The 55,294-nt window shown below is 63.6% G+C and carries 62 protein-coding genes (2 of these 62 only partly in view); 18 read left to right on the top strand and 44 right to left on the bottom strand.

All coding sequences use genetic code 11. The features are described 5' to 3' along the window. From AC1DEM_RS00860 to AC1DEM_RS00795, 14 genes are all read left to right on the top strand, one after another. Positions 1–860, top strand: partial view of a type II secretion system F family protein gene (locus AC1DEM_RS00860; RefSeq protein WP_476882666.1) — the 3' portion only. Its footprint begins 34 nt before the window's first position; the window shows 860 of its 894 coding nt (coding positions 35–894); its start codon lies off the left edge, out of view; its stop codon occupies positions 858–860. A gap of 12 nt (positions 861–872) precedes the next feature. Beyond that, the gene (locus tag AC1DEM_RS00855; protein WP_476882665.1) at positions 873–1,754 is read left to right on the top strand and encodes a type II secretion system F family protein; all 882 of its coding nucleotides are present in this window, start codon (positions 873–875) and stop codon (positions 1,752–1,754) included. Between the two features lie 59 nt (positions 1,755–1,813). Next, positions 1,814–2,269, top strand: a complete 456-nt coding sequence (locus AC1DEM_RS00850) for a TadE/TadG family type IV pilus assembly protein (protein ID WP_476882664.1) — start codon at positions 1,814–1,816, stop codon at positions 2,267–2,269. Beyond that, complete coding sequence (locus tag AC1DEM_RS00845) at positions 2,257–3,720, top strand: pilus assembly protein TadG-related protein (protein ID WP_476882663.1); 1,464 nt, start codon at positions 2,257–2,259, stop codon at positions 3,718–3,720. Before AC1DEM_RS00850 ends, AC1DEM_RS00845 begins: the two co-directional genes overlap by 13 nt. A 275-nt stretch (positions 3,721–3,995) precedes the next feature. Next, positions 3,996–4,208: a Flp family type IVb pilin gene (locus AC1DEM_RS00840; protein ID WP_476882662.1), complete on the top strand. Its 213-nt coding sequence runs from the start codon at positions 3,996–3,998 to the stop codon at positions 4,206–4,208. 49 nt (positions 4,209–4,257) lie between these two features. Then, a complete protein-coding gene (locus tag AC1DEM_RS00835) occupies positions 4,258–4,485 on the top strand; it encodes a Flp family type IVb pilin (RefSeq protein WP_476882661.1) in 228 nt (75 codons plus the stop codon). A 91-nt stretch (positions 4,486–4,576) separates the two neighbouring features. Then, positions 4,577–4,951, top strand: coding sequence for a TadE family protein (locus AC1DEM_RS00830; RefSeq protein WP_476882660.1), 375 nt, complete (start codon positions 4,577–4,579; stop codon positions 4,949–4,951). Positions 4,952–4,956: 5 nt separating this feature from the next. Further along, on the top strand, positions 4,957–5,919 hold the full coding sequence (locus AC1DEM_RS00825) for a pilus assembly protein TadG-related protein (protein ID WP_476882659.1): 963 nt from the start codon (positions 4,957–4,959) through the stop codon (positions 5,917–5,919). Positions 5,920–5,921: 2 nt separating this feature from the next. Continuing rightward, entirely contained in the window at positions 5,922–6,698 is a 777-nt protein-coding gene (gene cpaB / locus AC1DEM_RS00820) for a Flp pilus assembly protein CpaB (protein ID WP_476882658.1), read from the top strand. Then, on the top strand, positions 6,695–7,885 hold the full coding sequence (locus AC1DEM_RS00815; RefSeq protein WP_476882657.1) for a CpaE/TadZ family protein: 1,191 nt from the start codon (positions 6,695–6,697) through the stop codon (positions 7,883–7,885). Before cpaB ends, AC1DEM_RS00815 begins: the two co-directional genes overlap by 4 nt. Then, positions 7,886–9,391: a CpaF family protein gene (locus AC1DEM_RS00810; protein WP_476882656.1), complete on the top strand. Its 1,506-nt coding sequence runs from the start codon at positions 7,886–7,888 to the stop codon at positions 9,389–9,391. A gap of 7 nt (positions 9,392–9,398) precedes the next feature. Further along, positions 9,399–10,334, top strand: coding sequence for a type II secretion system F family protein (locus tag AC1DEM_RS00805; protein WP_476882655.1), 936 nt, complete (start codon positions 9,399–9,401; stop codon positions 10,332–10,334). A 7-nt stretch (positions 10,335–10,341) separates the two neighbouring features. Next, on the top strand, positions 10,342–11,226 hold the full coding sequence (locus AC1DEM_RS00800) for a type II secretion system F family protein (protein ID WP_476882654.1): 885 nt from the start codon (positions 10,342–10,344) through the stop codon (positions 11,224–11,226). Between the two features lie 132 nt (positions 11,227–11,358). Beyond that, positions 11,359–11,838, top strand: coding sequence for an Hpt domain-containing protein (locus tag AC1DEM_RS00795; protein WP_476882653.1), 480 nt, complete (start codon positions 11,359–11,361; stop codon positions 11,836–11,838). 77 nt (positions 11,839–11,915) lie between these two features. Here the strand turns inward: AC1DEM_RS00795 and AC1DEM_RS00790 are convergent, their stop codons facing one another. Beyond that, a complete protein-coding gene (locus tag AC1DEM_RS00790; protein ID WP_476882652.1) occupies positions 11,916–12,677 on the bottom strand; it encodes a response regulator transcription factor in 762 nt (253 codons plus the stop codon). 208 nt (positions 12,678–12,885) lie between these two features. Here AC1DEM_RS00790 and AC1DEM_RS00785 point away from each other — a divergent pair, with 208 nt between their 5' ends. Beyond that, complete coding sequence (locus AC1DEM_RS00785; protein WP_476882651.1) at positions 12,886–14,592, top strand: sensor histidine kinase; 1,707 nt, start codon at positions 12,886–12,888, stop codon at positions 14,590–14,592. An 86-nt stretch (positions 14,593–14,678) separates the two neighbouring features. Here AC1DEM_RS00785 and AC1DEM_RS00780 read toward each other — a convergent pair whose 3' ends face one another. The 31 genes from AC1DEM_RS00780 to rpsJ all read right to left on the bottom strand — a co-directional run bounded on the left by AC1DEM_RS00780 (position 14,679) and on the right by rpsJ (position 33,255). Continuing rightward, on the bottom strand, positions 14,679–15,569 hold the full coding sequence (locus AC1DEM_RS00780) for a tRNA pseudouridine synthase A (protein ID WP_476882650.1): 891 nt from the start codon (positions 15,567–15,569) through the stop codon (positions 14,679–14,681). A 31-nt stretch (positions 15,570–15,600) separates the two neighbouring features. Then, positions 15,601–16,167 (bottom strand): 50S ribosomal protein L17, encoded by a 567-nt coding sequence (rplQ, locus tag AC1DEM_RS00775; RefSeq protein ID WP_476882649.1) that lies wholly within the window; start codon positions 16,165–16,167, stop codon positions 15,601–15,603. 74 nt (positions 16,168–16,241) lie between these two features. Next, positions 16,242–17,252 (bottom strand): DNA-directed RNA polymerase subunit alpha, encoded by a 1,011-nt coding sequence (locus AC1DEM_RS00770; protein ID WP_018773683.1) that lies wholly within the window; start codon positions 17,250–17,252, stop codon positions 16,242–16,244. Positions 17,253–17,384: 132 nt separating this feature from the next. After that, positions 17,385–17,786: a 30S ribosomal protein S11 gene (gene rpsK, locus AC1DEM_RS00765; RefSeq protein WP_018773682.1), complete on the bottom strand. Its 402-nt coding sequence runs from the start codon at positions 17,784–17,786 to the stop codon at positions 17,385–17,387. 99 nt (positions 17,787–17,885) lie between these two features. After that, positions 17,886–18,260, bottom strand: coding sequence for a 30S ribosomal protein S13 (rpsM, locus tag AC1DEM_RS00760; protein ID WP_028275004.1), 375 nt, complete (start codon positions 18,258–18,260; stop codon positions 17,886–17,888). A gap of 174 nt (positions 18,261–18,434) precedes the next feature. Further along, positions 18,435–18,548 (bottom strand): 50S ribosomal protein L36, encoded by a 114-nt coding sequence (rpmJ, locus tag AC1DEM_RS00755; RefSeq protein WP_009358722.1) that lies wholly within the window; start codon positions 18,546–18,548, stop codon positions 18,435–18,437. Between the two features lie 61 nt (positions 18,549–18,609). Beyond that, positions 18,610–18,831, bottom strand: coding sequence for a translation initiation factor IF-1 (infA, locus tag AC1DEM_RS00750; protein ID WP_009358723.1), 222 nt, complete (start codon positions 18,829–18,831; stop codon positions 18,610–18,612). Positions 18,832–19,019: 188 nt separating this feature from the next. Continuing rightward, positions 19,020–19,997 (bottom strand): P1 family peptidase, encoded by a 978-nt coding sequence (locus tag AC1DEM_RS00745; RefSeq protein WP_476882648.1) that lies wholly within the window; start codon positions 19,995–19,997, stop codon positions 19,020–19,022. Between the two features lie 130 nt (positions 19,998–20,127). Further along, positions 20,128–20,955 carry a type I methionyl aminopeptidase gene (map, locus tag AC1DEM_RS00740; protein ID WP_476882647.1) on the bottom strand — a complete coding sequence of 276 codons (828 nt, stop codon included), beginning with the start codon at positions 20,953–20,955 and terminating at the stop codon, positions 20,128–20,130. A 257-nt stretch (positions 20,956–21,212) separates the two neighbouring features. Next, on the bottom strand, positions 21,213–21,782 hold the full coding sequence (locus tag AC1DEM_RS00735; RefSeq protein ID WP_377985281.1) for an adenylate kinase: 570 nt from the start codon (positions 21,780–21,782) through the stop codon (positions 21,213–21,215). Positions 21,783–21,787: 5 nt separating this feature from the next. After that, complete coding sequence (secY, locus tag AC1DEM_RS00730) at positions 21,788–23,098, bottom strand: preprotein translocase subunit SecY (protein WP_476882646.1); 1,311 nt, start codon at positions 23,096–23,098, stop codon at positions 21,788–21,790. Positions 23,099–23,286: 188 nt separating this feature from the next. Continuing rightward, positions 23,287–23,778, bottom strand: coding sequence for a 50S ribosomal protein L15 (rplO, locus tag AC1DEM_RS00725; protein ID WP_091563112.1), 492 nt, complete (start codon positions 23,776–23,778; stop codon positions 23,287–23,289). Beyond that, positions 23,779–23,985, bottom strand: coding sequence for a 50S ribosomal protein L30 (rpmD, locus tag AC1DEM_RS00720; RefSeq protein ID WP_018773676.1), 207 nt, complete (start codon positions 23,983–23,985; stop codon positions 23,779–23,781). A 3-nt stretch (positions 23,986–23,988) separates the two neighbouring features. After that, positions 23,989–24,669, bottom strand: a complete 681-nt coding sequence (rpsE, locus tag AC1DEM_RS00715) for a 30S ribosomal protein S5 (protein WP_173403037.1) — start codon at positions 24,667–24,669, stop codon at positions 23,989–23,991. A 26-nt stretch (positions 24,670–24,695) separates the two neighbouring features. Beyond that, positions 24,696–25,079, bottom strand: a complete 384-nt coding sequence (gene rplR / locus AC1DEM_RS00710; RefSeq protein WP_018773674.1) for a 50S ribosomal protein L18 — start codon at positions 25,077–25,079, stop codon at positions 24,696–24,698. Between the two features lie 2 nt (positions 25,080–25,081). Then, complete coding sequence (gene rplF / locus AC1DEM_RS00705) at positions 25,082–25,618, bottom strand: 50S ribosomal protein L6 (RefSeq protein ID WP_223913815.1); 537 nt, start codon at positions 25,616–25,618, stop codon at positions 25,082–25,084. Positions 25,619–25,636: 18 nt separating this feature from the next. After that, positions 25,637–26,035 carry a 30S ribosomal protein S8 gene (gene rpsH / locus AC1DEM_RS00700; RefSeq protein WP_056425243.1) on the bottom strand — a complete coding sequence of 133 codons (399 nt, stop codon included), beginning with the start codon at positions 26,033–26,035 and terminating at the stop codon, positions 25,637–25,639. A 95-nt stretch (positions 26,036–26,130) separates the two neighbouring features. Next, complete coding sequence (rplE, locus tag AC1DEM_RS00695) at positions 26,131–26,712, bottom strand: 50S ribosomal protein L5 (RefSeq protein WP_091563108.1); 582 nt, start codon at positions 26,710–26,712, stop codon at positions 26,131–26,133. Then, on the bottom strand, positions 26,712–27,071 hold the full coding sequence (gene rplX, locus AC1DEM_RS00690; RefSeq protein ID WP_136321880.1) for a 50S ribosomal protein L24: 360 nt from the start codon (positions 27,069–27,071) through the stop codon (positions 26,712–26,714). Before rplX ends, rplE begins: the two co-directional genes overlap by 1 nt. Before the next feature lie 3 nt (positions 27,072–27,074). After that, on the bottom strand, positions 27,075–27,443 hold the full coding sequence (gene rplN, locus AC1DEM_RS00685; RefSeq protein ID WP_003803789.1) for a 50S ribosomal protein L14: 369 nt from the start codon (positions 27,441–27,443) through the stop codon (positions 27,075–27,077). Positions 27,444–27,896: 453 nt separating this feature from the next. Beyond that, positions 27,897–28,205 (bottom strand): 30S ribosomal protein S17, encoded by a 309-nt coding sequence (gene rpsQ / locus AC1DEM_RS00680; RefSeq protein WP_476882645.1) that lies wholly within the window; start codon positions 28,203–28,205, stop codon positions 27,897–27,899. Then, positions 28,202–28,531 (bottom strand): 50S ribosomal protein L29, encoded by a 330-nt coding sequence (rpmC, locus tag AC1DEM_RS00675; RefSeq protein ID WP_476882644.1) that lies wholly within the window; start codon positions 28,529–28,531, stop codon positions 28,202–28,204. Before rpmC ends, rpsQ begins: the two co-directional genes overlap by 4 nt. Positions 28,532–28,533: 2 nt before the next feature. Beyond that, positions 28,534–28,950 (bottom strand): 50S ribosomal protein L16, encoded by a 417-nt coding sequence (rplP, locus tag AC1DEM_RS00670; RefSeq protein ID WP_120951151.1) that lies wholly within the window; start codon positions 28,948–28,950, stop codon positions 28,534–28,536. Next, positions 28,951–29,784, bottom strand: coding sequence for a 30S ribosomal protein S3 (gene rpsC, locus AC1DEM_RS00665; protein ID WP_441407840.1), 834 nt, complete (start codon positions 29,782–29,784; stop codon positions 28,951–28,953). Continuing rightward, positions 29,785–30,150, bottom strand: a complete 366-nt coding sequence (rplV, locus tag AC1DEM_RS00660) for a 50S ribosomal protein L22 (protein WP_354348543.1) — start codon at positions 30,148–30,150, stop codon at positions 29,785–29,787. Positions 30,151–30,188: 38 nt separating this feature from the next. After that, complete coding sequence (rpsS, locus tag AC1DEM_RS00655) at positions 30,189–30,470, bottom strand: 30S ribosomal protein S19 (RefSeq protein ID WP_018773666.1); 282 nt, start codon at positions 30,468–30,470, stop codon at positions 30,189–30,191. A 12-nt stretch (positions 30,471–30,482) separates the two neighbouring features. Then, positions 30,483–31,322 carry a 50S ribosomal protein L2 gene (gene rplB, locus AC1DEM_RS00650; protein ID WP_026266473.1) on the bottom strand — a complete coding sequence of 280 codons (840 nt, stop codon included), beginning with the start codon at positions 31,320–31,322 and terminating at the stop codon, positions 30,483–30,485. A gap of 29 nt (positions 31,323–31,351) precedes the next feature. After that, positions 31,352–31,657, bottom strand: coding sequence for a 50S ribosomal protein L23 (gene rplW / locus AC1DEM_RS00645; protein WP_018773664.1), 306 nt, complete (start codon positions 31,655–31,657; stop codon positions 31,352–31,354). Further along, positions 31,654–32,274, bottom strand: a complete 621-nt coding sequence (rplD, locus tag AC1DEM_RS00640) for a 50S ribosomal protein L4 (protein ID WP_476882643.1) — start codon at positions 32,272–32,274, stop codon at positions 31,654–31,656. Before rplD ends, rplW begins: the two co-directional genes overlap by 4 nt. A 4-nt stretch (positions 32,275–32,278) precedes the next feature. Continuing rightward, the gene (rplC, locus tag AC1DEM_RS00635) at positions 32,279–32,929 is read right to left on the bottom strand and encodes a 50S ribosomal protein L3 (RefSeq protein ID WP_091563100.1); all 651 of its coding nucleotides are present in this window, start codon (positions 32,927–32,929) and stop codon (positions 32,279–32,281) included. A gap of 17 nt (positions 32,930–32,946) precedes the next feature. Further along, the gene (rpsJ, locus tag AC1DEM_RS00630) at positions 32,947–33,255 is read right to left on the bottom strand and encodes a 30S ribosomal protein S10 (RefSeq protein ID WP_003803825.1); all 309 of its coding nucleotides are present in this window, start codon (positions 33,253–33,255) and stop codon (positions 32,947–32,949) included. A 451-nt stretch (positions 33,256–33,706) separates the two neighbouring features. Here rpsJ and AC1DEM_RS00625 point away from each other — a divergent pair, with 451 nt between their 5' ends. After that, positions 33,707–35,131, top strand: a complete 1,425-nt coding sequence (locus AC1DEM_RS00625; RefSeq protein WP_476882642.1) for a GH1 family beta-glucosidase — start codon at positions 33,707–33,709, stop codon at positions 35,129–35,131. A gap of 16 nt (positions 35,132–35,147) precedes the next feature. Here AC1DEM_RS00625 and AC1DEM_RS00620 read toward each other — a convergent pair whose 3' ends face one another. The 7 genes from AC1DEM_RS00620 to rpoB all read right to left on the bottom strand — a co-directional run bounded on the left by AC1DEM_RS00620 (position 35,148) and on the right by rpoB (position 47,884). Beyond that, positions 35,148–35,273, bottom strand: a complete 126-nt coding sequence (locus tag AC1DEM_RS00620; RefSeq protein WP_476882641.1) for a hypothetical protein — start codon at positions 35,271–35,273, stop codon at positions 35,148–35,150. 144 nt (positions 35,274–35,417) lie between these two features. Beyond that, entirely contained in the window at positions 35,418–36,608 is a 1,191-nt protein-coding gene (gene tuf, locus AC1DEM_RS00615) for an elongation factor Tu (RefSeq protein ID WP_090575294.1), read from the bottom strand. A 265-nt stretch (positions 36,609–36,873) separates the two neighbouring features. After that, positions 36,874–38,988, bottom strand: a complete 2,115-nt coding sequence (gene fusA / locus AC1DEM_RS00610; protein ID WP_277526278.1) for an elongation factor G — start codon at positions 38,986–38,988, stop codon at positions 36,874–36,876. 69 nt (positions 38,989–39,057) lie between these two features. Continuing rightward, on the bottom strand, positions 39,058–39,528 hold the full coding sequence (gene rpsG, locus AC1DEM_RS00605; protein ID WP_011692813.1) for a 30S ribosomal protein S7: 471 nt from the start codon (positions 39,526–39,528) through the stop codon (positions 39,058–39,060). Between the two features lies 1 nt (position 39,529). Next, a complete protein-coding gene (rpsL, locus tag AC1DEM_RS00600) occupies positions 39,530–39,904 on the bottom strand; it encodes a 30S ribosomal protein S12 (protein WP_018773658.1) in 375 nt (124 codons plus the stop codon). 444 nt (positions 39,905–40,348) lie between these two features. Beyond that, a complete protein-coding gene (locus AC1DEM_RS00595; RefSeq protein ID WP_476882640.1) occupies positions 40,349–44,248 on the bottom strand; it encodes a DNA-directed RNA polymerase subunit beta' in 3,900 nt (1,299 codons plus the stop codon). Between the two features lie 120 nt (positions 44,249–44,368). Beyond that, the gene (gene rpoB, locus AC1DEM_RS00590; RefSeq protein ID WP_277526280.1) at positions 44,369–47,884 is read right to left on the bottom strand and encodes a DNA-directed RNA polymerase subunit beta; all 3,516 of its coding nucleotides are present in this window, start codon (positions 47,882–47,884) and stop codon (positions 44,369–44,371) included. Positions 47,885–48,315: 431 nt separating this feature from the next. On the opposite strand from rpoB, the gene AC1DEM_RS00585 reads away from it, so the two are divergent. Together AC1DEM_RS00585 and AC1DEM_RS00580 are read left to right on the top strand one after the other, a co-directional pair. Beyond that, positions 48,316–49,515 (top strand): acetyl-CoA C-acetyltransferase, encoded by a 1,200-nt coding sequence (locus AC1DEM_RS00585; RefSeq protein WP_476882639.1) that lies wholly within the window; start codon positions 48,316–48,318, stop codon positions 49,513–49,515. 98 nt (positions 49,516–49,613) lie between these two features. Continuing rightward, positions 49,614–50,102 carry an aminoacyl-tRNA deacylase gene (locus tag AC1DEM_RS00580; protein ID WP_476882638.1) on the top strand — a complete coding sequence of 163 codons (489 nt, stop codon included), beginning with the start codon at positions 49,614–49,616 and terminating at the stop codon, positions 50,100–50,102. A gap of 101 nt (positions 50,103–50,203) precedes the next feature. Here the strand turns inward: AC1DEM_RS00580 and AC1DEM_RS00575 are convergent, their stop codons facing one another. From AC1DEM_RS00575 to AC1DEM_RS00555, 5 genes are all read right to left on the bottom strand, one after another. Then, entirely contained in the window at positions 50,204–52,042 is a 1,839-nt protein-coding gene (locus AC1DEM_RS00575) for a bifunctional metallophosphatase/5'-nucleotidase (protein WP_476882637.1), read from the bottom strand. Between the two features lie 239 nt (positions 52,043–52,281). Then, a complete protein-coding gene (gene rplL, locus AC1DEM_RS00570; RefSeq protein WP_476882636.1) occupies positions 52,282–52,656 on the bottom strand; it encodes a 50S ribosomal protein L7/L12 in 375 nt (124 codons plus the stop codon). A gap of 77 nt (positions 52,657–52,733) precedes the next feature. After that, positions 52,734–53,327, bottom strand: coding sequence for a 50S ribosomal protein L10 (rplJ, locus tag AC1DEM_RS00565; RefSeq protein WP_476882635.1), 594 nt, complete (start codon positions 53,325–53,327; stop codon positions 52,734–52,736). 336 nt (positions 53,328–53,663) lie between these two features. Then, on the bottom strand, positions 53,664–54,773 hold the full coding sequence (locus AC1DEM_RS00560; protein WP_476882634.1) for a GNAT family N-acetyltransferase: 1,110 nt from the start codon (positions 54,771–54,773) through the stop codon (positions 53,664–53,666). A gap of 171 nt (positions 54,774–54,944) precedes the next feature. Next, positions 54,945–55,294, bottom strand: partial view of a GNAT family N-acetyltransferase gene (locus AC1DEM_RS00555; protein WP_476882633.1) — the 3' portion only. The gene runs 814 nt beyond the window's last position; only the last 350 of its 1,164 coding nucleotides appear in the window; its start codon lies off the right edge, out of view — the gene reads right to left on this strand; it ends in the stop codon at positions 54,945–54,947.

The raw sequence follows: 55,294 nt of genomic DNA, 5'->3' as shown, positions 1-55,294 counted from the left end.
GGTACACGGACATCCACGTCGACCGGAGAAGGCCGCCGGCGGAGTCCACCTCCTCGATGATTTCGAAGCTGAGCGGCGTAACGGTCGCGGCCGTGGAGCGGCGCGTCGGGCACAAGAGCAGCGGCCCTTTCGGCCGCGAGGCACTCGCCGGGGCAGGCCTGAAACTCCAGCCCTCCGAATTCGCCGTCCTGATCTTGGTTGCCGCCTTCGTTCTGGGGCTGGCGGGATTCGTGTTTCAGGGCTGGCTTCTAGCCATCGTGTTCGCCGGCATCTGTCCGGTGGCCGCCAAAGCGCTTATCTCTTTCAAAACAGGCCGCCGCCGCGCCGCCTTCGAGGGCCAGCTCAGCGACATGCTCATGTCCCTCTCGGGCAGCCTGCGTGCCGGCCACAGCATCGCCCAGAGCATGCGCAGCGCCAGCGTCGAGATGTCGGCTCCGATGGGTGAGGAACTCGCCAGGATCGTCAACGAGGACAGAGTCGGCCGTTCGCTTTCAGAGTCCATGGCCGAGGTGGGCCTGAAATTGGAATGCGAGGACTTCCAATGGCTCAGCCAGGCGATTGAGATCAACCGTGAGGTCGGCGGCGACTTGGCCGGGGTTCTCGACCACGTTGCAGACACCGTGCGAGAAAGGGCTCAGATCAAGGGCCAAGTACGTGCATTGGCGGCGGAAGGAAAGTTCTCGGCATACATCCTGATTGCGTTGCCGTTCTTCGTCGCCGTGTTCATCAATCTCGTCAATCCGGGATACATGTCGGTCCTTTTCTCGACTGTGCTGGGCTGGATCCTCATTACAGCCAGCGTGATCATGATGGCCATCGGGTCCTTCTGGATCAGCCGCATGGTCAAGATCGCATTCTAAGGAGCTGAACACATGACCACCACGGTCTGGCTGTTGATCGCCAGTATCATCCTTCCTTTGACCTACTTTGCCTGGTCATTGATTGACTTCGACAGGGCTTCCGGCCGCTTGATCCGATCGAGGCTCGCCGCCGCTTCGAGCCCACAGCCCGGTGGTTCAGAGGTCGGTCCACACCGGCTGGTCATTCTGGCCCGCAGGCTGACTCCGACGGCCTATGTGTCCCGCTTGGACCGGATGCTCGGGAAGGCGGGACGGCCGGCCTCAATGCCGCTGGACCGCCTCCTGACTCTGAAACCCTCGGCCGCTCTTGGCGGGGCACTCTTGGCCCTTCTATTTGGTGGTGCAAGAAGCCCGCAGGGAGTCCTTCTGTCGGTATTCTTCACGGCGGCCTGCTACGTCCTTCCCGATCTGCTCGTTTACAACAGCGGTACGAAGCGCCAGGCAAGATTGCGGCTGGATCTGCCCAATGTCCTTGACCAACTGCTGATCTCGGTCGAGGCAGGCCTAGGGTTCGAGGTCGCCATGGCCCGGGTCGGGGCCAACGGATCGGGTCCCGTCGCGGAAGAAATGGTGCGGACACTGCAGGACATCCAAGCCGGTAGTACGCGCCGTGACGCGTACAAGGCCATGGCCGCCCGGTCCTCGGTTCCGGAGTTGAAGAGCTTCGTAAGCGCAATCATCCAGGCTGATGTGCAGGGGCTTTCCGTGGCACGGGTGTTGAAACCCCAGGCGGACCAGATGCGAATTCGGCGACGTCTTCGGGCAGAGGAAAAGGCAATGAAGCTTCCAGTGGCCGTGGTTTTTCCGCTGCTTCTCTTTATTTTTCCGCCGCTGTTTATCGTCATCCTTGGTCCCGCCGTTATTAATGCCATCGCCACCTTTTCGGGCCGTTGACCAATACATCCAACCCGGCACGCCGTTCAAAATCACCCTCTGATCGAAAGGAGCAACAGATGCTTAGGTCCAGAACAGGATATCGACGGGTTCGGGATGGCCGGCAGCGCGGTGCAACGGCAGTTGAATTTGCCTTGATTTTGCCCTTGCTCCTGTCCATGCTCCTTGGTGTGATCGACTTTGGGATGGCCTTCGGTCAAAGTGTCAACCTGCAGGGAGCGGCCCGCGAAAGCGCGAGACAAGGAGTGACGCAAGGTGACGTCATAGCGTCCGCCAACCGTGCGGCGGGTTCGCTGGACAGTAGCCAACTCCAGGTTCGCTTCGCCGTCGACACCTCGGCTGGGGCTCCCGGGCTTATGGTCGTTTGCCTGCGCTACCCTCAGTCTTCCCTGACCGGTTTCTTTTCCTGGGTACTCGGCGGAGTCTTCGAGGCCAAAGCCGTTATGAAAATGGAAAGCCCGGCGGCTGTGGCCTCGGGTGCACAGCGTTGGACCGGAGGGTCATGCACGCCTTGACACCAGGACCGTTCCTGAAGCGGCTATTTCGCGTCCGTACTAACCGGGAGCAGGCGAAGGAGAGTAACGCACGCAGCAAGGCATCCCTGGAGCGTGGAGCGGCGGCCGTCATCTTCGCTCTGATGGTTCCGGTGCTATTCGGGGCCCTTGCGATGGCCCTCGACGTCGGCAGGTTGGTCTACGAGCGCCAGCACCTGAGCAATGCAATGGACGCCGCCGCGCTGGCTGGTGCGTCATACCTCCCCGGCGACCCGGTGGCTGCCCGCAACGCTGCGGCATCATTCGCCCGGGCCAACGACCCGGCAGCGGCACCCGCGGTCACCTTCTGGTGCGTGGTGGCGTCAACAGGTGCGGGCCGGACTGTGGTCACCAGTCAGATTCCGAGCGTCTGCAATCCCGGAACAATCGCCGGCGCCAGATGCAGCGAAACCATCTGCGCAATCCCCTGTATCCCGGGGGGTAGCAACTCCTGTAATTCGATCACAGCGACCGACGACAAGGACGTCGCATTCAATTTCGCGCCCGTGATCGGGATTAATAGCGGCAACACCGGCTCACTGGCCTCGGACGCGTGCAAGGGTTCCTGCGGCTCCCAGACACCGAACCCCATGGACGTCGCACTGGTGGCAGACCGGACGGGCAGTATGAGCGACACTGACCTTGCCAGTATGAAAACCGCCATTCAGACCACACTCAAGACTATGACCAAGGACCAACAGTACGTAGCCTTGGGCACCATCGGTCGTAGCAGCCCCACCACCGGCTGCAACACTAACCCTTCGGGTTCGGCCACGAGTGGCCCATGGATTCCCGTCCCGTTCTCCAACGACTACACCACCACAGGCATACCGGCCGCGCTCAACAACGGCAGCGCACTCGTCCAGGGTGTGCAGTGCCTGGCGCACTCGGGCAGCGGCACCTACCTGGCCTCACCCGTGAAGGCCGCGGCTCGATATCTGCTTGGACTGGACGCCAACAACCTCGGGAGCCTGCCGGCCCGTGCAGGAACACCCCGTAAGGCCATTGTCTTGGAGACTGATGGTCAACCGAACGAGACCGGCATCGGAGAAGTTACCTCGGTGGACGCCTCAGGCGACATCACGAACTCGAACGGAGCGTTTGCCTGCGACAATCTGAAGGCAGTTGCCGCCGACGCAAAGTCTAAGAACATCCTGATCGTCACTGTCGCGTACAACGCAGCAACGTCCGCCCGGTGCGGTGGCAGCCCAACCTTTGTGCGCGACGTTCTCGCTGCCGCTGCCTCCGAGAAGTCCCCGGGAGTCCCAAGCACCGCCAGCAACGATTGTTCGACGCCGGCCCTAGCGGCTGCGGAGAACTCCGACGGAGATTATTTCTTCTGCGCCTCAAACGGAGCGGACCTCGGACCGATCTTTGTCTCAGCTATCAATGCGATCAGTTCCAACTCCCGACTGATACGTATCCCGAGCTGACTGATCGGCCGGCGTACACGGAACCGCCGGCCGTAGGACACCCAGAAACCGGACCCCCTTGGACCAGAGCCGAGGGGGTCCTTCTGTTTGCCAGGAATTCGGCGAAGAACCTGTATACGAGCGCAGGTTGGGCGCAGTGAATGTACAGGAAAGATGCAGTTTGGGAAGCCTTGGCACAGGATGCGTCAAAGCCGAATCGTCGGCGTGTCGTCGGTTGCTAAGTTCCTCTCAGTGCTGGTGCAGGGCCAGCCTCCCAACTCGCTCAGGAGTCACCAATGCGTTCTATTCTCTCCAGCTTCGCAGCCCGCCTTCGCCGAGACCAGCGCGGCGCCACCGCCGTCGAATACGGCATCATGGTCTCCCTCATCGCCGTCGTGATCATCGTCGCCGTGACACTCCTCGGCACCACTATGAAAAACACGTTTAGCCAGGTGCAGTGCCAGGTCTCAGGTAAGACCTGGACAGCCGCTACGTCCGTTTGCTCGTAGCACCCCGCCGAAGTCCCTCTCCGCTAGCCGGTCCGTACAGGAGGCATTCATGCGTTCTTTCCCCAGTAACATCACTGCCCGTCTTTGCCGCGACCAGCGCGGCGCCACCGCCGTTGAATACGGCATCATGGTCTCGCTGATCGCGGTCGTGGTCATCGCGGCTGTCGCACTCCTTGGCGGCTCCTTGCATGACACGTTCGTACAGGTCCAATGCTCCGTATCGCATGGAGCTTTCGCGGCAGGTGGCGCGGCCGGGCAGGCTTCCTGCACGCCGTAATCCCGTCGGCCCCGAATCATCGTGTGGTGGCGGCTCGGAGCCGCCACCACACGACCAACCGGCAAGCGACCGGCAGAAAGGCGGCCCCTCAATGTCCAAGACAAATGAACGGGGGGCCGTGGCCGTGGAGTTCGCCCTCCTGGCTCCGGTACTGATCATGCTGCTGTTGGGCATCATGGAGTTCGGTCGCGCCTACAACGTCCAGATTTCGCTGTCCAGCGCCGCCCGCGAAGGCGTGCGCGTGATGGCAATAGGCAACGACCCCATGGCCGCGCGGACCGCAGCCAAAAACGCGGCCCCGGCTCTGAAGCCTGCCTTGACGGACGCCAATATCACCGTCAATCCCGCCACCTGTACCACCGGAGCGCAAGTGACCTTCACGATCTCCTACACCCTCGCCACCATGACAGGCATTGCCGGGCCATTCCCGATGCAAGGCACGGGAGTCATGGTATGCGGCGGCTAGGCAAGGTGAGCGCGGAGGGAAACGGCGAGCGCGGCGCCGTCAGCATCCTCGTCGCGATCCTCATGGTGACCCTTTTGGGGTTCGCCGCCCTAGCGGTCGACGTCGGCATGCTTTACGCCGAGCGGACCCAGGATCAGAACGGCTCGGATGCAGTGGCACTTATGATCGCCCAAAAGTGCGCCAAGGACATCAGCGACGCCGACTGCTCCACCAGTTCTCCGCTCGCCCGAAGCCTCGCCAACGGCAACGCCCCCGACGGCGCGAGCAACATAGCAGCCCTCGTCCTGGACAAGGCCGCCCGCACCGTGAAAGTAACGGTGGGGGCCCAGGAAGCAGGTAAGACGCCCAACAGGGTTTCGCTCTTCTTTGCCCGTGCCATGGGTTTTTCAAGCGCCGAAGTAACAGCCACGTCCCGTGTGCAGTGGGGGACGCCGTCCACGGGCACGATCCTTCTGCCCCTGGCCATAGCCCAATGCAAACTCAACCTGGTACCCCGTTCGCTGGCTGGCGCCGAACAGGTCCTGGACATGGATTCCGGCGGCTGCGGCGAGATCCCGGGTGGCTTCGGCTGGATTACGGATAGCGATGCAAAATGCGGAGTCACCCTGACCGCCGGGCAGGCGAACAGTGCTGGCGCATGGTTCACCAGCAACACGGGCGCGAGCGCACCAGGCGAGTGCACGGCTGCGGACATGAGCAAGATGAATGACCAAACAGTCCTTTTCCCGCTATACGACGTGGCTGCCGGTAACGGCTCCAGCGGCAAGTATTACGTGAAGGGATTTGCCGCCTTCCATGTCACTGGCTACCGCTTCGCCAATTACAGCTGGTCATTGAGCGGGACCCTCAAGAACAAGACCATCAGGGGCTATTTCGTCCGTTACGTCTCGCTGTCCGACGCCTTCGAACTCGGCGCGGCACCGGACTACGGGACCGCAATAGTCCGCCTAACCATTGGAGCGCCCTAATAGTGAAGTCACGCTTATTGGCAGGAATCGCGGCCCTGGTGCTGGCCGTCGTCGGAGCCATCCTGGTGGTCAGCTACGCGCAGGGAGCCGACAGCCGGGCTGTTCAGGGCCTCGAGCCCCTCACCGTCCTGGTGGTCAATAAAGCGGTGCCCGCGGGCACCTCGGTTGCAGCTCTGAAAGCCTTCGTCACCAGCGAGGAACTTCCCGGAAAGGCTGTCTCGAAGTCGGCGCTCCAGAACCTGGACGGGCTGGCCGGCAAAGTCACCGCGGTTGAGCTGCTCCCCGGCGAGCAGCTCGTCGCGGAGCGCTTGATCGCCCCCGAGGAACTGCAGACCAGCGGCTCCGTACAGATCCCGGCCGGTCTGCAGGAAGTCTCCTTCCAGCTCGAACCGCAGCGCGTGGTCGGCGGCAGGCTGGCACCCGGGGATCACGTCGGCATCTTCATTTCCTTCAAAAGCGGCGGCCTCGAAGCCAAGCCGGAGAAGGAAACAACCCAGCTGACCATCCACAAGGTCCTGGTGACCGGGGTGCAGCGCGCTCCCGTCGCCACCACTCCAGCCCAGCCGCCAACGGACGGCGCCACTGCGCCGGCCGAGGACACCTCGCTCCCCACCGGATCGCTGCTGCTGACCGTCGCCGTCAACGACGTCGACGCCGGCAAGATCGTCTACGCCTCGGAGTTCACCGACTCCGCCAGCCTTTGGCTGAGCAAGGAACCGCTCAACGCCAAGGACAGCGGCCGGCCTGGAATCATGACGAAACCGGAGGTCTACAAGTGAGCCGTTTTGTACTCATCACCCCCAATACTGACTTTGATGCCCGCGTCCGCCAGGCGCTGGCCGGCGGCCTCCCCGGCACCCTGCAGACCTTCGCGTTCGTCAATCCCGCGAACCCTGCCGAGCTCTTCGCCAGCCTCAACCAGGAACGGCCGGAGGTCCTGATCCTGGGACCGGACGTGCCGGTGGAGGACGCCCTGCGCCTGGCGACGGTGTTCGACGTCCAGCTTCCCGAGCTCAGCGTCATCCTGGTCGGCGAGGCAGATCCGAATTTCATCCTGCTGGCCATGCGGGCCGGCATCCGCGACATCCTCAGCCCGGCGGCGGACCCCGCCCAGATCCGGGTGCTGCTGGAGCGGGCCTGCCAGTCGTTCGCCACGCGCAACCGGACCACTGCGGCCAGCCAGCCGGACAGCGCCAAGGGATTGGTGATCGGCGTCTTCTCCCCCAAGGGCGGGGTGGGTAAGACCACGATCGCCACCAACATCGCGATCGGACTCGGCAAAGTCGCGCCCATGGGCGTGGTGATCGTGGATCTGGACCTGCAGTTCGGGGACGTCGCCTCGGGCCTGTACCTGGACCCGGAGCACACGGTGACCGACGCCGTCTCGTCCTCGGCCAGCCAGGATTCCCTCGTGCTCAAGGCCTTCCTCACGGTCCACCCCGCCAGTATCTACGCCCTCTGCGCCCCCAGGACGCCCGAGGAGGCGGACGACATCACGCCACAGCAGGTCACCCGGCTACTCGAACAACTGGCCGAACAGTTCCAGTACGTCGTGGTCGACACCGCGCCCGGGCTCCCGGAGGTCGGGCTCGCCGCGCTCGAACAATGCACCGATGCGGTCTGGGTGACCGCCATGGACGTGCCGAGCATCCGCGGGCTGCGCTCCGGCCTGGAAATCCTCCGGCGGCTCAATCTGCTGCCCGAGACCCGCCACGTGGTCCTGAACATGGCCGACTCCAAGTCCGGGCTGAGCGTCCAGGACGTCGAGGCGACCATCGGGGCGCCCGTGGACGTCAGCATCCCCCGGTCCAAGGCAGTCGCGTTCTCCACCAACCGCGGCATCCCGGTGCTCCAGGACGGACGCAAGGACCCGGCCATCAAGGGCCTGCGCCAGCTCGTCAACCGGTTCGATCCCGCCTGGCGCGCCACCGCCCAGAAGAAACTCCACCGTCGGGTGGTGGTCTAAGTGAAGCTCTCCGAGCGGCTCCGCTCCGCCGAGGGTACGCCCGCACCCCCGCCGGCCGCGTCCCCGCTGAAGGTATCCCCGCAAACAGCGTCCCGGCTGGGCGGAAGCGAGACGACGCCGGCAGCGCGCGCCGCCGACGTGCTCCAGAAAGACAGCCACCCACCTGCGCCGGGCTTCCCTGAACACCAGGAACCCCGCGCCCGGGGCCAGCAGCCCGTCGACGCCTTCGCGGCCCTCAAGCAACGGGCCGCCACGGCCTTGTTCGAACGGATGGGAACCCGCTTCAACGATTCGGCAACCAAGGAAGAGGACCTCCGCACCTCGGCGCGGGAAGAGCTGACCCGCATCATCGACGCCGAACAGGTCCCCCTGTCCGTCGAAGAGCGCTCTCGGCTGGTCCGCGACGTGGCCGACGACGTCCTGGGCTACGGCCCGTTGCAGCGCCTCCTGGACGACCCCGCCGTCACGGAAATCATGGTCAACCGGATGGACCAGATTTACGTGGAACGGAACGGCAAACTGACTCTGACGGAGTCCCGCTTCAGTTCCGAGGACCACCTACGCAAAGTGATCGAGCGCATTGTTTCCAAGGTGGGCCGGCGCATCGATGAGTCCTCGCCCCTGGTGGATGCGCGGCTCGAGGACGGGTCGCGCGTCAACGCCGTCATCCCGCCCCTCGCCGTCGGCGGTTCCTCGCTGACCATCCGAAAATTCAGCAAGGTCCCGCTGACCATCCGGAACCTCATCGAGTTCGGCACGCTGACGCCGGAAATGGCGGAGCTGCTGAACGCCTGCGTGAAGGCCAAGCTCAACATCATCGTCTCCGGCGGTACCGGCACGGGCAAGACGACACTGCTCAACGTCCTGTCCTCCTTCCTGCCCCACGACGAGCGGATCGTGACCATCGAGGACGCCGTCGAGCTCCAGATCCAGCAGGAACACGTGGTGCGGCTGGAAAGCCGGCCGTCGAACACCGAGGGCAAGGGCGAGGTCACCATCCGAGAACTGCTGCGGAACTCCCTGCGCATGCGGCCGGACCGGATCGTGGTGGGCGAGGTCCGCGGCGGCGAATCACTGGACATGCTCCAGGCCATGAACACCGGCCACGACGGTTCGCTCTCCACCGTCCACTCCAACTCGCCCCGGGATGCCGTGGCCCGGCTGGAGACGCTGGTGCTCATGGCTGGCATGGACCTGCCGCTGCGGGCCATCCGGGAACAGATCGCCTCCGCCGTCAACCTGATTATCCAGATTTCCCGCCTGCGGGACGGCACCCGGCGGATCACCCACGTGACCGAGGTCCAGGGCATGGAGGGAGACATCGTCACGCTCCAGGACGCCTTCGTGTTCGACTACGCCGCCGGCGTCGACGCCCATGGCCGGTTTCTCGGCAGACCGGTCCCCACCGGCATCCGGCCGCGCTTTATCGACCGGTTCGAGGACCTGGGCATCTATGTCTCCCCCGGTGTGTTTGCCGCGCCGCTGACGCCGGCCGGAAGGGCGTGATCTGCCGATGACTCTGCTGCCCATCGGCGTCGGCCTGCTCTACAGCGCCGTGGTGGTCCTCGGGTTCGTGCTGCTCGCACCGGGCGGGGCAAGTGTCCCGCTGGACCGACGCCGGCCCGTCAAGGGCCAGCCAGACTCTCAGCTGACGCGGTTCGCCGGTTCGGCCGTCCACCTGGTGGACGGGTTCTTCTCCGGCCGCAAGGTCCGGCTCTTCAACCGCGAGTCGCTGGAGCAGGCCGGACTGCGCCTGGGCCAGGCCGACTTTTTCGTCCTGCTGCTGGCCGGCGCCGTTGCGGCGGGCGTGGCCGGGTTCGTTGTCGCGGGCCCGTTGCTGGCGGTCCTGCTGGTGCTCCTGGCACCGGTCGTGGGGCACCTGATGATCGGCTTCCTGACCGGCAAGCGCCGCAACAAGTTCGACCAGCAGCTCGGCGATACCCTGCAGTTGCTCTCCGGCGGCCTCCGGGCGGGGCACAGCGTTCTGCGCGCCATTGACGCCGCCGCGTCCGAATCGCAAAGCCCGACGTCGGAGGAGATGCGCCGCGTGGTCACCGAGACCAGCCTTGGCCGGGACCTTCTGGCCTCCCTCACCGACACCGCGGACCGGATGCGGAACGAGGATTTCGTCTGGGTCGCCCAGGCCATCCAGATCAACCGCGAGGTAGGCGGGAACCTGGCCGAAGTCCTGGACCAGGTCAACGAGACCATCCGCGAGCGCAGCGAGATCAAGGGGCACATCAAGTCCCTCGCCGCCGAGGGCAAGTTCTCCGCCTACATCCTCATGGCCATGCCGATCGGGATCGTGGTGATGCTGATGCTGGTCAATCCCGGCTACATGAACGCCATGTTCACGCACCCGCTGGGGTGGGGCATGATCGGCGCTTCCGTCATCCTCATGACCATTGGCGGTCTGTGGATGCGCAAGATCATCGACCTGAAGTTCTGAGCCGGCCATGGCACCCGCCGTACTTCTTGCCATGCTGTTGGTGGCTCTGCCGCTCGGCTATCTCGCGTGGTCCCTGCTCTCGGTCGACCGCGGATCACAGCGCGCCGTCCGGGAGATACTCGCCCTGGGCACGGACCCTGCCGAACTCACCCAGCGGGACCGCAGTGGCCTGCTGGAACGGATCGGCTACCGGCTGACCCCCGCGGCCTACGTCCGCAAGCTGGACAGGCTGCTGTCCCTCGCCGGGCGCCCCGCCTCCCTGCCGCTGGGGCGGGTGCTCTCGGCCAAGCCGCTCCTTGGCCTCCTTGGTGCCCTCCTGGGCTTCTGGATCAGCGCCAACAGTTCGACGCCGATCCTCAAGCTGGTGGGAATCTTTGTGCTCCTGCTGGGCTACTTCATCCCCGACCTCCTGCTCTACAGCAAAGGGCAGGAGCGGCAGAAGATCATGCAGCTGGAACTGGCCAACACGCTGGACCAGATGCTCATCTCCGTGGAAGCGGGCCTGGGCTTCGAGGGCGCCATGGCCCGCGCGGGCGAGAACGGCAAAGGCCCGCTGGCGGAGGAACTGATCCGCACCCTGCAGGACATGCAGGTCGGGCGCAGCCGGCGGGAGTCCTACGTGGCACTGTCGGAACGGACCAACGTGCCCGAGCTGCGCAGCTTCGTCCAGGCGGTGGTCCAGGCCGACGCCTACGGCATTGCCATCAGCCGGGTGCTGCGGATTCAGGCGAAGGTCATGCGGGTCAAGCGCCGGCAACGGGCTGAGGAGAAGGCCATGAAGTTGCCCGTCACCATCTTGTTCCCCTTGCTGTTCTTCATCTTCCCGGTGCTTTTCATTGCCATCCTGGGCCCGGCCGTCATTAACGCCATTGACACGTTCAGCGGCCAGTAACAGCCTCGGTCACAGTCGGGTCCATAGCCCGCAATAGCGCCCGTGCTTGGTTCCCCATCGGAATGCCTCAAGGTTTCCGCAGGATAGACCGGGCTGCAAGGCATCGCCTCTATCAGCAAGTAGCGTGTTCACATGTCCCTTCCAAGCGCTTGCCCCGACGACGGAGACGAGAGCATTGCCCTCGCTCCCACAAACTCTCCCGGACTGCCGGTGCCTGCCTTAACGGCGTCCAGTGCGCCGGCGGTCCTCCCGGCGGCGCCCCCGCTTGTGGATCCGGGCGCGCTTCAGGAGCTTGGTGACCAGCTAGACAGCCCGGCCGTGGCGAAGGGATTTGCGAGGGATTACACGCGGATGTGGGATCAGCGGTACCGCTCGCTGGCGTCGGCCCTGGAGCGTGGGGATCTCGCTGGCTCGATGGACGCGGTGCTGAGCCTGAAGACGTCCTCGGCCATGGTCGGCGGCCTGCGCCTGGCCCAGCTCGCCGGCGAGCTGGAGAACGCCCTCAGGGCCGGCGAGCTGGGCCACGCCCTGACGCTCCTGCGCGACGTCGCCGAGCGCGGCGGGGAAACCATTGACGAGCTCCAGTTCAGCTATGTGCTGTGGGACAGCTAGGGCCGCCGGTACCGCTGCCCCCAACTCACGATCCGGGTGCCGGCTACCGGACGCCGGGCGCCGACCAGCCAGAGAAGCTACCGCGCCGGCGAAAGCCGGTAGCCCACCCCGCGGACAGTCTGCAGCCAGCGCGGTTGCACCGGGTCCTCGCCGAGTTTCCTGCGCAGGTTGCCGATATGAACCTCGACGGCGCGTTCGTCGGATTCGCTGATGTAGGCATCCGCCCGATAATAATCACCCCGGACAACCCGCACCAGTTCGGTCTTGGACCGCACAGCGCCGGCGCCCACGAGAAGGGCCTGCAGGAGGTCGAACTCGCTACGGGTCAGGCTGATCGCCACCCCGTCGACGCTCACGGACCGGGTCTCGGGGTTCAGGTCCAGGCCGTTGTGGTGCAGCACCGGACTTTGCGACGGCGCCGGCGCGGCGACGGCGTCAGCACCGGATACGTGTGCGGTCCCGATGTCCTGCCGGGGCCGGCGCATCATGGCACCGACGCGGGCGCGCAACTCGCGCGGCCGGAAAGGCTTCGCCAGAAAGTCATCAGCGCCGGTATGAAACGCCGTCAGCGTGTCAAGTTCGTCGGTCCGCGCCGTCAGCATGACCACGTAGGCGTCGCTGAACTGCCGGATCCGGCGCAGCACCTCGAAACCGTCGATATCGGGCAGTCCGACATCCAGGGTGACCACGCTCGCCTCCCGCGCCCTGACGACGTCGACCCCTTCACGCCCACCGGCCGCCGAATGAACTTCGAAGCCTGCCTGGCTCAATACGGCTTCGACAAGGTTCCGAACATCTTCGTCGTCTTCTACTACGACGGCGACTCCCAGGTCGGTCATGGCCCCCCTCATGTGTCACGCTGCGCCGCCGTTCGCGGATGCGCCGGCAGCAATGTTCTCGCCGGCCCCCACCGGCATTGCCAGAATACCCACCCTACGCGGCAAATTCCCGGCTGCTCGGTAATACAAATAGCAAAACTTCGTTTTGTGTCAAATTTACGTGACACAAGGTGTAAAACTGGAGCAACGGGAAGGGAACGGGGCGTCTTTGCTTAAACAGCGGCTGATCCGCGGTGCGGACCGATACGGCAAGGCTCTGGGGCCGCGCGCGCGGGTCCTTGTGTGCCAGCTGCCGCTGGCCGTGATGATGGCTGGAGTGGTACTCGCAGCCCCGGCCGCGTGGCCCGGCCTTACGGACAGCGCCTTGTGCCGGTTCGCACTTGCGCTGCAGGCCGTGCTCCTTGCGGCCTGCGTCCTGGTCCCGTGGCAACGCTTTGGTCCGTTGGCGCCGCTCGTCATCCCCGTCCTGGACCTGGTCGCGATCGGCCTGCTCCGGGACGGCACTTCCGCCGGCCTGCCGGATCCTGGTGTGCTCTCGGTCCTGCCCGTGGTGTGGATTTCGGCGTCCCGGCTGTCGGCCGCCGCGAGCGTTTCACTGAGCTTCTCGGTGCCACTGCTGGGCGCCCTGCCCTGGCTCTTCGCGGACCGCGCGGCTCCGCTGGCAGCCAGCACGGTCGAAGCCGTGCTGGTGCCGCTGATGATGCTGGCGGTCTCCCTGGCCATGCGTTTCGCGCGGGCCCGCCTTCGGCACGAGCAGTGGCGGATCCAGTCCAAGGAAGCCGAACTGGAAGTCCTGCTCGCGGACAGCAGGGAACGCGAACAGCTCCTGAACACCATTCTTGACACCGTCGACGTCGGCATCGTGGCAGTCGACGCTGCTGGCCGGCGGCTGCTGACCAACAGCTGGCAGACCCAGCTGGAGGCATCCGCGGCCGCTGCCCCCGGCTCTGCGAAGTCGCCGGAGTCGCCGGAGTCGGCGGAATTGCCGGCGGAAGAAGGCCAGCTGCTGCTGACAGGGCAGGACAGAATGACCCCGCTGCCCCTCGAGCGCCGCCCCATCCGCCGCGCGCTGGCCGGCGAGTCCTTTGCCGACTACCTTGTCTGCTTCGGCGAGGGGTCCGCCAGCCGTGTCCTCTCGACGGGAGCCCGGCCTCTCAAGGACGACGCCGGTAACTTCCGGGGGGCGGTGGTGGTCTTCAATGAGGTCACACTCCTCGTGGATGCCCTCGCGGCGAAGGACGAGGTGGTCTCCACCGTCTCCCACGAATTCCGCACGCCGCTGACATCCATCATCGGCAACCTGGACCTGGTGCTCGCCGACACGGAGGGCCTGGACAGTCCGGTGACACGCCGTGTCGAAGTGGCGCAGCGCAATGCGGAGCGGCTCCTGGCCCTGGTGTCGGACCTCCTCATGTCCGCCAGCGCCGCAGTCCACGTCCATCCCCGCCGCACGGACCTCGCCGGTCTCGTGGAGGCCAGCCTTGGCTCTGCCCAGGCACAGGCACAGGCACACCGGGTCTGCTTGGCGATGGACGTCCCGGTCCCGCTCTGGGCCAACGTGGATCCGCTCCGGATCACCCAGGCCCTGGACAACCTCGTTTCAAACGCGATCAAGTACTCTCCCGACGGCGGGTCGGTGCGGATCTCCGCCAGCACGACCGACGGTCTGGTGCGTCTCCACGTCGCGGACACCGGAATGGGCATGACCGCCGCCGACGCCGGACGGGTCTTCACCCGCTTCTTCCGCAGCCCTGCCGTCCGCGACGGTTCCATTCCGGGGGCCGGTCTGGGACTGTCCATCACCAAAGCCATCGTGGAACGGCACGGCGGATCCATCTCCTGCCGCACCCGTCCGGGTCACGGAACCACTTTCACTCTCGAGCTTCCCGCCGACGGTCCCCCGGCCGCCTTCTAGGAGAGGGCCCGAGGTCGCCGGAAAGCTGCCGGATCGCTGGTAACTTCCGGCGATCTGGCCGCTTTTCGGGGATTTCGCCGAACAATCTAGGCACGCAGGGCCCGGGTCAATTCGGCGCGGGCCAGCATGCCGCTGGCTGTCGGGTAGGCCACTTCCTCGAGCACCAGCGGATGCGGGGCAGCCAGCACGGACTTGGCATCCCGCTGCCGGGCCAGGAGCCGTTCGTAGAGCCAGCCCGGGGCCTCTACGCCCTCCCCTACGTACAACGCCGAGCCCACCAGGGACCGGACCATGTTGTGGCAGAATGCGTCGGCCTGGACGGTGGCGACAATGACGCCGTCGGTGCCGCGGGCGAATTCGAAACGCTGCAGTTCACGGATGGTCGTGGCGCCTTCGCGGGGCTTGCAGTACGAACGGAAGTCCTGCAGGCCTAGCAGCGGCGCGGCGCCCTCGTTGAGGAGCCCGACATCGAGCGGATCCTTGTGCCACAGAGTGGAGGCACGTCCCAGCGGGTCCCACAGCGCGGGGCCGTCGGCGATCCTGTAGGAATAGCGGCGCCAGAGGGCGGAGAAGCGGGCGTCGAAGCCAGCGGGCGCAATGCTTACGGTATGCACCTCGATGGCCCCGCTGAGCTCGCCCAGGCCCCGGCTCAAGGAGCCGCGGATGCGGCGGAGCAGGGCAACGGCGGGATCCAGTTCAGCGCCCCGGTTCAGGCCCAGCCACTCCGCTTCGCTGAGGTCGAAGTGGACAACCTGGCCGCGGGCGTGCACGCCCGCGTCGGTGCGGCCGGCCACCGTGACGCGGATGGGGCGGCGGATCAGCAGCGCCAGGGCCTCTTCCAGGACGCCTTGGACGGTGCGCAGGCTTGGCTGCACAGCCCACCCACTGAACGGGCCGCCGTCGTACGCCACATCCATCCGGATACGCAAAAACCCGCCGCCCCCCAAGACGGGGGCAGCGGGTTTGAGCTCGTTCATAGACTTAAGTCTATAAGAAAGATTTAGCGAATTACTTCGCGTCCTTCTCGGACTCAACGGCTGCTTCCTCAGCGGCCGGAGCCTCTTCGTTAGCAACAGCTTCAGTCTCAGCGACCTCAGCCTCGGGAGCCTCTTCGGTCTCGGCAACCGGAGCTGCTTCGGCCTTCGCGGCGTCCTTCTTGTCTGCATCGCGCTTGGCAGCAGAGGTAGCCTCGGCTACCACAGCCTGCTTAGCGGAAACCGGCTCGAGAACCAGTTCGATGACAGCCATGGGGGCGTTGTCGCCCTTGCGGTTGCCGATCTTGGTGATGCGGGTGTAGCCGCCATCGCGGTTCTCCACTGCCTGTGCAATGTCGGTGAACAGCTCGTGGACGATGCCCTTGTTGCTGATCAGGCCGAGTACACGACGGCGGGAAGAAAGGTCGCCACGCTTGGCGAAAGTCACCAGGCGCTCGGCGTACGGCTTCAGGCGCTTGGCCTTGGTTACCGTGGTGGTGATCCGCTTGTGCTCGAAAAGTGCGGCGGACAGGTTCGCGAGCATAAGACGCTCGTGACTCGCTCCGCCTCCGAGGCGCGGACCCTTAGCGGGGGTAGGCATAATAGTTTCTCCTCATTGGAAGCCGTTGGGCTGCGCACCAGGGTGCATCCAGCCAGCCGGCCAAGATCTGTTGGTTAGAGCTCGTCGTCGCTGAACGCGGCGTCGTCCTCTTCGATGGCTGCGGCACGTGCTGCGAGATCGAAACCGGGAGGGGAGTCCTTGAGGGACAGGCCCAGTTCGACCAGCTTGGCCTTGACCTCATCGATGGACTTCGCGCCGAAGTTGCGGATGTCCATGAGGTCAGCCTCGGAGCGGGCAACGAGTTCACCCACGGTGTGGATGCCCTCACGCTTGAGGCAGTTGTAGGAACGGACCGTCAGGTCCAGATCCTCGATCGGCAGAGCCATGTCGGCTGCCAGGGCAGCGTCCGTCGGCGACGGGCCGATCTCGATACCTTCAGCTGCGGTGTTCAGCTCGCGGGCCAGACCGAACAGTTCCACCAGGGTGGTACCTGCCGAAGCAACAGCGTCGCGCGGGGCGATTGCCTGCTTGGTCTCGACGTCGACAATGAGCTTGTCGAAGTCAGTGCGCTGCTCAACACGGGTAGCTTCCACACGGAAAGTAACCTTCAGGACCGGCGAGTAGATCGAGTCGACCGGGATGCGGCCGATCTCGGAGTCGCCGGACTTGTTCTGAGCTGCCGAAACGTAGCCGCGACCGCGCTCGATGGTCAGTTCGAGTTCGAACTTGCCCTTCGAGTTCAGCGTGGCAATGTGCAGATCCGGGTTGTGGAATTCGACGCCGGCCGGCGGAGCGATGTCCGCGGCCGTGACGACTCCCGGGCCCTGCTTGCGCAGGTAAGCAACAACCGGCTCGTCGTGCTCGGAGGAAACCGACAGGTTCTTGATGTTCAGGATGATCTCAGTGACATCTTCCTTGACACCCGGAACCGTGGTGAACTCGTGCAGCACGCCATCGATCCGGATGCTCGTTACAGAGGCACCGGGGATGGAGGAGAGCAGGGTACGGCGGAGGGAGTTTCCGAGAGTGTAACCGAAGCCCGGCTCCAGCGGTTCGATGATGAACCGTGAGCGGTTTTCGGAGACGACCTCTTCGGAGAGGGTGGGGCGCTGTGCAATGAGCACTTAGGTTTCCTTTCGGCGAGCATCCGCTATATGACGCAACACAGGTGGTGGAAAGATCGGTCTGGAGACTTAACGCGGCCGGGCCTGCCCGGACCGGTGAGGGTCCGGGCAAGCTCCTGGCGCTGGAAAGCCTTAGACGCGGCGGCGCTTCGGCGGACGGCAGCCGTTGTGGGCGCTGGGGGTGACGTCCTGGATGGAGCCAACTTCGAGGCCAGCGGCCTGGAGCGAGCGGATGGCGGTTTCGCGTCCGGAACCCGGTCCCTTGACGAACACGTCAACCTTGCGCATGCCGTGCTCCTGTGCACGCTTTGCGGCGGCTTCGGCGGCCATCTGGGCAGCGAACGGGGTGGACTTACGCGAGCCCTTGAAGCCAACCTCACCGGACGAAGCCCAGGAGATGACAGCACCGTTCGGGTCCGTGATGGACACGATGGTGTTGTTAAAGGTGCTCTTGATGTGCGCCTGGCCCAGCGCGATATTCTTCTTGTCCTTCTTACGCGGCTTGCGAACCGCGCCACGAGTCTTCGGGGGCATTTTTTCTCCTACAGAAAGTTATTGGGGGAAAGCTCCGTTGTTCCCTCATTTGCCGGGTTCCCTGAAATCGCGTCAGCGATTTTAGGGGACAAATGTGGCTTAACGGGCCTTCTTCTTGCCTGCGACGGTGCGCTTCGGACCCTTGCGGGTACGTGCGTTCGTCTTCGTACGCTGACCGCGCACTGGCAGGCCCTTGCGGTGGCGAATACCTTCGTAGCTGCCGATTTCAACCTTGCGGCGGATATCAGCGGCCACTTCGCGGCGAAGGTCACCCTCAACCTTGTAGTTGCCTTCAATGTAGTCACGAAGCTCAACCAGCTGTGCGTCGGTCAGGTCCTTGACCCGAACGTCAGCACTGATGCCGGTAGCAGCCAGGGTTTCGTGTGCACGGGTCTTGCCCACGCCGTAGATGTAAGTAAGCGCAATTTCCAACCGCTTTTCGCGGGGAATGTCTACGCCAGCGAGACGAGCCATATTGGCAGTACTCCTTGTATAAACCGGAGGTCGTAGGCAGTACACCCGCAGTTTCAGTGCGGCCCCAGCCTCCGACCGGGGGTTAGCTGTCCGGGCTCAATACGTCCCAGTTCAGCTTGTGCTGCCTTTATTTACTTGCGTGGGTTAGCAACCCAGGATTTCCTGTGAAGGAAATTAGCCCTGGCGCTGCTTGTGGCGCGGGTTCTCGCAGATCACCATGACCCGGCCATTACGGCGGATCACTTTGCACTTTTCGCAGATCTGCTTGACGCTCGGCTTGACCTTCATGGCGTTCCTTTGCGTGTGTCAGCTGGACCGGCCCTCGGCTATTGCTCTGGCCGCCCAGTGTTTACTTGTAGCGGTAGACGATACGACCACGTGTCAGGTCGTAAGGGCTCAGCTCCACCACTACGCGGTCCTCGGGGAGGATCCTGATGTAGTGCTGGCGCATCTTTCCAGAGATGTGTGCCAGAACGATGTGCTTGTTGGTGAGCTCAACGCGAAACATCGCGTTGGGCAGCGCCTCGGTCACAACGCCCTCGATCTCAATGACCCCGTCCTTCTTGGCCATACCCTCCGCTAACTGTTGTTGCCGCAGCCTCCCGGTTTGCACCGGTCATGACCGCGGACGTTTTTGATTGGTTGGTTGATGCCACCCGACCACAAAAGGGCACAACGGGGCAGACAACCAACAGACAACACTACGCCATCGTGGTCCGATTGTTAAATCCGGAGTTAAATCCAGCCATCGTAGCGCACTCAGCGTCCGTACGCACCTAGCGTCCCGGCCGCTGTCGTCACTGCCTCCGCCCGCGAGATCCCGTCAAGGATGGCAAGCCGGACGACGTCGGCCGCCGCGCTCTGCAGTGTAATGAGGCTTATCTGCCGGGCCGTCGGGGTGCTGCGGTCAAGTGCCACGGCGCCCGTCGCCAGGGCGAACACGGTGTCGCCGTCAGCGAGCGTGTGGCTGGGCGCCAGCGCACGGGCCAGCCCCGCGTGGGCAGCCGAGGCCGTCCGCTTGCAGTCCGCCGTGTCCAGGACCGCGTCGGTGGCGACGACGACCAGGGTGGTGTTGAGCGGCGGCGGCTCCTTGCCGCTCTCGGGTTCCGAAGCGTTTGGGCCGTCCGCCCCGGGTTCCACCCGTTGCGGCGATGTACCAAACGGCAGTCCCAGCGCGTTGACTACTGCAATGGCGCCCACGGTCACCCCGTTCTCTAGGGTGACGGAGGCTGTGCCCACTCCCCCTTTGTACGCGCCCCTGCCGATTGCCGCTCCCGTGCCGGCGCCTACGTTGCCGCGTTCGACGTCGTGCCCTTCCGGCTGCGCTGCCGCGGCGGCCGTAGCCGCGTAGCCCATGGCCTCGCCCGGGCGGGCGGAGAAATCGCCGCCGCGGCCCAGGTCGAAGATCGCGGCCGCCGGCACGATCGGAACAAGACCGCCGGGGACGGGGAAGCCGCGGCCGTTCTCCTCGCACCAGCGCATGGCCCCGCCCGCGGCTGCGAGGCCATAGGCGCTGCCCCCGGTGAGGACCACGGCGTCCACGGCCTGGGACAGCGTGGTGGGATCCAGCGAGTCCGTCTCATGCGTCGCGGGGCCGCCGCCCCGGACGTCCACCGAGCCCACCGTTCCCGGCGGCGGCAGAATCACCGTTACCCCGCTCAGCCAGCCGCCGTCGGACTTCTGGACATGGCCGATCCGGATCCCGGCGACGTCGGTGATCGCTCCCGTTGCTCCCATGGCTCTATTGTGCGCCCCGACGTAAACCACCGCCTTCAGCGGCGCCAATTGCCCTGGGACGCGCAAAATCCCTGGCGCTACCCGTATTCGGGTGTCGCCAGAAAACTTGCGCGTCGCGGTGTGATTCGGCTTACGGGATCGGGACGGGCACGACGCCGAGCGGCGCCAGTTTCGCCGCTCCCCCGTCCGGTGCCGAGAGGACCCAGATCCCCTTCTCGTGCACGGCGACAGAGTGCTCCCACTGGCAGGAGCGCTTGCCGTCCGTGGTGACGACGGTCCAGTCGTCGTCGAGGACGGCGGTGTCGATGCTGCCGCGGACCAGCATGGGCTCGATGGCAAGGCACAGCCCCGGGCGGATCTTCGGCCCGCGGTGGCCGGTGCGGTAGTTCAGCACGTCCGGTGCCATGTGCATCTCGGAGCCGATGCCGTGGCCCACGTAGTCCTCCAGGATGCCCAGCGGCTTGCCGGGCACGGAGGAGACGTAGTCGTCCACCGCGTTGCCGATATCGCCGACGAATTTGCCGGTGGCCAGGGCCGCGATGCCCCGCCACATGGCTGCTTCGGTGACCTCGGACAGGCGCACGTCCTCGGGATCGGCGGTGCCGACAATCACGGTACGCGCCGAATCGGAGTGCCAGCCGTCCACGATCGCGCCGCCGTCGATCGAGATGATGTCGCCGTCCTGGAGCACCCGGCTGCCGGGAATGCCGTGGACCACTTCTTCATTCACCGAGGTGCAGATCGTGGCCGGGAACCCGTGGTAGCCGAGGAAGTTGGATTTGGCGCCGGCTTCCTGGAGCACGGCGGCGAAGACCTCGTCCAGCCGGGCCGTGGTGACGCCCGGGGCCGCAGCGGCTACCGCAGCATCCAGGGCCCGGCTCAGGACAAGCCCGGCCTCATGCATCGTGCGCATCTGGGCGTTGGTCTTGTATTCAATGCGTGCCTGGCCGAATGCCATCTGTACCTCAGTGTTTTCTCTCGCGGTCCGGCGGCCCTTCCCCCGGGCCTCCCCCATGGGTCATCAACCCAAGTCTTCAAGCTCTATTCTCCCGCACCGGCACGGCGGCTCGGAACGGACTGCCTGCGGCCCGTCCAACAGCAAAGGACGCGTCCCGTACACGATGGTACGGAACGCGCCCTTCTGTGCTGCGTCTCTGTGCTGTGTCTCTGTGCTGCGTCAGCCGCAGTGCGCAGGCGTGGATCAGCGGATGCGGATCAGGCGGCCTGGGCCGACTTGATCGCTTCCATGACGCGCTCGGTGACTTCGTCGATGCGGCCGATGCCGTCCACCTGGGTCAGGATGCCGCGCTCGGCGTACTTGGCCACGACGGGTTCGGTCTGCTCGTGGTACAGGTCCAGCCGGTGACGGATAACGCCCTCGTTGTCGTCGCTGCGGCCAGTTTCCTTGGCACGGCCCAGGAGGCGGGTAACCAGTTCCTCGTCGTCCGCGGTGAGCTGCAGGACGACGTCGAGCTTCTGGTCGGCGCCGGCCAGGATCTCATCGAGGTAGTCCACCTGCGCGGTGGTGCGAGGGTAGCCGTCCAGCAGGAAGCCTGCCTCGACGTCGTCCTCGCTGAGACGGTCGCGCACCATCTTGTTGGTGACGCTGTCTGGGACGAAGTCACCGGCGTCCATGTACTTCTTGGCTTCGACGCCGAGCGGAGTCTCACCCTTGACGTTGGCACGGAAGATGTCTCCGGTGGAGATCGCAACGACGCCGAGGCGTTCCGAAATGCGTTCTGCCTGCGTTCCCTTGCCGGAGCCGGGAGGTCCGATAATCAACATTCTCGTCATCGCAAAAGCCCTTCGTAGTGACGTTGCTGTAGTTGCGCATCGATCTGCTTCACGGTCTCCAGACCGACGCCCACCATGATCAGGATCGAGGTGCCGCCGAACGGGAAGTTCTGGTTCGCGTTGATCAGGACAAGTGCAACCAGCGGGATCAGTGCCACGAAGCCGAGATAGAAGGCTCCGGCCAGGGTGATCCGGGATAGGACGTACTGAAGATAATCCGCGGTCGGCTTGCCGGCGCGGATGCCCGGAATGAAGCCGCCGTACTTCTTCATGTTGTCCGAGACCTCTTCAGGGTTGAAAGTAATCGCAACATAGAAGTAGGTGAAAAACACAATCATGGCGAAATACAGTGCCATATAGATCGGGTGGTCGCCCTTGGTGAGGTTGTTGTTGATCCACTCAACCCAGGGCTGCATCGGCTCGCCGGCCTTGGGCTGGTTGAACTGCGAGATCAGCCCCGGAAGGTACAGCATCGACGAGGCAAAGATGACGGGCACGACGCCGGCCATGTTCACCTTGATGGGGATGTACGTGCTGGTTCCGCCGACGGTGCGGCGGCCGATCATGCGCTTGGCGTACTGCACCGGGATCCGGCGCTGGGACTGCTCCACGAAGACCACGAGGGCCACGGTGAGCAGGCCGATAACCAGGACCAGGAAGAAGGTGCCGGGGCCCTGTGCCTTCCAGATCGCACCGAGCGAGCCCGGGAAGCCTGCCGCGATGGACGTGAAGATGAGCAGCGACATGCCGTTGCCGACGCCCTTCTCGGTCACGAGCTCGCCCATCCACATGATCAGGCCGGTGCCGGCCGTGAGCGTGATGATGATCAGGACCGTGGTGACGATGGAGCTGTCCGGGATGATGGGCAGCTGGCAGTTAGGCAGCAGCTGGCCGGACCGCGCCAGCGACACCAGTGTCGTGGCGTTGAGCAGGCCGAGGGCGATCGTGAGGTAACGGGTGTACTGGGTCAGCTTTGACTGCCCCGATGCGCCCTCCTCATACAGCTGCTGGAAACGGGGAATGACCACCCGGAGCAGCTGGACGATGATGCTGGCGGTGATGTAGGGCATGATGCCCAGGGCAAAAATGGACACCTGCAGCAATGCACCGCCGCTGAACAGGTTGACGAGCTGGTAGATCCCGCCCGTGGTCTGACCGTTCTGCAAGCATTGCTGGACATTCTGGTAGCTCACACCAGGCGAGGGGATGAAAGCACCCAAGCGGAAGATTGTGATGATTCCCAGCGTGAACAACAACTTGCGTCGCAGATCAGGCGTGCGAAAGGCCCGGCCGAATGCGCTAAGCAAGCGTCCTCCTGAGTAATAAGTAAAGTCGTGTGAGACAGGTCAAATAAACCCAACAACCGAGTCTAACGGGTGGAGGCGTCCGGCGAACAATCGGCGGGGCCCGAAAATTGAAAAAAACTCCCGGCACCGGGGGCCTGAGCCCCTGGTACCGGGAGTTTTCAACAACGGGCAACTGCCCCACGGCCTCGTTAGAGGGCGGTGGTGCTTCCGCCTGCTGCGGCAATCTTTTCTGCGGCGCTGGCCGAGAATGCGTGGACGGTGACGTCAACCTTGACGGTGATGTCGCCGGTGCCCAGCACCTTGACGGGCTGGTTCTTGCGAACGGCACCCTTTTCGACCAGGTTCTCCACGGTGACTGCGCCACCTTCCGGGAACAGCTCGTTGAGCTTGTCCAGGTTTACAACCTGGTACTCAACCCGGAACGGGTTCTTGAAGCCGCGCAGCTTCGGCAGGCGCATGTGCAGCGGCAGCTGGCCGCCGGCAAAGCCAGCCTTGATCTGGTAGCGGGCCTTCGTACCCTTGGTACCGCGACCAGCGGTCTTACCCTTGGAACCTTCACCACGACCAACACGGGTCTTGGCGGTCTTGGCACCCGGGGCGGGACGCAGGTGGTGAACCTTCAGTGCGTTCTGCTTCTCAGCGGCGCCCTGTGCCTTTTCGGCGGTGTTCTTCTCTGCCATTTACTTCGCCTCCTCTACCTTTACCAGGTGCGGAACCGTGTTGAGCATCCCGACGGTCACGGCGTCGGCGGTGCGGACAACGGTGTGTCCGATCCGCTTCAGGCCGAGGGACCGCAGCGTGTCGCGCTGGTTCTGCTTGCCGCCAATGGCGGACTTGATCTGAGTGATCTCCAACTTTGCATCGGAGACAAGCACGTTCTTAGCCATGACTCAGACACCTGCCTTCTGGTTCAGGAGAGCCTTCACCATTGCCGGCGGAGCGATCTCGTCGAGCGGGAGGCCGCGGCGTGCTGCCACTGCTGCCGGCTCTTCGAGGCGCTTCAGGGCATCAACAGTCGCGTGAACGATGTTGATGGCGTTGGAGGAACCGAGCGACTTGGAGAGGATGTCGTGGATACCCACGCACTCCAGCACTGCACGGACCGGGCCACCGGCGATAACACCGGTACCGGCGGAAGCCGGACGCAGCATGACGACGCCTGCGGCGGCCTCACCCTGAACGCGGTGCGGGATGGTGCTGCCGATGCGGGGAACGCGGAAGAAGGACTTCTTGGCCTCTTCAACGCCCTTCGCGATGGCGGCGGGAACTTCCTTGGCCTTGCCGTAGCCGACGCCGACCATGCCGTTGCCGTCACCGACGACGACGAGGGCGGTGAAGCTGAAGCGACGACCACCCTTGACGACCTTGGAAACACGGTTGATGGTTACGACGCGCTCTACGAACTGGCTCTTCTCGGCCTCGCGGCCGCCGTCACGGCCACCACGGCCGCCACGGTCGCCACGGCCCTGGCCGCGGTCGCCACGCTCGCCACGACGGGCGCCACCACGGCGGTCGTCAGTGGTAGCAGGCGCAGCGGTCTCAGTTGCCGGAGCAGCTACAGCTTCAGTCACCTGAATGTCCTTTTCGTTATTTTCGGTCACAGTGCCAGCCCACCTTCACGTGCGCCGTCAGCGACGGCGGCGATCCGGCCGTGGTACTTGTTACCACCGCGGTCGAAGACAACTGCTTCGATACCGGCAGCCTTGGCACGCTCGGCGACCAGTTCGCCAACGCGCTTGGCCTTGGCGGTCTTGTCACCGTCGAATGCACGAAGGTCGGCTTCCAGTGTGGAGGCACTTGCCACGGTCAGGCCCTTGGTGTCATCGACAACCTGGACGAATACGTGACGTGCGGAGCGGTTGACGACCAGACGCGGACGTACAGCCGTACCGGAGATGCGCTTGCGGATACGAAGCTGGCGGCGGCTGCGCTGGGCAGACTTGCTCTTGTTCGTACGCTTCTTGTTAATTGCGATCGCCATGGTTACTTACCAGCCTTTCCGACCTTGCGGCGGATGACTTCGCCTGCGTAACGGATGCCCTTGCCCTTGTAGGGGTCCGGCTTCCGCAGCTTGCGAATGTTGGCAGCAACCTCGCCGACCTGCTGCTTGGAGATACCTGAAACAGAGAGCTTGGTCGGGGTCTCAACTGCAAAGGTGATGCCGTTCGGTGCCGAGACGTTAACCGGGTGGCTGTAGCCCAGAGCGAACTCCAGATCAGTTCCCTTGGCCTGAACGCGGTAACCAGTACCGACAATCTCAAGCTTCTTCTCGTAGCCTGCGGTGACACCCTGGATCATGTTGGCGATCAGGGTGCGGGTCAGGCCGTGCAGCGAACGTGAGGCGCGCTCGTCGTTCGGGCGGGCGACAGTCAGGGTGCCATCTTCCAGGGAAACCTCGATCGGGCTGGCCACAGTGTGGCTCAGCTCGCCTTTGGAACCCTTGACGCTGACGACAGAGCCGTCAACCTTGACCTCAACGCCGGCAGGAACGGTGATGGGGAGACGTCCAATACGTGACATTATTCTCTTCCTTTCCCGTTACCAGACGTAAGCGAGGACTTCGCCGCCCACGCCCTTCTTGCCGGCCTGCTTGTCAGTCAAGAGGCCGGAAGAGGTGGACAGGATTGCGACACCCAGGCCACCGAGCACGTGCGGCAGGTTGGTGGACTTTGCGTAAACGCGCAGTCCCGGCTTGGAAATACGACGAACGCCAGCGATTGAACGCTCGCGGTTCGGACCGAACTTGAGCTCGAGGGTCAGCTTCTTGCCAACCTCAGCGTCTTCTTCTTTCCAGGAGGCAATGTAACCTTCAGCCTTCAGGATGTCGGCAACGCGTGCCTTGAGCTTGCTGTACGGCATGGACACGGAATCGTGGTATGCCGAGTTAGCGTTGCGCAGACGCGTAAGCATGTCTGCGACGGGATCTGTCATTGTCATGTGGGCTCTTGCCCTTCCTCATAACGGTTTCCGCCGTGCCAGTTGTCCAGAACAAAGTTCGGAAGTAGCGCGGTCGGACCTTTTACGTAGCTAGATTAGTCTTCGGTCTTGAACGGGAAGCCAAGCGCCTTGAGCAGCGCGCGGCCTTCGTCGTCGGTCTTGGCAGTGGTCACGACGGTGATGTCCATGCCGCGTACGCGGTCGATGGAATCCTGGTCGATCTCGTGGAACATAACCTGCTCGGTCAGACCGAAGGTGTAGTTGCCGTTGCCATCGAACTGCTTGCCGCTGAGGCCACGGAAGTCACGGATACGCGGCAGAGCCAGCGTGACCAGACGGTCCAGGAATTCCCACATGCGGTCCCCACGCAGAGTTGCGTGTGCACCGATCGGCATGCCTTCGCGCAGCTTGAACTGTGCGATCGACTTGCGGGCCTTGGTTACCTGCGGCTTCTGGCCGGTGATCAGGGTCAGATCGCGGACAGCGCCGTCAATCAGCTTGGAGTCCTTGGCGGCATCTCCAACACCCATGTTCACAACGACCTTGACCAGGCGGGGAACCTGGTTGACGTTCTGGTACTTGAATTCCTCAGTCAGCGAGTTCTTGATGGAATCGGCGTACTTGGTCTTCAGACGAGGAACGATCTTGCTTGCCGGAGTCTCGAGAGTCTCAGTCATTAGATGTCCTTCCCTGAGCTCTTGGCCACGCGGACGCGCACGTCACGCTTCACGCCATCGCGCTCAACGGTCTCGGTGCGGAAACCGACGCGGGTGGGCTTCTTGGTGGACGGGTCAACCAGAGCCACGTTGGAGATGTGGATCGAAGCCTCGACGACCTCAATGCCACCGGTCTTGGTGCCGCGCTGCGACTGACCGACCTTGGTGTGCTTGGTTACGCGGTTAATGCCTTCAACCAACACGCGGTTGGTCTCCGGGAATACGCGCAGAACCTTGCCCTGCTTGCCTTTGTCGCCGCCGCGCTCAGCCTTGGCGCCAGTGATGACCTGAACCAGGTCACCCTTTTTGATCTTAGCCATGGACTAGAGCACCTCCGGAGCCAGAGAAACGATCTTCATGAACTTCTTGTCACGAAGTTCACGACCAACCGGTCCGAAGATACGGGTACCGCGGGGGTCACCGTCGTTCTTCAGGATGACGGCTGCGTTCTCGTCAAACTTGATGTAGGAACCATCCGCACGGCGGCGTTCCTTCTTGGTACGGACGATGACAGCCTTGACGACGTCGCCCTTCTTTACGTTGCCGCCCGGAATTGCGTCCTTGACGGTAGCGACGATTACGTCGCCAATGCCTGCGTAGCGACGGCCAGATCCACCGAGAACGCGAATGGTAAGGATTTCCTTAGCACCCGTGTTGTCGGCGACCTTGAGTCGCGACTCCTGCTGAATCACTATTTACTCCTTGCGTCGCGCTGGTTCTCAGACCGAAAATCTTCCTACGGAATGAGCCTTGCGGAACGGTTGATCGGGGTGTCTCTTGACCTGCCTGGATTTTGCCAGACCAGGCCTAAACGCCCGTGCCAAAAACATTTGCTTCCCAAGGCGGTTCCCGACGAGTCGGGGCGCGAGGGGGCACTATGCCGTGGCACGATTGTTTACGAGGTTGATGACGGCGCGCTAAAGGCGCCATACAAACTCAAAATCTTAGCACGTTTCGGGCGTATCCCCATATCACAGCACCGGCGCCAGCACACAACACCCCGCTCTCCCGACGGCGTCACACAGGACAGCCACTCAGCGCCCGACGGCGGCCGGTTACAACGGCCGCCGGCAACGCAGAAGCCCCCGCTCCCCCAAAGGGGAACGAGGGCTTCAGCTGTATCACCAGGCAACAAAGTGCAGGTGTTACTTGGCCTTCTCGAGGATCTCGACCAGACGCCACCGCTTGGTAGCGGAGAGCGGGCGGGTCTCGGCGAGGAGCACGAGGTCGCCGATGCCGGCGCTGTTCTCTTCGTCGTGAGCCTTGATCTTGGCGTTGCGGCGAATGACCTTGCCGTAGAGGGCGTGCTTTACGCGGTCTTCGACCTGGACAGTGATGGTCTTTTCCATCTTGTCCGAGACGACGTAGCCGCGCTTCGTCTTACGGTAACCGCGCTCGTCAGCCTTAGCTGCGCCGGAAACAGTTTCCGTCACGTTCTCTTCCTTTTCACTCACTTGGCATCCTCCTCGGATTCAACCGTTTCGGCCTTCTCGGCCTTCTTGGTTGCAGCCTTCTTGGACTTCTTCTCTTCCTTGGCTTCCACAACCGGTGCGGCAACCTCGGCACGAATGCCCAGCTCGCGCTCACGGAGAACGGTGTAAATGCGGGCGATGTCCTTCTTTACCGCGCGCAGACGACCGTGGTTCTCCAGCTGACCGGTGGCGGACTGGAAACGCAGGTTGAACAGCTCTTCCTTGGCCTTGCGGAGTTCCTCAACGAGACGCTCGTTGTCGAAACCGTCCAGCTGTGCGGATGCAAGTTCCTTGGATCCTACTGACATTTCTATTCACCACCTTCGCGACGCAGAATGCGTGCTTTCAACGGGAGCTTGTGGATCGCCAGGCGCAGTGCCTCGCGAGCGACAGATTCCTCAACACCGGAGATCTCGAAGAGAACCCGGCCCGGCTTGACGTTTGAGACCCACCATTCCGGAGAACCCTTACCGGAACCCATGCGGGTTTCGGCCGGCTTCTTCGTCAGCGGACGGTCCGGGTAAATGTTGATCCAGACCTTTCCGCCACGCTTGATGTGGCGAGTCATCGCGATACGGGCAGACTCGATCTGACGGTTCGTGACGTAGGCCGGGCTCAGAGCCTGGATGCCCCACTCACCGAAGGAGACCTGGGTGCCGCCCGTAGCAGCGCCGGAACGACCCGGGTGGTGCTGCTTACGGTGCTTTACTCGACGTGGGATAAGCATTTAAGCCTGTCCTCCTTCTACTGCAGCAGGTGCAGCCTCAACTGCCGGAGCTTCGGCAGCAGCAGGTGCTGCCTCAGCTGCGGGGCGGTCGGGACGACGGCGGCGGTCACCACGGTCGGCGCCACCCGGGCGGCCCGGGCGGTCGCCGGCACGGCCACGGGACGGAGCAGCAGCTGCCTGCTGAGCCAGTTCCTTGGCAGTAACGTCGCCCTTGTAGATCCAGACCTTCACGCCGATGCGGCCGAAGGTGGTCTTGGCCTCATAGAAGCCGTAGTCGATGTTCGCACGCAGGGTGTGCAGGGGCACACGGCCTTCGCGGTAGAACTCCGAGCGGGACATTTCTGCGCCGCCCAGTCGACCCGAGCAAGCGATCCGGATGCCCTTGGCACCGGCACGCTGTGCGGACTGCATGGCCTTCTTCATCGCACGGCGGAAAGCCACGCGGGAAGTCAGCTGCTCTGCAACGCCCTGGGCAACAAGCTGGGCTTCCATCTCGGGGTTCTTGACCTCGAGGATGTTCAGCTGGACCTGCTTGCCCGTGAGCTTCTCAAGCTCGCCGCGGATGCGGTCTGCTTCAGCGCCACGGCGGCCGATGACGATGCCCGGACGTGCCGTGTGGATATCCACGCGGACGCGGTCGCGGGTGCGCTCGATTTCAACCTTGGCGATACCGGCGCGCTCCATGCCCGTGGACATGAGCTGGCGGATGCGGATGTCTTCGCGAACGAAGTCCTTGTACCGCTGGCCGGCCTTGGTGCTGTCAGCAAACCAGTGCGATACGTGATCGGTGGTGATGCCGAGTCGGAACCCGTGCGGGTTAACTTTCTGTCCCACTTAGCGAGCCTCCTCTTTCTCCGGGGTAGCAACTACCACGGTGATGTGGCTCGTGCGCTTCTTGATCTGAAATGCACGACCCTGGGCTCGCGGCTGGAACCGCTTCATGGTCGGGCCTTCATCAACATACATTTCGCTGATGATGAGGTCACTCTCGTCAAACGCCACGCCGTCGCGGTCCGCGAGGACCCGGGCGTTGGAGATTGCCGACTGAACTACCTTGAATACCGGCTCTGAAGCTGCCTGGGGGGCAAACTTCAGAATTGCCAGAGCCTCATTCGCTTGCTTACCACGAACAAGGTTGACGACGCGCCGGGCCTTCATAGGCGTTACGCGGATGTGACGCGCAATTGCCTTGGCTTCCATTGCTTTCCTTCTCTCGTCTTTGACGTAAGTGCAGGCGCCTAGCGGCGCTTGCCCTTACGGTCGTCCTTGACATGGCCGCGGAATGTCCGCGTGGGAGCGAATTCGCCGAGCTTGTGCCCGACCATCGACTCAGTGACAAACACGGGGATGTGCTTGCGTCCGTCGTGTACGGCGATCGTGTGGCCGAGCATGTCGGGGACGATCATCGAACGGCGGGACCAGGTCTTGATGACGTTCTTGGTGCCCTTTTCGTTTTCCCTGGCTACCTTTACAAAGAGGTGCTGGTCAACGAAAGGACCTTTTTTCAGGCTGCGTGGCATGTGTCCAGGCTCCTATCGCTTGTTCTTGCCAGTACGACGGCGACGAACAATAAGCTTGTCGCTCTCTTTGTTGGGACGGCGGGTGCGGCCTTCGCGCTTACCGTTCGGGTTGACGGGGTGACGTCCACCGGACGTCTTACCCTCGCCACCACCGTGGGGGTGGTCAACCGGGTTCATGGCGACACCACGGACGGTCGGGCGAACGCCCTTCCACCGCATACGGCCGGCCTTGCCCCAGTTGATGTTCGACTGCTCGGCGTTGCCGACCTCGCCGACGGTTGCGCGGCAGCGCACGTCAACGTTGCGGATTTCGCCGGAAGGCAGACGCAGCTGGGCGAAACGGCCTTCCTTTGCAACGAGCTGGATCGATGCGCCGGCGGAGCGGCCCATCTTGGCGCCGCCACCCGGACGCAGTTCGACTGCGTGGATTACGGTACCTACCGGGATGTTGCGCAGCGGAAGGTTGTTGCCGGGCTTGATGTCAGCGTCGGCGCCGGCCTCTACGAAGTCGCCCTGGGACAGCTTGTTCGGGGCGATGATGTAACGCTTGGTGCCATCAACGTAGTGCAGGAGCGCGATCCGAGCCGTACGGTTCGGGTCATACTCGATTTCGGCAACGCGGGCGTTGACGCCGTCCTTGTCGTGGCGACGGAAGTCGATCAGACGGTACTGACGCTTGTGTCCACCACCCTTGTGACGGGTCGTGATCTTACCGGAGTTGTTACGGCCACCCTTTTTCGGGAGGGGACGTACCAACGACTTTTCCGGCGTCGACCGCGTGATTTCAGTGAAGTCCGCTACGCTCGAGCCACGACGGCCCGGGGTAGTCGGCTTGTATTTACGGATTCCCATAATTTATTTCCTCGTTAAAGTGGTCTCCGCTATGAAAGCGGACCGCCGAAGATGTCGATAGTGCCTTCTTTGAGGCTCACAATTGCACGCTTGGTGTTCTTGCGGGTACCCCAGCCGAATTTGGTGCGCTTGCGCTTACCGGCACGGTTGATGGTGTTGATCGATTCGACCTTGACGGAGAAAATCTTCTCCACGGCCAGCTTGATCTCGGTCTTGTTCGAGCGGGGGTCCACCAGGAAGGTGTACTTGCCCTCATCGATCAGGCCGTAGCTCTTTTCCGAGACGACGGGTGCAAGCACGACGTCGCGCGGGTCTTTGATGGTGGCTGCGCTCACTTGGCATCCTCCTCGTTCTTTGCAACCTTGTTAGCAACAAATGCTTCGTAGGCAGCCTTGGTGAAGACTACGTCGTCGGAAACGAGAACGTCGTAGGTGTTCAGCTGGTCTGCGTACAGAACGTGAACATCCGTGAGGTTGCGCACGGACAGTGCAGCAACATCGTTGGCGCGCTCAATGACAACGAGCAGGTTCTTGCGCTCGGAAACTCCGCGCAGGGTTGCCATTGCTTCTTTGGAGGACGGCTTGGAGCCGGCAACCAGGTCAGCAATGACGTGGACGCGGCCGTTGCGGGCGCGGTCCGAGAGTGCGCCGCGCAGTGCAGCAGCAATCATCTTCTTGGGGGTGCGCTGGCTGTAGTCACGCGGCGTGGGGCCGTGGACAACGCCACCACCGGTCATGTGAGGAGCACGGATGGAACCCTGACGGGCGCGGCCGGTGCCCTTCTGCTTGAACGGCTTGCGACCTGCACCGGAAACTTCGGCGCGGGTCTTGGTCTTGTGGGTACCCTGGCGAGCAGCAGCGAGCTGGGCAACGACAACCTGGTGCAGCAGCGGCACGTTGGTCTGTACGTCGAAGATCTCTGCAGGCAGGTCAACCTTGACAGTGCTAGTCATTGAACTAGGCTCCCTTCACGGCGGTGCGTACGAGTACGACCTGGCCGCGGGCGCCGGGGACGGCGCCCTTGATCAGGAGCAGCGACTTCTCGACGTCAACCGCGTGGACCGTGAGGTTCAGCGTGGTGTGACGAACGGCGCCCATGCGGCCGGCCATTTTCATGCCCTTGAAGACGCGGCTCGGGGTGGATGCGCCACCGATTGAACCGGGCTTACGGTGGTTCTTGTGGGCACCGTGGGAAGCTCCAACGCCGTGGAAGCCGTGACGCTTCATAACACCGGCGAAGCCCTTACCCTTGGTGGTGCCAACGACGTCGATCTTCTGGCCGGCTTCGAAGAGCTCTACGGAGAGCTCCTGGCCCAGCTCGTAAGAGGCAGCATCTGCAGTGCGCAGTTCTACGACGTGGCGGCGAGGCGTGACGCCTGCCTTTTCAAAGTGACCAGCCAGCGGCTTGGTGACCTTGCGGGAATCGATCTGGCCGTAGCCGATCTGAACGGCGACATAGCCATCAGTTTCTGCATTGCGCAGCTGCGTGATGACGTTCGAGTCAGCCTGGACCACAGTGACGGGGATGAGCTTGTTGTTCTCGTCCCAGACCTGGGTCATGCCGAGCTTCGTGCCCAGCAGGCCCTTTACGTTACGGGTTGCGGTCATAGTCTCTCAGCACCTCCCTACAGCTTGATTTCGATGTTCACGTCGGCCGGCAGGTCGAGACGCATGAGCGAATCAACAGCCTTGGGCGTGGGATCGATGATGTCGATAAGACGCTTGTGCGTGCGCATTTCAAAGTGCTCGCGGCTGTCCTTGTACTTGTGCGGAGAGCGAATAACGCAGTACACGTTCTTCTCCGTCGGCAGCGGCACGGGGCCAACTACAGTTGCGCCTGCGCGCGTGACCGTCTCAACGATCTTCCGTGCTGAAACGTCAATGACCTCGTGGTCGTATGACTTCAGCCGGATGCGGATTTTTTGTCCCGCCATGTCGCCTGACTCTCTTTCAGTCTGTGCTTCCCCTGGTTAGGGCTGCCCTGTTCACTTACTAGTTGTATGGCTGCCGAAGCATTTGAAGTCGTGACTACCATCCGCCGCACAAGCTGAATCCGGAAGAATCCGGGTTCCTCAACCTGCCGACGTAACCGACCCCCGCGGTCGGGCGTGTCGTACGTTTTCACACATACGCGTCCGCAATTCCATGGGGAGTGGGTTATGTTTGGTCTCTCACTTGGACCCTGACACCCGGCATTATCCGGATCGGGACGCGAAAGAGCGCTTGAACAACTCATCTAGTATGCCGGAATTTGCGGGCAGAAGCGAATCAGCCCCTGCACGGTAGTGCAATCACGGCAGTGCAGTCACTGTGCCCTGCATCCCCGCAGTGCAATCCCTGACGGTGGCCATTGTCTTGAATCGCCGTCGAATGGATGATGGGGGCATGACTGTGCAGGATTCTGTAGCAGTTCAGGCCCTTGGCGCCCGCCTGAGCCCAGGATTCACCCTGGGCGTTGCCTCCGCGGCGTTCCAGATCGAGGGAAACCTTACCGCCGGCGGCCGTGGACCCTCCGGCTGGGACGCCTTCGCCGAAAAGCCGGGCAACATCCTGCACGGCCACTCCCCCGCCGTCGCCTGCGACCACTACAACCGCGCGGAGGAAGACATCGCGCTGATGCGGGAGCTCGGGATCGACTCCTACCGTTTCTCCATCTCGTGGCCCCGGGTCCAGCCCGAAGGGACCGGCCGTTTTAATGCCGCGGGACTGGACTTCTACGACCGCCTGATCGACCGGCTGCTCGCCGCCGGCATCTCGCCCATGGCCACCCTCTACCACTGGGATACACCGCTCCCCCTCGAGCACCGCGGCGGCTGGATGAACCGTTCGACGGCGGAGAAGTTCGCCGAGTACAGCGCGGCCGCCGGCAAGCGGTTCGGTGATCGCGTGGCGCAGTGGGTGACCTTGAACGAGCCCGCCTCGGTCACCCTCAACGGCTACGCCCTGGACGTCCACGCACCCGGCCATGGCCTGCTCTTCGAGGCCCTGCCGTCGGTGTGCCATCAACTCTTGGGCCACGGCCTGGCGGTGCAGGCGCTGCGGGCGGCGGGCGTCAGGGGCGCCGTCGGCGTGACAAACCTGCATTCCCCCGTCCGGCCTGCTTCCGGGTCGCCAACCGACAGGCTGCTGGCCAGGGTCTTCGACCTCGTGCTGAACCGGCTCTACGCGGACCCGATCCTGCTGGGCCGTTTTCCCCGGCCGCCGCTGATCGCCCGGCCGTGGTTCCGTTCACTGCGGAGGATCAGCGACGCGGACCTGGCCACGATCCACCAGCCGCTGGATTTCTACGGCCTGAACTACTACTACCCCGTGAAGGTGGCCACGGGGCGCGGCGTCGACAGCCCCTCTGGGCCGGCGGCGGCGATGCTGAAAATACCGTTCCACATGGCCGCCTTCCCGGAGTACGAGCTCACGGGATTCGGCTGGCCCGTCGCTCCGGACCATCTGGGGATCCTGCTGCGGGAACTGAAGGACAGGTACGGCGAGTCCCTGCCGCCGCTCTACATCACCGAGAGCGGGGCGAGCTTCCCCGAACCGGACCACGTCACTGGCCCCATCCCCGACGCCGGGCGCGTCCGCTACCTCGCCGCACACCTCAGCCAGGCGGTGGAGGCCACCTCCCCCGGGGGCGTGGCGCACGACGTCGACCTGCTCGGCTACTACGTTTGGACGCTCATGGACAACTTTGAATGGGCTGCCGGCTACTCCCAGCGCTTCGGCCTGGTGCACGTGGATTTCACGACCCTCCAGCGAACGCCGAAGGAGTCGTACTACTGGTACCAGGCCCTCGCACGGGCCCGGCGGGCCTGAGTCCCGCCCGGCCCGCCTACTGGTCGCGGTTTGCCCGATTGATGCGCTTGGCGCGGTCGATCTCCCGGCGGAAGTGCTTCTTCGCCCAGAAGAAGGCGACCACAACCGCGACGACGATCAGCAGAAAAACGAACCAGCCCATGGTGAGCTCCTTTCCCTTTCTGCAAAGGTATCAGGAACTTAAAAGGAACAGCCCCGCTGCAAGTGCAGCGGGGCTGTTCCCGATCCTCTGTCCAACTGCCTGACGGCAGGCTGATCAGTGGTCAAGCATCAGATCAGCAAGTAATTACTTGACGATCTTGGTGACGCGTCCTGAACCAACGGTGCGGCCGCCTTCGCGGATAGCGAAGCCGAGGCCCTCTTCCATTGCGATCGGCTGGATGAGCGCAACGGTCATCTCAGTGTTGTCGCCAGGCATAACCATTTCCGTGCCTTCCGGCAGGGTGATAACGCCGGTTACGTCCGTGGTGCGGAAGTAGAACTGCGGGCGGTAGTTGGAGTAGAACGGGTTGTGACGTCCGCCTTCGTCCTTGGAGAGGATGTAGACGTTAGCCTCGAAGTCGGTGTGCGGGGTAATGGAACCCGGCTTGACGACAACCTGGCCACGCTCAACATCATCGCGCTTCAGACCGCGGAGCAGGAGGCCACAGTTCTCGCCGGCCCATGCTTCGTCGAGCTGCTTGTGGAACATCTCGATACCGGTAACCGTGGTCTTCTGGACCGGGCGGATGCCGACGATCTCGACCTCGGAGTTGATCGCGAGGGTTCCACGCTCGGCGCGGCCCGTAACAACGGTGCCACGGCCGGTGATCGTGAAGACGTCTTCGATCGGCATCAGGAAGGGCTTGTCACGGTCACGTACGGGGTCCGGAACCGAGTTGTCGACAGCTTCCATGAGGTCCTCGATGGACTTGACCCACTCCGGGTCGCCTTCCAGAGCCTTCAGGCCCGAAACGCGGATGACCGGAGCTTCGTCGCCATCGAAGCCCTGCGAGCTGAGGAGCTCACGAACTTCCATTTCGACGAGGTCGAGGAGTTCCTCGTCATCGACCATGTCAGCCTTGTTCAGCGCGACCAGCAGGTAGGGAACGCCAACCTGGCGGGCGAGCAGAACGTGCTCACGGGTCTGGGCCATCGGGCCGTCAGTGGCGGCAACCACGAGGATTGCACCGTCCATCTGAGCAGCGCCGGTGATCATGTTCTTGATGTAGTCAGCGTGACCCGGAGCGTCTACGTGTGCGTAGTGGCGCTTCTCGGTCTGGTACTCAACGTGGGAGATGTTGATGGTAATGCCGCGCTGACGCTCTTCGGGAGCAGAGTCAATCGACGCGAAGTCACGCTTCTCGTTGAGAGTCGGGTACTTGTCGTACAGCACCTTGGAAATGGCGGCCGTCAGCGTCGTCTTACCGTGGTCAACGTGACCAATGGTGCCGATGTTAACGTGCGGCTTAGTCCGCTCGAACTTTGCCTTTGCCACAGGTTCCTCCTAGAACGTTTTCAAATGACTTACCCTTCGGCCGCGCTTGTCGCGGCAGAAACTCCAGTAAGTCTACTTGGGGGGCTTTGGATTGGTGAAATTGCAGATTCAGGTACTAATGCTAGTGCCTAGAGCCTGTTCGTGCAGGCGGCCGAACTCCGGCCTGGCCGGACTACAGCTGACCGGAGCCCGGCCACTTGCACCAGATGAATCTCCGTTGGCAGAGACGCATCCGAGTTTTTGTTGCTGCGATTGGTCCTAAGGACTACTCGCCGCGGTTCTTCTGGATGATCTCGTCGGCGACTGCCTTCGGGACCTCGGCGTAGCTGTTGAACGTCATGGAGTACACAGCGCGGCCCTGGGTCTTCGAGCGCAGGTCACCGATGTAGCCGAACATGCCGGACAGCGGGACGTGTGCACGAATAACCTTGACGCCCTGGGCATCTTCCATGGACTGCATCTGGCCACGGCGGGAGTTGAGGTCACCGATAACTTCACCCATGTATTCCTCAGGGGTGCGGACCTCGACGTCCATCAGGGGTTCGAGCAGGACAGGGTTCGCCTTGCGTGCGGCTTCCTTGAAAGCCATACGGCCGGCGATCTTGAACGCCATTTCCGAGGAGTCAACATCGTGGTAAGCGCCGTCAATCAGCGTCGCCTTGATGCCGACAACCGGGTAACCGGCCAGGACGCCGTCGTTCAGCGCATCCTGGATACCGGCGTCCACCGACGGGATGTATTCGCGCGGAATACGGCCACCGGTGACCTTGTTCTCGAACTCGTACAGCTCGCCGTCCGCAGTGTCCATCGGCGCAATTGCGATCTGGATCTTTGCGAACTGGCCGGAACCACCGGTCTGCTTCTTGTGCGTGTAGTCGTGACGCTCTACAGCACGCTTGATGGTTTCGCGGTAAGCAACCTGCGGCTTGCCGACGTTCGCCTCGACCTTGAATTCGCGGCGCATGCGGTCCACAAGGATGTCCAGGTGGAGCTCGCCCATGCCGGCGATGATGGTCTGGCCAGTGTCTTCGTTGAGGGAGACCTGGAAGGTCGGGTCCTCAGCGGAGAGCTTCTGGATGGCCGTGGAGAGCTTCTCCTGGTCACCCTTGGTGTTCGGCTCGATTGCAACCGAGATCACGGGCTCCGGGAAGCTCATGGACTCGAGCACGATCTGGTTGCTGGAGTCGCACAGGGTGTCGCCCGTGGTCGTGTCCTTCAGCCCGATCGCTGCGTAGATGTGGCCAGCGGTAGCGCCGTCAACCGGCATTTCCTTGTTGGCGTGCATCTGGAACAGCTTGCCGATGCGCTCCTTCTTGCCCTTGGTGGAGTTAACCACCTGGGAACCGGCTTCGACGTGACCGGAGTACACGCGAATGAAGGTGAGCTGGCCGAAGAACGGGTGCGTGGCAATCTTGAACGCCAGAGCCGAGAACGGCTCTTCGGAAGACGGCTTGCGCGTCAGTTCCTTCTCTTCGTCGCGGGGATCGTGACCGATCATCGGCGGGACGTCGAGCGGGTTCGGCAGGTAGTCGACGACGGCGTCAAGCATCGGCTGGACACCGCGGTTCTTGAACGCGGAGCCACAGAACACCGGGTACAGCTCGGAGTTGATCGTCATCTTGCGGATGCCGGCCTTGAGCTCGTCGGTGCTGATCTCTTCGCCCTCGAGGTACTTCTCCATGAGTTCTTCGGAGGCCTCGGCAACAGTCTCAACGAGAGTTGCGCGGTACTCTTCGGCCTTCTCCTGGAGGTCAGCCGGGATCTCGCGGATCTCGTACTTGGCACCCATGGTGACGTCACCCTTGGCGTCGCCGGGCCAAACCAGCGCGCGCATGTAAAGGAGGTCGACGACGCCGACGAAGTCGTTCTCGGCACCGATCGGGAGCTGCATGACGAGCGGCTTGGCACCGAGGCGGCTGATGATGGTGTCGACGGTGAAGTAGAAGTCAGCGCCGAGCTTGTCCATCTTGTTGACGAAGCAGATGCGCGGAACGTTGTACTTGTCAGCCTGGCGCCAAACAGTCTCGGACTGCGGCTCCACGCCTTCCTTGCCATCGAACACGGCAACTGCGCCGTCGAGGACGCGCAGGGAGCGCTCAACCTCGACCGTGAAGTCAACGTGGCCGGGGGTGTCGATGATGTTGATCTGGTTGTTTTCCCAGAAGCAGGTCACGGCGGCAGACGTGATGGTGATGCCGCGTTCCTTTTCCTGTTCCATCCAGTCAGTCGTCGAAGCGCCGTCGTGCGTTTCGCCGATCTTGTGGTTCACACCCGTGTAGAACAGGATGCGCTCGGTAGTAGTGGTCTTGCCGGCATCGATGTGGGCCATGATGCCGATGTTGCGGACCTTGCTAAGGTCGGTAAGCACGTCCTGTGCCACGGTGTCTCCCTTTCGGATGGACTGCACGTTCGCCGCCGGCTCAGTCGAGCCGGCGGCGTCCGGGAAGTATTACCAGCGGTAGTGTGCGAAGGCCTTGTTGGACTCGGCCATCTTGTGGGTGTCTTCGCGACGCTTCACAGCGGCACCGAGACCGTTCGAGGCATCCAGGATTTCGTTCTGGAGGCGCTCGGTCATGGTCTTTTCACGGCGGGCCTTGGAGTAGCCAACCAGCCAGCGGAGGGCGAGAGCCGTGGAACGGCCCGGCTTGACCTCAACGGGAACCTGGTAGGTGGCGCCACCAACGCGGCGGGAGCGGACCTCAAGCGAAGGCTTGACGTTCTCCATGGCCTTCTTGAGGGCTGCAACGGGGTCGCCGCCGGACTTGGCGCGAGCACCCTCGAGGGCACCGTAAACGATGCGCTCTGCGGTGGACTTCTTGCCGTCAACCAGCACCTTGTTGATGAGCTGGGTGACCAGCGGGGAGCCGTAAACGGGATCTAGAACTAGCGGCCGCTTGGGGGCCGGACCCTTGCGAGGCATATTACTTCTTCTCCATCTTTGCGCCGTAGCGGCTGCGAGCCTGCTTACGGTTCTTGACACCCTGGGTATCGAGGGCGCCACGGACGATCTTGTAGCGGACACCCGGAAGGTCCTTCACGCGGCCGCCGCGGACGAGCACAATGGAGTGCTCCTGCAGGTTGTGGCCTACACCGGGGATGTACGCGGTAACTTCAATGCCGCCGTTGAGGCGCACGCGAGCAACCTTACGCAGAGCCGAGTTCGGCTTCTTCGGGGTCGTCGTGTAAACGCGGGTGCAAACACCGCGGCGCATCGGGCTACCGTTAAGCGCGGGAGCCTTGGTCTTCTTGACCTTAGGCGTGCGGCCCTTGCGGACCAGCTGGTTAATCGTAGGCACTCTCGTGTTCTCCGTTTTATCCGGAGCGGCCGTTGGCGGCCGCTCTCTTGTCGCTGCGCCTCGCCGCCCGAGCTTTGAAGTTCTCTCCAGAGCAGCTGAGGCGAAGCCTTAATAGTCGGACCGCACGCCGGGGTCCAAGGACTTTCGACCCGAACTGCCCCTAGGCATGCGAAAATGTGGCATACGTTGCACAAGAACCCTGCAAACCGGAAACGTCGTCCTGGTTGAACCTTTCAGCTGCAAGCTGTTTGATTCAAACCGGCGCACTCATCCACTGCCACAATAACAATTAGTCTCAAGTCTAACACGGACGGCTCCCAGCCCTTAATCGGCGGGGAATCAGGCCGATACGGCCCAGCCATTAAACAGCAACGCGGGGTCACTTTGAGCCCAATCCATGGGATGGATTGGGCCGTAAGTGACCCCGCGATGCTTCAGCGGCGGTTAGCGGAAGTCGCTGCCGAGATCGTAGTCATCCAGCGGGATGGCGTGGAACTCAGGAGCTCCGTCGCCGCCGAGGGTGTCGTAGGAGAAGTCGCTGAATGCGCTGGGGCCGGTGAACAGGTTGGCCTTTGCTTCTTCAGTGGGTTCCACGGTGACCTCGGTGTAGCGCGGGAGACCCGTGCCGGCCGGGATGAGCTTACCGATGATGACGTTTTCCTTGAGGCCGAGCAGCGGATCGCTCTTGCCTTCCATGGCCGCCTGCGTCAGGACGCGGGTGGTTTCCTGGAAGGAAGCTGCGGACAGCCAGGACTCGGTCGCCAGGGACGCCTTGGTGATGCCCATGAGCTCGGGACGGCCGGAGGCCGGCGTCTTGCCCTCGGACACAACGCGGCGGTTGGCGTCTTCGAAGCGGCTGCGTTCGGCGAGCTCGCCGGGCAGCAGATCCGATTCGCCGGACTCGATGACCGTGACGCGACGCAGCATCTGGCGGACGATAACCTCGACATGCTTGTCGTGGATACCGATGCCCTGGCTGCGGTACACGCCCTGGACTTCGTCCACCAGGAACTTCTGCGCGGCACGGGGGCCCATGATGCGCAGAACCTGCTTGGGGTCGACCGGGCCGTTGATGAGTTTCTGGCCGACGCTGACGTGATCGCCGTCTTCGATGAGGAGACGTGAACGGCGCAGCACCGGGTAAGCGATCTCTTCAGATCCGTCATCCGGGGTGATGACCAGGCGCATCTGGCGCTCGGACTCTTCGATGGTGATGCGGCCGGCTGCTTCAGCAATCGGTGCGACACCCTTCGGAGTACGGGCTTCGAAGAGCTCCTGGATACGGGGCAGACCCTGGGTGATGTCGTCGCCACCGCTGGCGGAAACAGCACCACCGGTGTGGAACGTACGCATGGTCAGCTGGGTGCCCGGCTCACCGATGGACTGCGCGGCAATAATGCCCACGGCCTCACCGATGTCGACGGTCTTGCCAGTGGCCAGCGAACGGCCGTAGCACAGGGCGCAGGTGCCGACGCTGGACTCACAGGTGAGTACGGAGCGGACCTTGACCTCGGTGATGCCGGCTGCGAACAGTTCGGCAATGACGACGTCGCCGCAGTCGGTGCCGGCCGCGGCCAGGACCTTGCCCTTGGAGTCGACGACGTCGACGGCCAGGGTGCGGGCGTAGGCGCTGTTCTCGACGTTCTCGTCCAGGACGAGTACGCCGTTGGCGTCCGCCACCGCGATCGCAGTCATCAGGCCGCGCTCGGTGCCGCAGTCCTCCTCGCGGACAATGACGTCCTGCGAAACGTCCACCAGACGACGGGTCAGGTAACCCGAGTTGGCGGTACGCAGGGCGGTGTCAGCCAGACCCTTACGGGCACCGTGCGTGGCGATGAAGTATTCCAGCACCGAGAGGCCCTCACGGTAGGAGGACTTGATCGGACGCGGGATGATTTCACCCTTAGGGTTGGCCACCAGGCCACGGATACCCGCGATCTGACGGACCTGCATCCAGTTACCACGGGCGCCGGAGGACACCATGCGGTTGATGGTGTTCATCGGGGACAGGCTGTCACGCATCGCCTGGGCGATCTCGTTGGTTGCCTTGTTCCAGATCTCGATCAGTTCCTGGCGACGCTCGTCGTCGTCGATCAGGCCCTTGTCGTACTGGCCCTGGATCTTGGCGGCCATGGTCTCGTAACCGGCGAGGATCCGCGGCTTGTCCGTGGGTACCTCGATGTCGGAGATGGCAACCGTGACGCCTGAGCGGGTGGCCCAGTAGAAACCGGCATCCTTCAGGTTGTCCAGCGTTGCCGCCGTGATGACCTTCGGGTAGCGCTCGGCGAGGTCGTTGACGATCGTGGACAGCTCGCCCTTGTCGGCAACGTTCTCAACCCACGGGTAGTCCGCGGGTAGCGTCTGGTTGAAGATGACCTGGCCGAGGGAGGTCTCGACCAAGGTGGTCTGACCGGGCTCCCAGCCCTCCGGGGCTTCCCAGCCGGCGTAGGGCACGAAGCCCTCGAGGCGGATCTTGACCTTGGAGTTCAGGTGCAGCTCGTGGAGGTCGTAGGCCATGATGGCTTCCGCGACCGAGGAGAAGATCCGGCCTTCGCCAGCTGAACCGACACGCTTGGTGGTCAGGTGGTAGAGACCGATGATCATATCCTGCGACGGCAGGGTCACCGGGCGGCCGTCAGACGGCTTCAGGATGTTGTTCGAGGACAGCATCAGGATGCGGGCCTCGGCCTGGGCTTCGGGGCTCAGCGGCAGGTGGACTGCCATCTGGTCGCCGTCGAAGTCGGCGTTGAAGGCGCCACAAACCAGCGGGTGCAGCTGGATTGCCTTGCCTTCAACGAGCTGCGGCTCGAACGCCTGGATGCCGAGACGGTGCAGGGTAGGTGCACGGTTCAGCAGCACCGGGTGCTCGGTGATGATCTCTTCGAGGACGTCCCAGACCTGCGGACGGTAACGCTCCACCATGCGCTTGGCCGACTTGATGTTCTGGGCGTGGTTGAGGTCAACCAGGCGCTTCATCACGAACGGCTTGAAGAGCTCAAGGGCCATCTGCTTCGGCAGACCACACTGGTGCAGCTTCAGCTGCGGGCCGACGACGATGACCGAACGGCCGGAGTAGTCGACGCGCTTGCCAAGGAGGTTCTGGCGGAAACGGCCCTGCTTGCCCTTGAGCATGTCGCTCAGGGACTTCAGGGGACGGTTGCCCGGTCCGGTGACCGGACGGCCGCGGCGGCCGTTGTCGAAGAGGCTGTCAACAGCTTCCTGAAGCATGCGCTTCTCGTTGTTGACGATGATCTCCGGAGCACCGAGATCAAGCAGGCGCTTGAGACGGTTGTTGCGGTTGATCACGCGGCGGTAGAGGTCGTTGAGGTCGGAGGTCGCGAAGCGGCCACCGTCCAGCTGGACCATCGGGCGCAGTTCCGGCGGGATCACCGGGACGGCGTCCAGCACCATGCCGAGCGGGCTGTTGTTGGTCGTGAGGAACGCGTTGACCACCTTGAGCCGCTTCAGGGCGCGGGTCTTGCGCTGGCCCTTGCCGTTGGCGATGATGTCGCGCAGCATGTCCGACTCGGCCTGCATGTCGAAGTTCTCAAGACGCTTCTTGATGGCCTCGGCACCCATGGAGCCTTCGAAGTACATGCCGTAGCGGTCGCGCAGTTCGCGGTACAGGCCTTCGTCACCTTCAAGGTCAGCGACCTTGAGGTTCTTGAAGCGGTCCCAGACCTGCTCGAGGCGCTCGATTTCGGCGTCGGCACGCTTGCGGACGTTCGCCATCTGGCGGTCAGCGGAGTCGCGGGCCTTCTTCTTGTCGGCAGCCTTGGCGCCTTCGCCTTCGAGACGGGCGAGCTCGTTCTCAAGGTCGCGGGCGATCGTGGCGATGTCGGAGTCGCGGTTGTCGATCAGCTGCTTCTTCTCGATGTCGTGCTCAACCTGCAGGTTGGGCAGTTCTTCGTGGCGGCTGTCGGCGTCGACGCTCGTGATCATGTAGGCGGCGAAGTAAATGACCTTTTCGAGGTCCTTCGGTGCCAGGTCAAGGAGGTAGCCCAGGCGGGAGGGAACACCCTTGAAGTACCAGATGTGCGTGACCGGGGCGGCCAGCTCGATGTGGCCCATGCGCTCACGGCGGACCTTGGCGCGGGTGACCTCAACGCCACACCGCTCGCAGATGATGCCCTTGAAGCGCACGCGCTTGTACTTACCGCAGTAGCATTCCCAGTCGCGGGAGGGGCCGAAGATCTTCTCGCAGAAGAGGCCGTCCTTCTCGGGCTTAAGCGTGCGGTAGTTGATGGTTTCCGGCTTCTTAACCTCGCCGTACGACCAGCCACGGATGTCTTCCGCGGTGGCGAGGCCGATCTGCATGAGGCCGAAGGAGGATTCGCTGGACATATGGTCCCTGTTCTCTCTTGTTCTCTAAATTCTGAAGTCTTGGGTTACGGGAAGAGGGAGGTGGTTTACCGGGAAAAGTCAGCGCGGCGGGGCCGCTTGCTTTTCCCGGTAAACCCCCTGCTAAACCTCTTCTACGGAACTGGGCTCTGCACGAGACAGATCGATGCCCAGTTCTTCCGCAGCCGTGAAGACTGCGTCATCAGAGTCACGCATTTCAATTGTGGTTCCGTCCGTGGAAAGCACTTCCACGTTCAGGCACAGCGACTGCATTTCCTTGATCAAGACCTTGAAGGACTCAGGAACGCCCGGCTCGGGGATGTTCTCGCCCTTGACGATTGCTTCGTAGACCTTCACACGACCGTGGATATCATCCGACTTGATCGTCAGCAGTTCCTGGAGCGTGTAAGCGGCGCCGTAAGCCTCGAGCGCCCACACTTCCATTTCACCGAAGCGCTGGCCACCGAACTGTGCCTTACCACCCAGCGGCTGCTGCGTGATCATGGAGTACGGGCCGGTGGAGCGGGCGTGGATCTTGTCGTCCACCAGGTGGTGGAGCTTCAGGATGTACATGTAGCCGACCGAGATCGGATCCGGGAACGGCTCGCCGGAGCGGCCGTCGAACAGACGGGTCTTGCCGGAGGAGTTGATCAGCCGGTCGCCGTCGCGGGTGACGTTGGTGGAATCGAGCAGGCCCGTGATTTCCTCTTCACGCGCACCGTCGAAGACCGGCGTCGCCACAGTGGTCTGGCCACTCTCGCGCGGCAGGTTCGGCAGCTGCTTGACCCACTCGGGCTCGCCCTCGATCTTCCAACCGGTCTTGGCAACCCAGCCGAGGTGCGTTTCCAGCACCTGGCCGACGTTCATACGGCCCGGAACACCCAGCGGGTTCAGGACGATATCAACGGGGGTGCCGTCGGCAAGGAAGGGCATGTCCTCGATCGGGAGGATCTTGGAGATAACACCCTTGTTGCCGTGACGGCCGGCGAGCTTGTCGCCGTCGGTGATCTTGCGCTTGGCAGCCACGTACACGCGCACCAGCTGGTTGACGCCCGGGGGCAGCTCGTCGTCGTTGTCGCGATCGAAGACGCGGACACCGATCACGGTGCCGGACTCGCCGTGCGGCACCTTCAGGGAGGTGTCGCGCACTTCGCGGGACTTCTCACCAAAGATGGCGCGCAGCAGGCGCTCTTCCGGAGTCAGTTCGGTCTCGCCCTTGGGGGTGACCTTACCGACCAGGATGTCGCCGGCCTCAACCTCGGCACCAATGTGGATGATGCCGCGCTCGTCCAGGCCCGCCAGGACTTCCTCAGACACGTTGGGGATGTCACGGGTGATTTCCTCGGCACCAAGCTTGGTGTCGCGGGCATCGATCTCGTGCTCCTCGATGTGGATGGAGGACAGGACGTCCTCGGCCACAATGCGCTGGGACAGGATGATGGCATCCTCGAAGTTGTGGCCTTCCCATGACATGAACGCCACGAGCAGGTTCTTACCGAGGGCGAGCTCGCCCTGGTCCGTTGCCGGGCCGTCAGCGATGATGCCGCCGACCTCCAGGCGCTGGCCTTCGTTTACCAGGACACGGTTGTTGTAGCAGTTGCCCTGGTTGGAGCGCGCGAACTTGTTGATGCGGTAGTTGGTTTCCGTACCGTCATCGTTGAGCATGATGACCAGCTCAGCGGAAACCTCGGTGACCACACCGGCCTTCTTGGCGATGGTGACGTCACCGGCGTCCACAGCTGCGGCGCGTTCCATGCCGGTACCGACGAACGGCGCCTCGGAACGGACCAGCGGCACGGCCTGGCGCTGCATGTTGGCACCCATGAGTGCACGGTTGGCATCGTCATGCTCGAGGAACGGGATCAGGGCGGTAGCCACGGACACCATCTGGCGCGGGGAAACGTCCATGAACTCGACGTCGGCGGCGGGAACCAGCACGGGCTCGCCTCCACCACCGCGGGCACGGACCAGGACGGTCTCTTCAGCGAACTTCTTGTTCGCATCGAGCGGGGCGTTGGCCTGAGCGATCAGGACCTCGGCTTCGTCGTCGGCGGTGAGGTACTTGACCTCATCAGAGACGACACCCTCGGCGACCAGGCGGTACGGGGTCTCGATGAAACCGAACGGGTTGATGCGTCCGTAGGAAGCCAGCGAACCGATCAGACCAATGTTCGGGCCTTCAGGAGTTTCGATGGGGCACATACGTCCGTAGTGGGACGGGTGCACGTCACGAACTTCCATGCCGGCACGGTCACGGGACAGACCACCAGGGCCAAGCGCGGACAGGCGGCGCTTGTGGGTCAGACCCGAGAGCGGGTTGTTCTGGTCCATGAACTGGGACAGCTGGGAAGTTCCGAAGAACTCCTTGATGGCTGCCACGACTGGACGGATGTTGATCAGGGTCTGCGGCGTGATGGCCTCGACGTCCTGGGTCGTCATGCGTTCGCGGACAACGCGCTCCATGCGGGACAGGCCGGTGCGGACCTGGTTCTCGATGAGCTCGCCGACGGCGCGGATGCGACGGTTGCCGAAGTGGTCGATGTCATCGATCTCGACGCGGAGCTCGTGGTCCTGGCCGTCGCGCTTGCCCGTGAGGGTCTTCTCGCCGGCGTGCAGGGCAACCAGGAACTTGATCATGGCCACGATGTCTTCAACGTGCAGGACCGAGGCTTCCTTGTCGCCAAGGGAGCGGTCGATGCCAAGCTTGCGGTTGATCTTGTAACGGCCAACCTTGGCCAGATCGTAGCGCTTGGAGTTGAAGTACAGGTTGTCCAGCAGGGACTGGGCAGCCTCAACCGTGGGCGGCTCGCCCGGTCGCAGCTTCCGGTAGATGTCCAGCAACGCGTCTTCGCGGGTCTCGGTGGCGTCCTTCTCCAGCGTTGCGCGCATGGAGTCGTACTGGCCGAATTCCTCGAGGATCTGGCCTTCGGTCCAGCCGAGGGCCTTCAGCAGCACGGTGACAGACTGCTTGCGCTTGCGGTCAAGACGGACGCCGACCTGGTCGCGCTTGTCGATTTCGAGTTCGAACCAGGCGCCGCGGGACGGGATGATCTTCGCGGTGAAGATGTCCTTGTCGCTGGTCTTGTCGGCGGTGCGCTCAAAGTAGGCGCCCGGCGAGCGGACCAGCTGGGAGACGACGACACGCTCGGTGCCGTTGACGACGAAGGTGCCCTTCTCGGTCATCAGCGGGAAGTCACCCATGAACACGGTCTGCTGCTTGATTTCGCCCGTGTTGTTGTTCATGAACTCGGCCTTGACGTACAGCGGAGCCGAGTACGTTGCGTCCCGGTCCTTGCACTCGGCCATGGTGTATTTGGGGTCAGCGAACTCCGGCTCGGAGAAGCTCAGGGACATGGTGCCCTGGAAGTCTTCGATCGGGGAGATCTCTTCGAAGATGTCGGACAGACCCGAGGAGGTGGCGACGCTGAGGTCGCCTTCTTCGACGGCCTTCGCAACGCGCGCCTGCCAGCGTTCGTTTCCGACCAGCCAGTCAAAGCTGTCGGTTTGCAGGGCGAGCAGATTCGGAACATCAAGAGGTTCGTGAATCTTTGCGAATGAGAGCCGGCGGGTTGCACCGTCGGTGCTGTCGGCATTGATAGCGGTAGCGTTGTTTACATTAGAGGTGCTCGAGGCGACCAAGAGGGATCCTTCCACAGACCTTCAGGCGTTGTCAGATCTCCCCCGTTATGCACTCTGCAGAATGACTCCGCAGCGCTACCAATCCGGTTCCGCTATATGACCCGGGACCCGCGCTGTCCATGCTGGTGCACGTTGTAGACGGCACATTGATGGAACAGCTGTCAGGCTAAGCCCACCGCTATATGAAGGCTGAAGGTAAACAGGGAAGACGCAAATATCTACGATACGGCAAAGCAACCTACTTGTCTACCCCACTTCCGGCAGGATTGCAAGCACGAAGTTCTGGCGGAATGTTCCCCGAGGTTTGGCGGAGGCCCGCCGGGCTGCGGCCCAGAACGTGACCGGGACGGGGACTGGGACCGGCCGAATGGATAGGTGACGGGGCTCACGATAACGTAGACATAAGTCGTCGTCGATCGGAAGAAAACACCATGAGCAACCCCGCAGACAACAACGATGTTGTCATCCTCGCAGCCGCCCGCACCCCCCAGGGACGCCTGAACGGACAGTTGGCCAGCTTCACCGCCGTCGAACTCGGCACCCACGCCATCCGAGCCGCCCTTGCCGCCAGCGGCGTCAAAGCCGACCAGGTGGACAGCGTGATCATGGGCCAGGTCCTGCAGGCCGGAGCCGGCCAGAACCCGGCGCGCCAGAGCGCTATCGGGGCCGGCATCGGCTGGAACGTTCCCACGGTAACCATCAACAAGGTCTGCCTCTCAGGCCTCACCGCAGTGATCGACGCCGCCCGGATGATCCGCAGCGGCGATGCCACGGTGGTGGTGGCCGGCGGCCAGGAGTCCATGACCCGTGCGCCCCACGTGCTGCCCGGTTCCCGGCAGGGCTGGGCGTACGGCACAGTCCAGGCCCTCGACGTCGCCGCGCACGACGGCCTGACCGACGCCTTCGACGGGCAGTCCATGGGACTGTCCACCGAGACCAAGAACCTGACCCTCGGCATCGATCGGGCCTCCCAGGACAACGTGGCGGCCCAGTCGCACCAGCGTGCCGCCCGGGCCGCCAAGGACGGCGTCTTCGACGGCGAGATCGCCGCGATGAGCGTCAAGCAGCGCAAGGGCGATCCGATCGCCGTCACCTCCGACGAGGGCATCCGGCCGGACACCACAGTCGAATCGCTGGCCGGCCTGCGGGCGGCGTTCGTCACGGACGGAACCATCACGGCCGGCAATTCCTCTCCCCTGTCCGACGGCGCCGCCGCCCTGGTGCTGGCCAGCCGGAAGTTCGCCGATGACAACGGCCTCGAGTACCTCGCAGTGGTCGGCAAGCCGGGCCAGGTGGCCGGGCCGGACAACTCGCTGCACTCCCAGCCCTCCAACGCCATCAAGAACGCCCTGGACAAGGCCGGCTGGTCCGCCGCGGACCTCGACTTCATCGAAATCAACGAGGCCTTCGGCTCAGTCGCGGTGCAGTCCCTGAAGGACCTCGACTACCCGCTGGAGCAGTGCAACATCCATGGCGGGGCGATCGCCCTGGGCCACCCGATCGGGGCCTCCGGCGCCCGGCTGGCCCTGCACGCTGCCCACGAACTCAAACGCCGGGGCACCGGCAAGGCGGCCGTGTCCCTGTGCGGCGGCGGCGGACAGGGCGAGGCGCTGCTGCTCTACCGCGACTGACCCGGTGAACCGGGACCCCGGAACCAGAACCCGAAGAAACGGGACCCCGACCCCGGACGGGATCGGCCATGACGAGTTAGGGAAAGGGTTTGACTGGGATGACGGAGCAGGGAACAACCAGCGGCGGCCGCGAGCGGTTCCTGGCCGACGCCGCGGCCCGCGGCCTGGACGTCGAGATCGTGGAACGGCTCGCCGCCCGCAGCCTTGAGGAGGCGGCCGGAATCCTCGGGATCCAACCCGCGGACATCGTGAAGTCGCTTGTGGTCAAGCACAAGGACGGCAGTTTCCTGTTCGCCCTAGTCCCGGGCGACCGTCAGATCTCCTGGCCCAAGCTGCGGGCTCTGCTGGGCGTCAACAAGCTTTCGCTGCCGGCCGCGGACACCGCCTTCGAGGCCACCGGGTACGAGCGCGGGACCATCACGCCGCTCGGCAGCAGCCGCCCCTGGCCGGTCTACGCCGACCAGACCATCACGGGCCGGCGGGTCTCCATGGGCGCCGGGGAACACGGCTACAGCGCATTCGTGGACGCGGATGCCCTGACGGCGGCCCTCGGCGCCGTCGTCGCCGACATCTCCGAACCGAACTAGCCCGCCCGGGTTAAAAGCAACGCGGGGTCACTTCCGGCCCATCCCGGCCGTCGGGATGGGCCGAAGTGACCCCGCGTTGCTGTTGGAGCCGGAAGTCGGAACTAGGCGGTAACCGTCAGCGGCGCACCGTTGACGGTGAGCCGCCAGTTGGCCTGGCTGAACACCGCCACGTCCAGGGTGCCGCGGTCCACGACGTAGTCGATGATGCGCTGGCGGATCTCCTGCTGGCTGTTCGAGAGCACCGGCGCGCTCTTCACGGCCGGGAAATTGCCGCCGCCGCTCTGCCGGTAGTTGTTGATGGCCAAAGCGAATTCCTGCTCCGGCGCCAGCGCCTCGCCGCCGTAGCTGAGCTTGGCGATCCGGTCCCCCGCCGGCCGGGCAAGGTCGATCTCATAGTTCAGCGGCGCGTCGAGTCCGTAGACGACGTCGTAGTTGTAGTCGGGCGTGCCGTTCGGAGCCGTGGCCGTGACGGCGTTGGTGACGTCTTGTGCCCTGGCGGTGGTGGCGGTCACCGGCTTGAAGTACTGCGCTGACCACTCCAAGTAGGCCTTGACCTGCGCTCCGGTGACCTTGATGGCGAGCAGCGTGTTGTCGAAGATGTACAGTCCCGCGACATCGCGGATGGTCAGCGGTCCGGCCTTGACGTCCACAGCACGGGAGAAGGCCGCCGCGATGGACAAGACCGGCAGCCCCGCCGCGGACGTATTGGCGAGCTCGGCCTTGATGGTGCTGGCCTGGACGTAGTTGATGGCGTCGATCGCGGCGGAATCTTCCCAGCAGGCGGTGGCCGTGCTGAGCGGTGCCGTGGAGGTCCCGATGACCTTGTTGACGTAGTTCACCGTCGCCTCGTGGCCGGCCTGAACGGCCCGGACGACGGCGGAATCGGCGTCGACGGTCTTGGCGTCCAATAGCAGCGAATGCGCCGCGGTGACGGTCCACTGCCCCTTTTCCTTGACGAGCTCCAGGTCCATGACGGACACGCGCATGCCCCACTTGAGCGGCTCGGTCAGGAGCACCTGCTTGCCCGTGGCCTTGTTCGTGACGAAGCGCTCGGGGATCTCCAGATGGGCGTGCCCGACCAGGATGGCGTCGATGCCCGGGACTTCCTCCGCGAGCTGGGTGGACGCGTTCTCGGGGAACGGCAGGGCGTCGCCGTAGGAGGATCCGGGAGTCGCGCCCGAATGGCTCGTGACGATCACGACGTCGGCCCCGGCGGCCTTAAGCTGCGGGATGACGGTCCTGGCCTCTTCGACGATGCCGTTGAAATCGAGCTTGCCCTGGACGTTGTCCCGGTCCCAGAGCGCGCAGCCCGGCGTCACCAGGCCCACCAGGCCGACCGTCAGCCAGCCGCTGTCCGTTTTGATCCGCTTCAAGACGTAGGGGGTGAAGGCCCGGCCGCCGGTCACGGCGTCGTGGACGTTGGCGCCCAGCAGCGGGAAGTCCAGTTGCCGCTCCCAGGTGCGCAGGAGCCCGATGCCGTAGTTGAACTCGTGGTTGCCCAGCCCCGCGGCGTCATAGCCGATGGCGTTCATGGCCAGCGCCATGGGATGTTTCACCGTTGCCGAGATGGGGTTGATCTTGGCGAAGTAGTAGGCCAGGGGCGTGCCCTGGATGGTGTCGCCGGCGTCGATGGTCAGCGTGTTGGCCGCGCCGCGCTCGGCCCGCATGGCCTTGATCAGGGTCGCGGCCTGGGCAATCCCGATCTTGTTCCCGGCCCCGTCGGCATAGGGGACGTCCTTGAAGTAATCCCAGTTGAAGACGTTGTTGTGCAGATCCGTGGTGCCAAGCACCGTCAGGGTGAACTGCTTCTTGGTACTTGCCTGGCCGGGGCCGGCCTGCGCCGCCGGGGCCCCGGCCAGCGCGGCGGCGGCTGCGCCCCCGCCCACGAGGGCTGCCGCGAGCATCGCGCGACGGGAGGGGGAAGTGTTTGGGTTCGTCATTGTGGGTGAACTCCTGAACGTTGGGGGCCGGTGGGCACAAATCCAAAGTCTAGGGTCGCACCATCAACTGCGACAGGGGTATCGGTAAAACTTTGCCGAATCCTTGGGTGCCGTTCACCGGCGCCCGCGGGAATCCGGTTTCCGGCCCGGGGAGGCGGGAACGCAGGAAACCCCGCCCACCTGAGTGGACGGGGTTTCCTTCGAGCAGTGCGGATCGCGAAGGATCCGGACGGCGGGAGTTACTTGAGGGTAACGCGGGCGCCAGCTTCTTCGAGCTGGGCCTTTGCCTTCTCGGCAGCTTCCTTGGTGGCGCCTTCGAGAACAGCCTTGGGAGCGCTGTCAACCAGGTCCTTGGCTTCCTTGAGGCCCAGGGAGGTGATGGCGCGAACTTCCTTGATCACTGCGATCTTCTTGTCGCCCGGGTGCTCCAGGACGACGTCGAATGCAGTCTGCTCTTCTTCTTCTGCAGCGCCGCCGGCAGCGGGGCCAGCAACGGCAACAGCAGCAGCGGTTACTTCAAAGGTCTCTTCGAAGAGCTTGACGAACTCGGAGAGCTCGATGATGGTCAGTTCCTTGAAAGCTTCAATGAGCTCTTCGTTGGTGAGCTTCGCCATGGTGTGGCGTCCTTCCTATAGTGGTGCGCGGCAGGCCTGAGGCTCACTGTCGCACCGGAGTCTTATGGAGAAGAGGACTAGTTCTCTTCGGGGGCTGCGGCTTCGGCCGGTGCTTCGGCCTCGGCTGCTGCATCTGCTGCGGGAGCTTCTTCAGCGGCGGGGGCTTCGGCTTCTGCCGGCGCACCGTTCTCTTCTTCAAGCTTGAGGCGCAGTGCGTCGATGATGCGTACAGCAGCGGCAGCAGGAGCCTTGAGGATGCCTGCAACCTTAGCGAGCTGCAGCTCACGGGACTCGAGTGCTGCCAGGGCAGCAACTTCGCTGGCGTTCAGTGCCTTGCCCTCGAAGTAACCGGTCTTGATGACCAGCTGCTTGTTAGCCTTGGCAAAATCCGTCAGGCTCTTGGCAGCGGCAACTGCGTCACCCTTGATGAACGCGATTGCAGTGGGGCCGGCGAGCTGATCGTCAAATGCTGCGACACCAGCTTCCTTGGCTGCAATAGCGGTCAGGGTGTTCTTGACGACCGAGAACTTGGTGTCCTGGCCGAGAGAGACACGCAGCTGCTTGAGCTGTGCAACGGTGAGCCCGCGGTATTCGGTCAGGACAGCGGCGTTCGATTCCTTGAAATCGTTAGTGATCTCAGCTACTGCTGAAACCTTGCTAGGCGTTGCCATAACCCTCCTTCCGGGGATAGTGCCGGTGTGTCCGGGTCCCCGCTCAAAAAGAGCTAAAACTAAAAAACGCCCCGCGCAGATGCACGGGGCTTGTCTCGACGCGGTCCATGACCGCGGAGCTTTGCTTCGTTCACCTGCGCCGGCCGCCCTATGTTCAGGGTCCTTCGTCCGGAAATCCACTGCGCTCTCCCGGCGCGACTGCAGAAGTGAGTCTTGCTTGGGAGAGTGGATTTCCAACAACCGACGGTCTTTGGTCCTCCAAGCTTACGGGACGCGGCGCGTGTGTTCCAAATCGGGCCTAGCGGGCACAGCTGAGCACGCCGCCGGCCCGCGCCCTCAGCTGACGGCAGGCCCGAAGTTGGGGAGCTCTTTCTGCCAGAGACCCGTCACCCCCGCCGTCGTAAATCCGAGCTGCTGGTTGACCTTCAGGAGGTAGCGGTTCTCCGGAGCATTCCACGTGTACAGGACCCGGGCGTCCGGGAACTGTTCGCTCAGCCGTTCCATGTTGGCGACCTTGATCAGCAGCCCGAGTTTGTTGCCGCGGTGTTCCTGCAGCACCACAGTGTCGTCCTGGAAGACGACGTCCGGGCGCAGGGCCAGGACACTGATGGTGGTCAGGCCCACGAGCGTTCCGCTGGTGATGTGCTCGACGGCGGTGACCACCGTCCGGCGGCCCTGGGCTATGGTGACCTCCTCCGCCTCCCGGAGGATGCCGCCGTCGAACACCATTTCCTGGGCATCCGGCCCCGGCACTTCGTCCTCGCCGGCCTGGTTCTCAAGGGCGGCGACGGCCTCCAGCCACTGGTCGGGGCACCGGTCTGTCCAGTGGTGCAGACGGTAGCGGCCGGCATTGGCTTCCTCGGCCTCGGCTTCGAGTTCGGCGACGAGCTTGGTGTCCAGCGGCAGCGAGCAGGAGCTGAACTGTTCGATGTGCTGGAGGGTGTAGCCGGTGTGGCGGGCAAATTCGACGTCACGGCTCCCCAACGGAACAAACCCGACGCCGCTGCCGGGCACGAGCTGTTCGGCATCCGGGTCCGTCAGGGTTGATCCCGGATGGTTGGTGTCGATCAGGATCGTGTGGCGGCCTTCGTCCCGGGCGAAGTGTTCCGCGGCCTCCAGCAGCTGCCTGCCCACGCCCTGGCGCCGGAACTCCGGAAGGATATCGAGCGTGAATTCGGCGAGGTCGAGGTTGTCCATGAGCGGCAGCGCGATGTCCGCCGTCCCGACAATGACGCCGTCGATCTTGGCAACGAGGATCACCTGGCGTTCGTAGGGGTCCGCCATCTCCAGAAGCTTCTCCTGCGGCGCGTAAGCGAGGTCGTCCGTGCCCCAGGTCTGCATCCGGACCCGCCGCCCCACTTCGATGGCGGCGAGGAAGTCGGCGGCATCGGGCGCGTCAAGGGAATCGGGGATCCACAGCTGCTCAATCCGTACTTCGTTTGCCATAGAGGGCATCATCCCAGCCGTTTGTGCCACCCACCATCGGTCCGGCCCGGCTCACACCGGGCTTTCAACCGCCAGCATATGCTGGTTTGGGCCGCTGTTCCATTGGTGACGCCGGGCAGTTTCCGTCCCATTCCGTGCCCGGCCGCCGCGGGCAGTCAGCTGCGGGTGCCGTCAGTTGCCGGATCGGTCAGTGACCGGTGCGGTCAGTGACAGTGACGTCAGTTCAGTGCCGTCGCCGGCCGTGGTCCGCTGCCACTCGCCGTCGTAGCCCGCGGGCTTGAATCCCAGTGCAATGTTAATGCGGAGCATGTGATCGTTTTCGGCGGCGTTGTAGGTCAGGACGCGCCGCACTGCGGGATAGGCCTCACCCAGCAGCCTCAGATTAAGGATCTTGATGAGCAGGCCGAGCCGGTGGCCGCGGTGGCTCGCCGCGACGAGGGTGTCGTCCTGGCTGGCCAGCCAGGGTTTGTCGGCTGCTGTTTGGAGAACGGTGTAGGCGGCCAGTTCACCGGTGGCCCGGT

Source organism: Arthrobacter sp. 05T420 (assembly GCF_056396305.1).
This window is presented reverse-complemented; position numbering and strand designations above follow the sequence as displayed.

Excerpts from the sequence above, each read along its gene's own strand:
- AC1DEM_RS00855 (WP_476882665.1), top strand. The coding sequence starts at position 873 with ATGACCACCACGGTCTGGCTGTTGATCGCCAGTATCATCCTTCCTTTG.
- AC1DEM_RS00850 (WP_476882664.1), top strand. The coding sequence starts at position 1,814 with ATGCTTAGGTCCAGAACAGGATATCGACGGGTTCGGGATGGCCGGCAG.
- AC1DEM_RS00845 (WP_476882663.1), top strand. The coding sequence starts at position 2,257 with ATGCACGCCTTGACACCAGGACCGTTCCTGAAGCGGCTATTTCGCGTC.
- AC1DEM_RS00840 (WP_476882662.1), top strand. The coding sequence starts at position 3,996 with ATGCGTTCTATTCTCTCCAGCTTCGCAGCCCGCCTTCGCCGAGACCAG.
- AC1DEM_RS00835 (WP_476882661.1), top strand. The coding sequence starts at position 4,258 with ATGCGTTCTTTCCCCAGTAACATCACTGCCCGTCTTTGCCGCGACCAG.
- AC1DEM_RS00830 (WP_476882660.1), top strand. The coding sequence starts at position 4,577 with ATGTCCAAGACAAATGAACGGGGGGCCGTGGCCGTGGAGTTCGCCCTC.
- AC1DEM_RS00805 (WP_476882655.1), top strand. The coding sequence starts at position 9,399 with ATGACTCTGCTGCCCATCGGCGTCGGCCTGCTCTACAGCGCCGTGGTG.
- AC1DEM_RS00800 (WP_476882654.1), top strand. The coding sequence starts at position 10,342 with ATGGCACCCGCCGTACTTCTTGCCATGCTGTTGGTGGCTCTGCCGCTC.
- AC1DEM_RS00795 (WP_476882653.1), top strand. The coding sequence starts at position 11,359 with ATGTCCCTTCCAAGCGCTTGCCCCGACGACGGAGACGAGAGCATTGCC.
- AC1DEM_RS00790 (WP_476882652.1), bottom strand. The coding sequence starts at position 12,677 with ATGACCGACCTGGGAGTCGCCGTCGTAGTAGAAGACGACGAAGATGTT.
- AC1DEM_RS00780 (WP_476882650.1), bottom strand. The coding sequence starts at position 15,569 with ATGAACGAGCTCAAACCCGCTGCCCCCGTCTTGGGGGGCGGCGGGTTT.
- rplQ (WP_476882649.1), bottom strand. The coding sequence starts at position 16,167 with ATGCCTACCCCCGCTAAGGGTCCGCGCCTCGGAGGCGGAGCGAGTCAC.
- rpsK (WP_018773682.1), bottom strand. The coding sequence starts at position 17,786 with ATGCCCCCGAAGACTCGTGGCGCGGTTCGCAAGCCGCGTAAGAAGGAC.
- rpsM (WP_028275004.1), bottom strand. The coding sequence starts at position 18,260 with ATGGCTCGTCTCGCTGGCGTAGACATTCCCCGCGAAAAGCGGTTGGAA.
- rpmJ (WP_009358722.1), bottom strand. The coding sequence starts at position 18,548 with ATGAAGGTCAAGCCGAGCGTCAAGCAGATCTGCGAAAAGTGCAAAGTG.
- infA (WP_009358723.1), bottom strand. The coding sequence starts at position 18,831 with ATGGCCAAGAAGGACGGGGTCATTGAGATCGAGGGCGTTGTGACCGAG.
- AC1DEM_RS00745 (WP_476882648.1), bottom strand. The coding sequence starts at position 19,997 with ATGGGAGCAACGGGAGCGATCACCGACGTCGCCGGGATCCGGATCGGC.
- map (WP_476882647.1), bottom strand. The coding sequence starts at position 20,955 with ATGGCATTCGGCCAGGCACGCATTGAATACAAGACCAACGCCCAGATG.
- AC1DEM_RS00735 (WP_377985281.1), bottom strand. The coding sequence starts at position 21,782 with ATGTTGATTATCGGACCTCCCGGCTCCGGCAAGGGAACGCAGGCAGAA.
- rplO (WP_091563112.1), bottom strand. The coding sequence starts at position 23,778 with ATGGCAGAGAAGAACACCGCCGAAAAGGCACAGGGCGCCGCTGAGAAG.
- rpmD (WP_018773676.1), bottom strand. The coding sequence starts at position 23,985 with ATGGCTAAGAACGTGCTTGTCTCCGATGCAAAGTTGGAGATCACTCAG.
- rplR (WP_018773674.1), bottom strand. The coding sequence starts at position 25,079 with ATGGCGATCGCAATTAACAAGAAGCGTACGAACAAGAGCAAGTCTGCC.
- rplF (WP_223913815.1), bottom strand. The coding sequence starts at position 25,618 with ATGTCACGTATTGGACGTCTCCCCATCACCGTTCCTGCCGGCGTTGAG.
- rpsH (WP_056425243.1), bottom strand. The coding sequence starts at position 26,035 with ATGACAATGACAGATCCCGTCGCAGACATGCTTACGCGTCTGCGCAAC.
- rplE (WP_091563108.1), bottom strand. The coding sequence starts at position 26,712 with ATGACTGAGACTCTCGAGACTCCGGCAAGCAAGATCGTTCCTCGTCTG.
- rplX (WP_136321880.1), bottom strand. The coding sequence starts at position 27,071 with ATGGCTAAGATCAAAAAGGGTGACCTGGTTCAGGTCATCACTGGCGCC.
- rpmC (WP_476882644.1), bottom strand. The coding sequence starts at position 28,531 with ATGTCAGTAGGATCCAAGGAACTTGCATCCGCACAGCTGGACGGTTTC.
- rplP (WP_120951151.1), bottom strand. The coding sequence starts at position 28,950 with ATGCTTATCCCACGTCGAGTAAAGCACCGTAAGCAGCACCACCCGGGT.
- rplV (WP_354348543.1), bottom strand. The coding sequence starts at position 30,150 with ATGGAAGCCAAGGCAATTGCGCGTCACATCCGCGTAACGCCTATGAAG.
- rpsS (WP_018773666.1), bottom strand. The coding sequence starts at position 30,470 with ATGCCACGCAGCCTGAAAAAAGGTCCTTTCGTTGACCAGCACCTCTTT.
- rplB (WP_026266473.1), bottom strand. The coding sequence starts at position 31,322 with ATGGGAATCCGTAAATACAAGCCGACTACCCCGGGCCGTCGTGGCTCG.
- rplD (WP_476882643.1), bottom strand. The coding sequence starts at position 32,274 with ATGACTAGCACTGTCAAGGTTGACCTGCCTGCAGAGATCTTCGACGTA.
- rplC (WP_091563100.1), bottom strand. The coding sequence starts at position 32,929 with ATGACCGCAACCCGTAACGTAAAGGGCCTGCTGGGCACGAAGCTCGGC.
- rpsJ (WP_003803825.1), bottom strand. The coding sequence starts at position 33,255 with ATGGCGGGACAAAAAATCCGCATCCGGCTGAAGTCATACGACCACGAG.
- AC1DEM_RS00625 (WP_476882642.1), top strand. The coding sequence starts at position 33,707 with ATGACTGTGCAGGATTCTGTAGCAGTTCAGGCCCTTGGCGCCCGCCTG.
- AC1DEM_RS00620 (WP_476882641.1), bottom strand. The coding sequence starts at position 35,273 with ATGGGCTGGTTCGTTTTTCTGCTGATCGTCGTCGCGGTTGTGGTCGCC.
- rpsG (WP_011692813.1), bottom strand. The coding sequence starts at position 39,528 with ATGCCTCGCAAGGGTCCGGCCCCCAAGCGGCCGCTAGTTCTAGATCCC.
- AC1DEM_RS00595 (WP_476882640.1), bottom strand. The coding sequence starts at position 44,248 with ATGTCCAGCGAATCCTCCTTCGGCCTCATGCAGATCGGCCTCGCCACC.
- AC1DEM_RS00585 (WP_476882639.1), top strand. The coding sequence starts at position 48,316 with ATGAGCAACCCCGCAGACAACAACGATGTTGTCATCCTCGCAGCCGCC.
- AC1DEM_RS00580 (WP_476882638.1), top strand. The coding sequence starts at position 49,614 with ATGACGGAGCAGGGAACAACCAGCGGCGGCCGCGAGCGGTTCCTGGCC.
- AC1DEM_RS00575 (WP_476882637.1), bottom strand. The coding sequence starts at position 52,042 with ATGACGAACCCAAACACTTCCCCCTCCCGTCGCGCGATGCTCGCGGCA.
- rplL (WP_476882636.1), bottom strand. The coding sequence starts at position 52,656 with ATGGCGAAGCTCACCAACGAAGAGCTCATTGAAGCTTTCAAGGAACTG.
- rplJ (WP_476882635.1), bottom strand. The coding sequence starts at position 53,327 with ATGGCAACGCCTAGCAAGGTTTCAGCAGTAGCTGAGATCACTAACGAT.
- AC1DEM_RS00560 (WP_476882634.1), bottom strand. The coding sequence starts at position 54,773 with ATGGCAAACGAAGTACGGATTGAGCAGCTGTGGATCCCCGATTCCCTT.